The sequence below is a fragment of the Falsochrobactrum ovis genome, assembly GCF_003259955.1.
Lineage (GTDB): Bacteria > Pseudomonadota > Alphaproteobacteria > Rhizobiales > Rhizobiaceae > Brucella > Brucella ovis_A.
The window spans coordinates 559,411-616,012 of record NZ_QLMK01000001.1; the positions used below are offsets into that span (position 1 = coordinate 559,411).

Here is a 56,602-nt window from a genome sequence, read left to right on the forward strand (position 1 = left end):
CGGATAAATGGCGGCCAATTGAATAGGCGCTGGCGGGGTGCTTTCGAGGATTGGAACCAGCCTGCCTTCGCGCATATATTCCTTCACTTCGAAAACTGGCTTATTGATAATGCCGCGCCCCGCAAGCGCCCATTGTGTCAGCACATCGCCATCATCTGAATCATATGGACCTCTCACTTCAAACTTACGCAGCCCTGTAGGCGTTTGAAGGGTCCAATAATATTCCTTGGACCCCGGAAAGCGCAGCAAAAGGCAATGATGTTTCTCGCCCACCAGCTCTTCAGGCGATTGCGGCAAACCATGCTTTTGCAAATATTCGGGCGTTGCACAAATCACCCGCTCGCAATCCATAATGCCCCGCATGCGCAGATTTGAATTTTCCAGCACGCCGAGCTTGAACGCAACGTCGACGCCCTCGCTCATAATATCGATATCATGATCTGACAGCCGCAAGCGAACTTCAATATCTGGATATTTATCATGAAATTCGGGAATACCTGACGCAATCAGCCTTCGTCCAATACCAAGCGGTGCAGTGATGCGCAGCGAACCTTTGGGATTTTTCGAAAGTTCTCCTATGGCTGATTCCGCTTCCTCGACAGCTTCGAGTATTTTCAGCGCACCATCATAAAACAGCCGCCCATGTTCTGTCGGGGTGAGTTTACGCGTCGTGCGGTTAAATAGGCGCGCGCCCAGGTGTTTTTCCAGTTCTTTGATGCGATTGCTGGCAACCGCCGGAGAGACCCGCTGGTCACGCCCTGCCGCTGAAAGATTGCCCAATTCAACGACGCGCACAAAGACGCGCAAATTATCCAGATATGACATAGGCTACTGCACCATTGTCTAGATTTTTTTGAAAGTGATCGGTGTGATCAAACATTCCCCGTAATCGATTCCTTTGGCACATTAGTGCATTCCCGCCAAAAGTGGGAACCGGTTTTAAGTCGATAAGCCTGATCTCAAAAAACTTGCTCATTGGCATAAGAGGTTTGAACAGGCATCTTAGTATAGGTTGCATTGGGAGCTTTGGGGAATAATGGGAGGGATGCATGTATGATCTTGCCGTGGCCTGGGATTGGCTAGGCTTCGCAGCACGATGGTTGCATGTGATAACCGCTATCGCGTGGATCGGATCATCCTTCTATTTCATGGCGCTTGATCTTGGCCTGCGCCAGCGCCCCGGTCTGCCAGAAGGTGCCTTTGGCGAAGAATGGCAGGTCCATGGCGGTGGTTTCTATCACATCCAGAAATATCTGGTCGCACCGGCTCAGATGCCAGAACATCTGATTTGGTTTAAATGGGAATCCTACGCCACTTGGCTTTCCGGCTTCGCTCTGCTCTGCATCGTCTATTATGCGGGCGCTGATCTTTATCTAATAGATCCAAACGTTCTGGATGTCTCCGCCCCGGTTGCGATTGGCATTTCACTTGCATCCCTCGCTTTTGGCTGGCTCGCTTATGATATGATCTGCAAGATGGCGCTTGGAAAAAGCGACACTTTGTTGATGATATTGCTCTATTTCGTGCTGGTTTTGGTCGCATGGGGCTATACACATCTTTTCACAGGCCGGGCGGCCTTTCTGCATCTGGGCGCATTCACCGCGACCATCATGTCAGCCAATGTGTTTATGATCATCATCCCCAATCAGAAAATTGTGGTCGCTGATCTGATTGCCGGGCGCAAACCTGATCCCAAATACGGAAAAATCGCCAAACAGCGCTCGACACATAATAATTATCTGACACTGCCTGTCCTGTTCTTGATGCTCTCAAACCATTATCCGCTGGCCTTTGCCACCGAATATAATTGGGTGATTGCCTCGCTGGTCTTTCTGATGGGGGTTACCATCCGCCATTGGTTCAACACCCGCCATGCGGGCAAAGGCAATCCAACCTGGACTTGGTTGGTCACTGTCTTGCTGTTTATTGCTATCATGTGGCTTTCCACAGTTCCCAAAATTCTCACCGGTGAGCGCGAAGACACTAAAATCTCTAGCTTGCAACAGAGCTTTATCGCGGATCCACATTTTGACACTGTGCGCGATACGGTTCTGGGCCGATGTGCCATGTGTCATGCCCAAGAGCCAAGCTGGGAAGGCATGATTACTGCACCCAAAGGGGTAATACTTGAAACCGATCGTGATATCGCGGCCCATGCGCGTGATATCTATTTGCAGGCTGGGCGCTCACATGCCATGCCACCTGCCAACATAACCGGCGTAACTGAACAAGAGCGACAGCTTCTTACCTCATGGTATGATTCCGCCGTCGCTGGAGCAAAAGAATAATGCATAAATTACTCATCCGAGGCCGCGTACTAACCTTCCGTGACGAACCACAGAGCCTAGATGACGAAAATTCCTACAGCTATATTGAAGATGGAGCAGTGTTGGTCGAAAATGGCCACATTGTCCGCACGGGTGACTTTAAAAGCGTGAGCGCGCAGGCGGGCACCGATATTAAAATCGCTGATCATCGTCCTCATCTGATCTTGCCCGGCTTCATTGATACCCATATCCATTTTCCACAGACGCAAGTCGTGGCTTCCTATGCGGCTAATCTGCTTGAATGGCTCAATACCTATACATTTGTTGCAGAGCAGAAATTTGCCGATGAGCAACATGCGGAATTTATCGCTGAGCGTTTTCTGGATGAGCTGATCCGCCAGGGCACCACCACCGCAGTCGCTTATTGTTCGGTGCATCCGCAAAGTGCTGATGCCTATTTCCGCGCGGCTGAACAACGCAATATGCGTATGCTTGGCGGCAAGGTCATGATGGATCGCAATGCGCCGCCAGCTCTCTGCGATACGGCACAGACAGGATATGACGACACCAAAGCGCTGATTAAACGCTGGCATGGCAAAAGCCGGCTTGATTATGTGATTTCACCGCGTTTTGCGATCACTTCAACGCCAGAACAGCTCGAAGCAAGCGGAGCTTTGGCGCGTGAGCATCCTGAATGTTTTATCCAGACACATTTGTCGGAAAATTTGGATGAAATCGCCTTCACCAAATCGCTTTATCCAGATGCGCCGGACTATCTTGGCATTTATGAACATTACGGCCTTTTGGGAAATAAGACGCTGCTTGGCCACTCTATCCATCTGGAAGAGCGAGAAGTGCAACTCATGGCGGAAACCGGGTCGATTGCGGTTTTCTGCCCAACATCAAATCTGTTCTTGGGATCTGGCCTTTTTGACCGGGACCGGCTCAAACAGGCTGGCGTTCGCATCTCGGTTGCCACCGATATTGGCGGCGGCACCAGCTTTTCCATGCTGCGCACCATGGATGAAGGCTACAAGGTTTTGCAACTTCGTGAGCAGCGGCTCAACCCATTGCAATCTTTTTATATGATGACTTTGGGTAATGCTCGGGCGCTGGCAATGGAAGATAAGATCGGCACGCTTGATGCAGGCACAGAAGCAGATATTGTAGTGCTTGATTCACAAGCCACTTCGGTGATGCGGCTGCGCATGGCGGCGGGCGCATCGCTAGAGCAGGAGCTTTTCTTATTGCAGACCTTAGGCGATGACCGTGCGATAGCGGAAACTTATATTGCCGGAAAACCGCTCAAGTCTCAACTTTCTTCAATGCAGGACATATGACCAGAATTGCTGATCCGAGAAAATTTCTCACCAGTCTTTTTGACGCTGCGGTAAAAGCCGCAGATCCGGAATTGGTCATTCGTGAGAATTTGCCACAAAAACCCAAAGGCCGCACGATAGTGATCGGGGCGGGCAAGGGATCTGCGCAAATGGCGGCAGCCTTCGAAAAAGCCTGGGCTGAAAAACATCCAGATTCAACCCTCAAAGGCCTGGTTGTAACGCGCTATGGCTATGCCACGCCCTGCAATCATATTGAGATCATCGAAGCAGCCCATCCAGTCCCCGATCAAGCGGGTCTGGACGCCGCAAAACGTTTGTTTGAGCTGATCTCCGGCCTTAGCAAAGATGATTTGGTGGTGGCGCTTATTTCGGGCGGCGGCTCAGCATTATTGCCGTCCCCGCCCGATGGCATGACGCTGGCAGACGAAATTGCTGTCAATCAAGCTTTGCTGGCTTCTGGCGCGCCGATTTCAGCCATGAATACGATCAGAAAGCACCTTTCATTGATAAAAGGCGGAAGGCTCGCTGCCGCCGCCCATCCGGCAAAAGTGTTTTCACTGATTGTGTCTGACATTCCCGGTGATAATCCGGCCTTTGTGGCGTCTGGCCCGACGGTCCCCGATGATACAAATCGCGACCACGCATTGAAAATCCTCGAACGCTATAGTCTTGACCTTCCCGCTGCTGCCATGGCGCATATTCGAAGCGAAAACTGCCATGCGCCAAAGCCTGACGACGCAATTTTTGCCAATAATGAAGTGCGCGTGATCGCTTCTGCCGCTGCATCGCTGGAGGCTGCGGCGCGTGAGGCAGAAAAGCAGGGATTATCAGCAATCATACTTTCTGACTCGATAGAAGGTGAAGCGCGCGAAGTTGCCCATGTCCATGCCGCCATTGCGCGTGAGATAGCAACTCGCAACCGCCCGTTTAAAAAACCAGTGGTGCTTTTATCGGGCGGCGAAACCACCGTCACCATTCGTGCCAAAGGCGGTAAGGGTGGCCGCAACAGCGAATTTTTGCTGTCATTTGCGCTTGGTATCGACGGCTATTCCAATATTCACGCGTTGGCCGCCGACACAGATGGCATTGACGGCTCTGAAGATAATGCCGGTGCATTTGCTGATGGCACAAGCATTAGCCGTTTGCTGGAAGCGGGCGAGGATGCATCAGCTCGGCTTAATGCGAATGATGCCTGGACTGCATTTCACGCAATTGGTGATCTATTTGTGCCGGGACCGACCGGCACAAATGTCAACGATCTTCGGGCGATTCTGATTGAGGATTAATATCCTCGTCATCATCGAGTAAAATGCGGTTGGCGGCTCCATCCAGATCGTCATACTGCCCGTCTTTCAACGCCCAAAGGAAGGCAGCCAGCCCCAATCCGCCCAAAATAAGCGCAAGCGGTATTAGAAATAACAGCCCGCTCATTCAGCAGCCTCTTGCAGCGAAGAAACAGGCGCTGTCTTGGCCTGTTTCTTTGCAGTCTCTTTGCCAGCCTTAAGCCGCATCGCATTGCTGATAACAACAATCGACGAGAATGACATGGAAAGCGCAGCCACAAGCGGCGTCACATAGCCGAATATCGCGATGGGCACAGCGATCATATTATACCCGATAGAGAGCGCAAAATTCTGCCTGATCAGCTTGCCCGCTTCTTTGGATATTGCGCGGGCAAGCGGAACTGCCGCCAAGCTCTCACGCAAGAAAACAAAGTCTGCGGCATTGCGACCAATATCAGCGGCCGTTGCAGGAGCCATGGAGACATAGGCCGAAACCAGCGCTGGCGCGTCATTCAGCCCGTCGCCAACCATCAGCACTTTTTTACCCTCGGCAGAAAGTTCCTGCACAATTTCTGATTTTTCAGCAGGCAATATTTCAGCGCGATAATTATCAACGCCAAGATAGCCTGCGAGCTTTTTCACCGCGGGCAGCTTGTCGCCCGACATAATGCCAAGCTTAATGCCCGCTTGACGCAATTCGCCAAGCGCCAGAGCCGCATCTTCACGTGGACGGTCTTCAAAGTGGAATGTCTCCACTATTTTTCCATCAATCGAAAGACAGGTTTGTGGGCCCGAGCTTTGCGCTTCAACCGCCTCATTGCCGCCAGCCCAGTCTCGCCTGCCAAGCCGATAAACTTTGCCATCCAGCTCAGCTTCAATGCCCGATCCCGGCACTTCCTCTATGCGAGTGAACGCAGTCATCGGCTTGGAACCGGAGAAAGCGGCCAATGCCCGCGAGAGCGGATGCCTTGAATAAAGCGAAAGCTCGGATGCAATTTCCAGATTAGCCGGATCGATTTTCTGCTGATCAATCAGCTGTGGCTGACCTAGCGTTAATGTGCCGGTTTTATCAAAAAGCGCCGTATCAATCTCTGCCATTCGCTCCATGGCAGACCCGTCTTTGATCATAATTCCGTTTTCAAACAAACGACGAGCCGCAACCACCTGAACGATTGGAACCGCAAGCGCCAGCGCACACGGGCAGGTAATGATAAGCGTCGAAATGGCAATATAGATCGAGCGATACCAATCGCCGCCCGTGTAAACCATCCAGCCTAGAAAAGCCATGAATGCGATGGAATGGACGAGGGGAACATAAAGTTCAGACGCTCGGTCTGCCAATCGGCGATAACGTGCGCGACCATCTCCGGCCACATCCATGAGCCGCACCATTTCGGCCAGAAATGAATCCTTGGCTTCAGCCGTTGCTCGGATGATCAGTGGGGCGGAAAGATTAAGCGTGCCCGCCCGGATATCAGATCCAGGCCCCACAGGAACCGCATCGCTTTCCCCTGATGCAATCGAACAATCAAGTTCTGAACGCCCTTCTTCAACGCGCGCATCGACCGGCACACGTTCTCCTGTCGTAAGAATAATGCGCATATCTGGCTTGATGTCATTGACGGGCAGATAATTATGCTCGCCATTTTCACCAATCACCACAGCGCCGCGAGAGCCGAGCTGCGCTAGCCCGCGCACCGCAGAGCGTGCCCGTTCGCGCATTGTGTAATCAAGCGTACGCCCGATCAATAGGAAGAAAAGCAGAGAGACTGACGCATCAAAATATGCATGTTCACCATGATGAATGGTCTCATAAATGCTCATTATAAAGGCGAGCGAAATCGCAAGCGCAATCGGAACATCCATATTGACGCGGCGAGCTCTCAGTGCGGTCCATGCGGAAGTATAAAAAATACGGCCCGAATAGATCAGTGTCGGAAGCGCAATCAGCGCAGAAATCCAGTGAAACAGATCGCGGGTGGCGGCATCAGCGCCTGACCATACGGCCACTGAAAGCAACATGACATTGCTCGATGCAAAGGCCGCAACACCCAGCGCAATCAATAGTCGCGTAAATGTCGGATCTTTTTCACGCACCATATCGAAAATATGCGCCTGATAACCCAGCTTATTGAGTTCATCGATAATATTCGGAGGTGTGGTTCCGTCTTTCCAGCGCACAGAGACCCGCTTGGCGGTGAGATTGACGCGTGCATATTCGACACCCGGCAATGCTCCCAACCCATTTTCGATACTCTTGATACACATGCCGCAATGCACATCGGGAACGGAAAGCTCAATCTGGCGCAATCCGTTGCCCAAGGCGCGGCTTGAGAGCGTCAATTCTTCCGGCGAAATGACCTTCGATATGGTTGCAATCTGAGCGGATTCTACACAACAACTCATAGCAATTTACCATTACGGACATGAATCCGTTTTACATCGCGATAAGGATATTCCAGCCCCGCATTGGTGTTGACTTCCATAATCCACGCGCCGTCATCAAGCTGCACCGGTGCGCTCATCGTGCCAGGACCTGTCACTTCCAGATTAATCAAAGTGTCCTGCGCATCGCCCACAGGGCGTTTGAACAAGGCAGACGCGCCCATCACATCAACGGCTTCTCCGTTTTTGTCCTTTATCTGATAAGAAAAGGTGCCATCCGAATAGTTTTCTTCAACCTGCCATTCGAGCGCCGCTTGCTGTTTTCCGATCTCGGATTTCTCGTTAAATTCCTGCCCTGCGACATAGGAATTCTGAACGACCAATCCACTCCAGCTATGATGCGCATTATAGGCCATGATCAGATTGACCACGATGATCACGCCGAAGAATGCCAGCATGATCGCCAGCATATGCCAGCCGGTGAAAGAGCCAGGAGTTTTTCTTTTTCCAGACATTATCTATTCTCCGGAGCTATGAAGATTGCCTTGTATCGGGCACTTTCCGATCCATCCACGTCTTGGATTTCGATTTCAAAATCCGTGCGATCAGTGCCGATGGAGGCGGGCGGCATCGTGATGAACATCCGCAGCGTCTTCAAACGATCCGGATCCACTGGCACCTCATAAGTATTTTCCGAAACCGAGTTTTCATCTTGCACTGTCAATGTGGCCCCCGGAAGGCCGTCAATTGCCAGTCGGAACACGCGAGGTGTCGGGACCATATTAAGAAGCTTAACCGTATATCCGTTACGGATTGAGCCGTCCGAAAGTAACACATATTGAGGATTGCGATCATGCAGCACATTAATGCCGATGCGCTGACGCATATTGAGCGAAAACAGCAGTGTCAGCCCTACGAGCAGCCAGATCGCCAAATAAATCAGCGTGCGGGGACGCAGCATCTTTTTCCACGATAGCCGCTGCACTGAATCGGAAAGCTTATTGGGTGCCTCATATACGCGCTTAGGATCAATTGGCGATGCACCATTATTGGTAGCCAGATTCATATTGGCATTATAATCAGCCAGCGTCGCATAGGAGATCAGCCCACGCGGCTTACCGAGCTTATCCATCACCGAATTACAAGCATCAATGCACAACGCACAGGTGATGCATTCAAGCTGCTGGCCATCACGAATATCAATACCCATCGGGCAGGCGGCGACACAGGCATTACAATCGACGCAATCACCAACCGTTTCCCCAGCAGCGATCGCTTTTTTGGAATGGCGTGAACGCGGCTCCCCGCGCCAGTCATTATAAGTGACGGTCAGCGCATTTTCGTCCATCATCGCGGCTTGGATGCGTGGCCATGGGCACATATAGGTGCATACTTGCTCGCGCATCAGACCGCCAAACACGTAAGTCGTGAAAGTGAGGATCGCGACCGTGAAATAAGCAACCGGTGCAGCTTTGCCGGTAACAAAATCAACCGCCAAGGTCGGCGCATCGGCAAAGTAGAATATCCAAGCGCCCCCGGTCAGAATGCCAATCAGCAGCCAGATGCTGTGTTTGGTAACTCGTTTCCAGACTTTGTCGAAGGTCCACGGCGCTTTGTCCAGCTTTATGCGCGCGTTGCGATCCCCTTCAATGGCGCGTTCCACCACCAAAAAGAGATCAACCCAGACGGTTTGCGGGCATGTATATCCGCACCACGCTCGTCCAACCGCGGAGGTCGCAAGAAATAGTCCCAAGCCCGCCATGATTAGCAGACCTGCGACATAATAAAATTCCTGCGGCCAAATTTCGATAAAGAAGAAATAGAAGCGGCGATTTGCCAGATCGATCAAGACTGCCTGATCAGGAGCATAAGGGCCACGATCCCAGCGCAAAAACGGTGTGAGATAATAAATACCCAGCGTGACGAACATGACGATCCACTTGAAACGCCGGAATTCGCCTTTCACCCGTCTTGGGAAAATTTTGACCCGTGCCGCATAAAGCGATTTGCGGGTCTGGGGGGAGTTGACCGCCTGAACGTCAATCCGCTCGACATCGTCTGACATATGCCCTGCTCCTGCTGCATCGGCTCCTAGACGCATCGTTGTTGCCGTTCACAGACGATGCGTCTGTTATCGTGTCTACTGAAAAATCTGAAACTTCTGGACGCAAATCCAAGTTCAGCAGACGTTGGAATGGAGAAATCGGACTGCCTTCGCAAAAGCGAAATGAGGTCCGGTGCGGGTTTCACCACTGCAATTGGAGCAAATTGACTATGTCCCAATCACCTTCGATAATCTTAGCCTTTGACATTTCAATGTGAGCAAAAGGCTCTCATATGCGACCCGCTTCATCTCCTATAGTTACGTTTTAACCCGCTCCGCTGTTAAGCGGAGCGGGTGTTGATTATTCACCGCCACCCAGTGAGTGAACGAATATTGCGAGTTGTTTGACCGTTGCGTCACCCAGTCGCTCTTCCCAAGCAGGCATTACACCATGTTTAGGCCGCGTAACCTGACGGGCAATGGCATCTTCACCCGAACCGTAAAACCAGATTGCGTCGGTCAAGTTGGGCGCACCGAACTCGCGATTGCCTTTAGCATCATCGCCGTGACAGACCGCACAGTTTTCTGCGAAAATCTTTTCGCCTTCCGGTATACGGGCCGGATTGTGCGGCGTACCTGAGAGGCTTACCACATAAGCCGCTACATCGCGAATTTGCTGCGGTTCAAGCACATCTGCATAGGCGGGCATTTCCGATACACGCGTATTTTCATCATCGGGCGAACGAACCCCATGACGGATCGTCAGCAAAATATCGTCAATCGAACCGCCCCACAGCCAATCATCATCATTGAGATTGGGATAGCCGGGCGCGCCTTGTGCGCCTGAACCATGGCACTGTACGCAATTGACACGAAACGCGGCCGCTCCACCTGCAATTGCATATTGCCGCAGCGTGTCATCTGCCATGATCTCATGAATATCCATGGCATTGATCTGGTCGATAATGCCCTGACGCTCACTGGCAATTTCGGATTGCTCCTGCCAGAAGGCGCCTCGGCTCGACCAACCCATTAAGCCCGCGGTTGAGCTGCTGATCAACGGCCAAGCAGGGTAGGCGATTACATAAAGTAGCGACCAGAAAATAGTTGCATACCAGGTCCAGAGCCACCAACGCGGCATGGGATTATCGAGTTCTTTAATTCCATCCCATTCGTGGCCGGTCGTCGAGACGCCGGTGACTTCGTCAATCTGTTTTTCACTCATCTTTATCGTCCTTGAACGGAATGTTCTTTGCGTCGTCGGCTTTCTTTTTGCTTCCCGGGCGGAAAGCAAAAAGCACAACGAAGACAAAGAAGATCGCCATGCCAAGGAGGCCCCAGCTATCGGCGAATGTGCGCATGGTGTCGTAATCCATTGCCTTGTTCCGTCTATCTGGCTTGAGGAGATTGATCGTAGGTCGAGAAATCAACCAATGTGCCGAGCATCTGCAGATAGGCTATCAGCGCGTCCATTTCGGAGATCATGTCCGGATTGCCGTCAAAGTCACCGACTCTGGCCTTTGGATAGCGCGCCTCCAACTCCGATGTATCCGCATCTGGTGTTGCCTGCGCTTTGAGATCCTCTACTGCATTCTCGATCATTTCAGGGGTGTAAGGCACCCCAACTTTCACATTGGCCTCAAGATTGGCTGCAATATTTGTGATATTCAGCGGCCTGTTCAACAGGAAGCCATAGCTGGGCATGATCGATTCAGGCACAACATCTCGTGGACTGATCAGATGCTGCACGTGCCATTCGTTGGAATAGCGGCCGCCAACGCGCGCCAGGTCAGGACCTGTGCGCTTGGAGCCCCACTGGAATGAATGGTCATACATGGATTCAGCCGCAAGGCTGTAATGCCCATAACGTTCCACTTCATCCCGGAAAGGACGGATCATCTGGCTATGGCAAACATAGCATCCCTCACGGATATAGATGTCGCGTCCTGCCAGTTCGAGCGGCGAATAAGGGCGCATGCCTTCCACTTTCTCGATGGTGTTTTCGAGATAGAAAAGCGGGGCGATCTCCACAATACCGCCAATCGTGACAACCGCGAGCGAAGCGATCAGCAACAGCGTTGCGTTCTTCTCCAGCTTGGAGTGTTTGTTTAGTATCGACATAAATCACACGCTCCTTATTGGGCCGGCTGTACTTTGGCAACGGGAATGGCCTGTACGCCACCCATCGGGGCCTCGTTACGCAAGTCGCCCCGAATGGTCTTGTAAACATTCCAAGCCATCAGGAAGCCACCAGCGAGGTAAAGCACACCACCCAGGGTACGGATGACATAGTAGGGGAACATGGCCACGACGGTTTCCGCGAAGGAATAGACGAGGAAGCCCTGCGCATCATATTCGCGCCACATCAGACCCTGCTGAATACCGGCAACCCACATAGACGCTGCATAAAGAACGATGCCCAGCGTTGCCAACCAGAAGTGCCAGTTCACCATGCGGATCGAATAGAGGCGTTCGCGGTGCCATAGTTTCGGAACCAGGAAATAAACCGCCGCAAAGCTGATCATACCGTTCCAGCCCAATGCACCAGCATGAACGTGACCAATGGTCCAGTCCGTATAGTGCGAAAGCGAGTTTACGGTTTTGATCGACATCAGCGGACCTTCAAAAGTCGCCATGCCGTAGAAGGCGATAGCCGCCACCATCAAGCGAATGATCGGATCAGTACGGATTTTATCCCATGCACCTGAAAGCGTCATAAGACCATTGATCATCCCACCCCATGAAGGCATCCACAGCATGATTGAGAACACCATGCCGAGCGTCTGCGCCCAGTCAGGGATCGCAGTGAAATGAAGATGGTGAGGACCAGCCCAGATGTAGAGGAAAATGATCGACCAGAAGTGAACGATCGACAAACGGTAGGAATATACCGGACGATCAGCCTGTTTTGGCACGAAATAATACATCATTGCCAGGAATGGCACGGTAAGGAAGAACGCAACTGCGTTATGTCCATACCACCACTGAGTGACTGCATCCTGTACGCCCGCAAAAGCCGAATAGCTTTTAACGCCGAGGAAAGAGACCGGTACCGCCAGATTGTTGACGATATGCAGCATTGCCACGGTGATGATGAACGAGAGATAAAACCAGTTCGCCACATAAATATGTGGTTCTTTACGCCGAAGAATGGTCCCTAAGAACACCACCAGATAGGCGACCCAGACGATCGTCAGCCAAATATCGACATACCATTCTGGCTCTGCATATTCGCGCGACTGCGTGATGCCAAGCAGATAGCCGGAAGCCGCCATAACCAGGAACAGGTTATAACCCCAAAACACAAACCAGCCCAGATCACCGCCAAAAAGACGGGCGCGGCAGGTGCGCTGAACCACATAGAATGAGGTTGCAATCAGAACGTTACCACCAAAAGCAAAAACCACCGCTGAGGTGTGCAGGGGGCGTACGCGTCCGAAATTAAAGTAAGGCTCAAAGTTCAGATCGGGGAATGCAAGCTGCGCTGCGATGAAAACCCCCGCAAAAAAGCCCACAACGGCCCAGAACACCGTTGCGATGACCCCGTAGCGGATCGGCCCATCCAGATAGGTAGATTGGTCCACTTTCTTGGGCGCCAAACCGTAATTAGCGTTCCGCATCAACAAAATGGTAAAAATTGCAAGCGTAGCAAACAGAATCCACATGTGAATTCTGAACAGCTCGTCAGAAGAAAAGCCGGCCAGCAGCACAGCAAAAAGTGCTCCCAGACCGGATAGGACTGTTCCAGCGGCGTAGTTCATCAAATACCCTCGCAGCGCATAACAAAAACTGCCCCCTAAGGGACAGTCACAACGATAGATTTTATCCGCTATGGGTCGGATAATTGTCATTGATCTAAATCAAACGACATTGAAACGGGATGCGACCAAATGGATAGGCATGTGGATACTAGGTTAACTTATTGATATTAAATAACAATATTCCCATCAATGGACATTTAGCCGCAATTTGACTGGCCGTAATCCGAGCAAAGACTGATTCTTTGGTAGCGAAAATGCAATTATGTCGCTCGCTGCGCTGTGCCGACGCGTTGCAATCAATAGCGGCATTGGTTAACCGGAGCTGCAATCAATGAGGGCGCGTCGATTCGCGTCCCAAACCATGGGATCAGTGATGCATATTAGCGGCAAGATAAGACAAGTTCCGGCAACCATTTCACGGCTGGCATTGTTGCTCATTTTACCGTTTTCAACCGCCGCGTGCAGCACGTTTGCGCCCAATGTTCCCGTGGTGAATTCACCTCAAATTCAGCCCAACCCCGCTCCGGCCTATACACCTCCGCCCAAGCCCGAGCCTGAACCCACCGCGCCGACAAGTAAAAGCCAGTATGAGCTGATGTATGGCGCGGTAAAAGATGCAGGCTGGTCCATCCCGGCGCTTGATGTAAGCAAGATTGATGAGCGTAACTTCCGTCGGCAGGTCGATTATGAGACCCATTATCCGGTTGGCACCATCATTGTGGACCCCTATAAGCGCTATCTTTATCTTGTAGAGCCCAACAATAAGGCGATGCGCTATTCTGTCGGCGTTGGCCGGGCCGGTTTGCAATTTAGCGGTGAAGCAGAAGTTGCTTATAAAGCCCGTTGGCCGCGTTGGACGCCGACACAAAATATGATCAAACGCAATCCAGAGCATTATGCAAAATATGCCAATGGGCTCGAAGGCGGCATCAACAATCCTCTGGGTGCGCGTGCTCTTTATCTTTATCGCGATGGCAAGGATACGTTATATCGTATCCACGGCACCAATGAACCTTGGTCGGTGGGCAAAGCTGCATCTTCCGGTTGTATCCGACTGTTTAATCAGGATATTCTTGATCTGCATCAACGTGTTCGTAATGGAAGTCGCGTGGTTGTTTTGAGCAAAGAACAATCCGATAGGACAAAGTCATAATGTTCAATCGTCGGCAATTTCTTGTGGGAAGTGGCGCGGCGTGGGCATCATTGGCTCTGCTCGGAAATCAGGCTTTTGCGCAGCGTCTGCCCAGCATCACAGAAGTGCAATATGACCCTGATATTCCGGTGCTTGGCAATCCTCTGGGCGATGTCACCATCGTTGAATATTTCGATTATCAATGTACCTATTGTCGAACTGGGCACGCGGATTTAATGCGCGTCGTCAAAGACGATGGCAATATCCGCTTGATTCTCAAAGACTGGATCATTTTCGGTGAGACATCCGCCTATGCTTCCAGATTGGTTCTGGCGACTGAAAATCTAGGCGATTACGAAAAAGCAGTCGAAGCTCTTATGAAGGCAACTGGCCAGCTCAACCGCGACCGGGTTAAGGAATTATTGGCTCAAGCTGGTCTTGATCCAGAGAAGCTTGAAACGCGTTTTCGCGACAATGCAACCCATATTAACAATATCCTCAGCCGCAATATGGATCAGGCCGAGGCGTTTAATTTTGTCGGAACGCCTGCTTTCATTGTTGGCACAAAGGTCTATGGCGGTGTGATGCGCCATACCGATCTTGTCCAAGCAGTCCGGGAAGCGCGCAAGGCGTAAGAATATTCAAGTTTAAAAGCAAGGAGCGGAGTTTTCGCTCTATTGCTTTGGGATAGGGTTTCTTCATAATCTTATGTGGAAACGGATGGTCCCGATGAGAATGCTTTCGCAAAATATCGACGAAATCCGCTGGCAGAAAGTGTTGGCGTATGACAAAGCCGCCGATGGCACTTTTGTTTATGCGGTGCGCACAACCGGTATTTACTGTCGCCCATCTTGCCCGTCACGCCGCGCCAAGCGGGAAAATGTGATATTTTACCAAAAGAGTGAAGATGCCGAACAAGCGGGTTTTAGACCCTGTCGGCGCTGTATGCCCGAACTTGGTGCAAAACTTGTTGAACTCAATCGCCAACGTCATAGCGATCTCGTAATTCACGCCTGCCGCCTGATCGACATGGCTGAAGAAACGCCTTCCATTGAGGAAATTGCTAAAAACCTTAAAACCGGCGCGGCCCATCTTCACCGGATTTTTAAGGAGATAACCGGTCTCACGCCAAAAGAATATACCGATGCGAAACGGTCGGAAAAATTGCGAGCAGCGCTGGCGGAAGGTTCAACTTCGATCACCCAGGCAATCTATGATTCGGGCTTTGGCTCCAGCAGTCGCTTTTATGAAGCATCAGACGAAATTTTGGGCATGAAGCCAAAAAATTACCGTTCGGGGGGCATGAGCGAAACGATTCGTTTTGCCATAGGCGAAACCTCTCTCGGAACCGTATTGGTCGCACAAAGCGATAAAGGCATTTGTGCCATTCTGATGGGAGATGATCCTGAGCTTTTGATTCAGGATCTGGAGTTTCGCTTTCCTAAAGCCGAGCTAGTTGGGGCGGATCGTGAATTTGAAAATCATGTTGCTAAAGTCATCGGACTTATCGAGAATCCGCAATCAAAATTTGATCTGCCGCTAGATTTGCGGGGAACAGTTTTTCAGGCGCGTGTCTGGCGGGCTTTGCGCGAAATTCCGTTCGGCGAAACCATCACATATAGCGAGCTTGCAAAAAGGATCGGATCGCCAAAATCCGTGCGCGCTGTCGCAAGCGCTTGCGGCGCAAATAAGCTGGCAGTCGCTATTCCTTGTCATCGTGTCGTGCGCAGTGATGGCAGCCTATCGGGCTATCGCTGGGGTGTGGAACGAAAGAAAAATCTGCTCGAAAAAGAGAAAAAAGCTGAAATTTCGCCCCGAAAATGAAAAAACCGCTTCTGAAATGCACGATTTTTGAGAAATAACCGCCGTTTTTTTAGATTTAGACGCCAATTTTTGCAAATTTTGTGGCCCGGAAGGATTCTGTTATAGCATTACTTCCCAGTTGAATCAGTTGAGGTAAAGCTATGAGCGTGACGATTTACGGCATCAGAAATTGCGACACAATGAAGAAAGCGCGCGCTTGGCTAGACGATCACAAAATCGAATATTCTTTTCACGATTATAAAAAAGATGGCCTTACTGCCGAAACGCTGGATGGGTTTTTTGCCAAGGCCGATTGGGAAAAATTACTCAATAAAGCGGGAACCACATTCCGCAAACTTGCCCCAGAAGAGCGCGAGAATGTGGATGCTGCAAAAGCGCGCGAACTCATGCTGGCACAGCCCTCTATGGTCAAACGCCCGGTAATCGAAAAAGACGGAAAGCTGTTAGTTGGCTTCAAACTCGACGAATATGAAGCGTTTTTCAACGCATAATTTATGAGCGTGGCTGAACTGTTGCTTTGGTTTGGCCATGCGTTTTCGCAAGATAATCTTGATAGCTGGTGCAGGTGACATCAGCTTTCGAACAAACCTCACCGACCAGCCGTTCCATAGCCCGCCAATAGGCTCCATTATTCATCAGCACAAAGTGAAAACCCAACTGCAAGGGAATGCGTTCACCTTCATATTGTTTGTCAAAGCTTGCGCGGAATGCTTTATAGGTGCGCTCCTCAAATTGTGCTGATTTTTCAGCCACTTCCTTGCCCTTTGAGTGGCGCACATAAAGATTATAATCCATCGCAATAATGGGCCGGTTGGACGGGCCTTCAGCGATGAGCGGGAGGCCAAAAGAAAAAATTCCATCTGAAAATTTCGGCGCCATCGGCCCGCTCGTCACCGCTGAAGCATCATAGCGGTAGCCATTATTTATCAGGGCATGGCGTAATGATTTTGACGTGACCAGATAGGGCGCACGAAATCCAGATATTTGATCAACAAGTGCTTTCCATCCGGTCGGTTCGCTGGCGATGTCGTTGTTTTTATAAGCATTTATCATGATGCGGCGGAATTCTGAAAACTCTTTATTCCAATCCGCTTCCGACCAATCCGCACCATCAAAATGTCCACAGCCATGACTGGCCATTTCATGACCTTCAAGATGGGCTTGCCAAATATTGTCGAGCCGCGTTGAAATCTCTTCGCGGCTCTGGGCAAAGCCAACATTTGAGGCACCGGCTTTTCTCCGGGGAGGGTGATAATCACGGCGATCTGCCTTGGTCATAAGAAAGACGCAAGATAGAAAATAGGTAAAACGAACATCATGTTTTTTTGCGAGTTCTCGCGAGCGTTTCCAAAGCTGATTGTCATGCGCCCCGTCAAATGAAATCAACACATATTGCCGCTTGCTCGTTTCTGCGTGCGCCGAGCCAGGCAAGACCATGAACATGGCAGCAGCTATGAGGAGATTAGAAAGAATGCGCATGATAATTATGCCGTTTGCAGGAACCGTGATATTCAGAAACAGTTTGTAACTGGCGTGTGAATGTGGCGAAAGGCCGGACAGAAATATATATTGTCCGTTGATACAGCTTATTTCGCTTAAAGGTCTTACATATGGCGTGAATTATGACTAAAAGCGCCAGAACAAGGATTTTTAGTTAAACGGATTGGCGGGTCCATGGCAGACGACAGTTTCATTCGCGAGGTAAATGAGGAACTCCGTTCAGATCGGATGAAATCAGTCTGGCGACGTTTTGGGCCGCTGATCATTGGCGCCGCTGTTGCTATTGTGTTGGGTACAGCCGGCACGGTGGGTTATCAACATTGGGTTGAAAGCAAAGCGTCGGCATCTGGAGATAAATTTCTCGCAGCCCTTGATCTGGCTGCCGCTGGCAATAGCGAACAGGCTCTGGTCGCACTGGATGAGCTGGCAGAAACCGGATATGGTTCTTATCCGGTTTTGGCGCGTATGCGCGCAGCTTCGGTTCTGGCCGAAAAAGGCGACCCGGAAGCAGCAATTGCAGCTTTTGATGCGATTGCTGCCGATAATAGCGTTCATTCGCCCTTGCGTGATATTGCGCGTGTGCGGGCGGCCTATCTTCTGGTCGATCACGGCTCTTACGATGATGTTTCAAGCCGTGTGGAAGTTCTTTCTGCTGATAGCAACCCGATGCGCAGCAGCGCACGCGAAGCGCTGGCATTGGCTGCATGGAAAGCTGGACGGTCAGAAGATGCGTTCAAATTGTTTCAGCAGATCGCTGACGATAATCTGGCACCGGCCAATTTACGCCAGCGCGCCTATACAATGCTTGATCTGATGCGCGGCCAAGGTGTCGTTGCAGAAGGCTGAGCGAATTCAAGTTTGGAGTAAATTTCGTCCTATGGGTGTTCAATGAGTTTCACTCTCGCCATAGTCGGGCGTCCTAATGTCGGCAAGTCTACGCTGTTCAACCGTCTCGTCGGCCGCAAGCTGGCATTGGTGGATGACCTGCCGGGCGTCACACGCGACCGGCGCATCCATGCCGCCAAACTTTATGATCTTGAATTCGATGTGATCGATACGGCTGGTTTGGAAGATGCTGCCAATGACAGTCTGGAAGCGCGCATGCGTGCCCAGACAGAAATGGCCATTCAGGAAGCCGACGCCATTTTGTTCGTGATTGATGCCAAAGCCGGAGTAACGCCAGCTGATGCTACTTTTGCGGAACTGGTACGCCGTTCTGGCAGGCCAGTCGTGCTCGTGGCCAATAAGGCCGAAGCTCGTGACGCACAAAGCGGCATGTATGATGCGTTTCAGCTCGGACTTGGCGAGCCTTGCCCAATCTCTGCGGAGCACGGCCAGGGCATGCCGGACTTGCGAGATGCGGTGGTCGAGCTTTTGGGCGAGGAACGCGTTTTTGCCCATGAGCGCGAAAAGAAAGAGACGGAAGCAGCCTTTGCCCGTGCCGCAACTGGCCAATTAGTTGGCGAGGATATTGAAGACCCGGATGAGGAAATCATCCCCGCTTATGACGCAACCAAGCCTTTGCGTATTGCAATTGTCGGACGGCCTAATGCGGGCAAATCGACAATGATCAACACCATGCTTGGTGAGGACCGGCTTTTGACTGGCCCCGAAGCAGGCATAACGCGGGACTCCATTTCGGTGGATTGGGAATGGCGCGGCCGTAAAATCAAGCTTTTTGATACGGCTGGGCTGCGCCGCAAATCTCGCGTTCAGGAAAAGCTTGAAAAACTTTCTGTCGCCGATGGCTTGCGCGCTATTCGCTTTGCCGAAGTGGTTATCATTGTTCTTGATGCGACGATTCCTTTTGAAAAGCAGGATTTGCAGATTGCGGATCTGATCATTCGAGAAGGTCGGGCGCCGGTTATTGCATTCAATAAATGGGACCTGATCGAAGATCGCCAAGCGGTATTGGAAGATCTTTACGAGAAAACCGCTCGCCTCCTGCCTCAGGTGCGAGGACTGCGCGCTGTGCCAATTTCTGGCGAGCGCGGCCAAGGTCTCGATAAATTGATGGAAAACGTGGTCAAAACCCACGAAATTTCGAACCGCCGCATTTCAACTGGCAGGCTCAATCGCTGGCTGGAAGAGATGGTCGCACAGCAGCCACCACCAGCAGTTTCTGGCCGTCGCCTGAAGGTCAAATATATGACGCAGGTTAAAACCCGCCCGCCGGGCTTTGTGGTTTCCTGCTCGCGCCCCGATGTCATGCCGCAATCCTATGTCCGTTATCTCATCAACGGATTGCGTGAAAGCTTTGACATGCCGGGTGTGCCTATCCGTCTGTCGCTGCGAACATCCGACAACCCCTATGCGGGTCGCGCAAAAAAGCGAAGATAAATGAAAGCCCGGTCCGCCCGGGCTTTTTGCTATCATCCGCCAGATCGGTGCGATCAAATTCGGCTTTGGTTGCTTTTCGTTCGGGCGTTGATCACTCTCTGGCGACCACATATTCGCACAACACGAAACGATTTTTAGAACCCGGAGCGCGGACTTTCCGCGCCGGGCTAAAAAACTCATTGAAAAATTTATCGAGCCAATTCGGCTGCACGCTTTTGGTTTGTTTGTGCCGATCAGCCACAGCAAATTAATGCAGTAATATCAATGATGGATGAAGCTTTACAAGTGAAGCATTAATTAAAAATTAATCAATCTTTTCAAATAGTAAACACAATCTTGTTAACGAAGCATCAAGGTTAATACTCCATTATCAAGCCCGTTGAGTAAGCTTGTTGTGAGTGGAGTTTCCGGTGCGCCTTGTATGGTTAAGAAGGCTGTTCTGCCTATCAAAAGCACATACTGAGCCGGTGTGGCATTATCCTGTCACGGGCTATTGCCCGGCAGATGGTCGCTATTATGCGGTGCGCGCCAAGCCGAAACAGTTCCGCCGCAAGCACCGGTTGCTCCCGCTGCTCATGGCTGTCGCTTTCTGCTTTTCCTCTTTCGGCAATGTGGCTTTTCAGGACATGGCAAGTCTGGTGCCTTCCGTAGACGTCAAAGGCCCGCGTTGGACAGCCTATGTAGCCAAAGCGCCTATCGGCTCGCTCCATCAGGCAGAAATGCCGTTTGTTGATGCCACAACGGTGACGGGAAGTATCAATACCGCTGGAATAGAAGTTCCCGGCATTGGTCGTGTCGCACTTTCTAGCGGCCGCAAAACCGCAAAACTTGGTGTTGATGACCCCAATCCGGATGAAAATCGCATTAATCGGGCAGATAAAACCAGCCGTCTTGTATCGGTAAAGCCAAAGGCGCCAGCGCGTGCATTCAGTGCTGGCAGCATGTTTGAAAAGATCAGCATGATTAGCCATCCGCAGGAAAAAACCGATACGGTTATGGCTTTCACCAAGTCGGAAATTGAGGGCAAGGAAATTCAGATTGCGATGGCGTTTCATGCGATCAGAAAGCCAACGCTCAAGCCGGACCTGCCAGTGCAACTGGCAAAACTGGTCAATAATCCTCAGCCGGATGTTTTGGCGCTGGGCTATGCGCCTGTTGCGCCCGATTATGGGAAAACATCACCCTTTGAGGCGATTCTTGTGCCAGAAGCCGATGCTGGACGATTTGTCCCGCCCATTCGGGAAGATGATCATGACTGGGCCGCGATACCATTGCCGCCGGGTGCTTTTAGCGAAAAGCAACAAAAATGCTTGGCTGAAGCGGTTTATTACGAAGCGCGTGGCGAGAGTGTGAAAGGTCAAGTAGCGGTTGCGCAAGTCGTGCTCAATCGCGTACGCAACCCGGCCTATCCCAATACGATCTGTGAAACGGTTTATCAAAACCGCCACATGCGAAATGCTTGCCAATTCTCATTTGCATGCGATGGGCAAAAACACCGTATTACCGAGCCTGCACAATGGCGTCTTGCAAAACAGGTTGCCAAAACCGTGACCGCAGGGCTGATCTGGTTGCCCGATGTCGGATCTTCCACCCATTATCATGCGACATATGTGCGCCCCTTCTGGGCACCAACTATGAAAAAAGTTGCTAAAATCGGCTTACATATTTTCTACCGCACTAAAGGTGGCGGTTGGAGCTGAGCTTAAAGCCCGAAAAATTATATGACCCCGTGCGATATTTTTGCGATCGGATGGTGAATCTATGAGTAAAATTGCATGGATTCGTTTCGCATTTGCGCTCCCATAGTGTGATCTCTGAATTACTTTAGTTGGATAATGAGTCGCACCATGGGTTAAGTTTATGATTTTGATTAGGAAAAAACCTTTCGACGCAATTGATTGAGCGCCTTGACTAGCGGCCACTGTGTCAATATGTTGCGCGCAACTTGGAGATGGGGTTGATCCCCTCGCATTTCTTACGAAAAGGAGCTGCCAATGGCGCGCGGGAAAGAACCCGAAAAGCCATCCGGTGCCGGGAAGAATGCGGGCAATCAACCTGTCTCCGGGGAGCTGGATCAGCGTTTGAGCCGTCTTGAGACCGAATTGGTCAAGCGGGGCGCTCTGAAGCCGCCAGCTTCCGAGGAAGAGCGATCTGCGACCAGCGGTTCGGTTGCGCAAGCCATGAAGTTATCCAGTGAATTTATTGCTGGAATCGTGGTCGGCGCGCTGATTGGCTGGTTTCTTGATCGCTTTGCTGGTACGTCGCCTTGGGGGTTGATTGTCTTCCTCCTGCTGGGGTTTGCGGCTGGCACCCTCAATGTGTTGCGCGCTTCAGGATATATTGCCGAAAACGGCAATATTAAGTCTGATAGAAGTGAGCAAAACAAGAAATAGCTCGTGGCGGGCCTTGATATATGTTCGCTTACGGCTTGTTGAAATAACAGGACATTTGTCCAAAACAGAAACGCCTTAGGGCAGGGACGACAGACGAGGTTAAGGTGGCGAACGATCCGATCCATCAGTTCCAGGTTTCCCGGTTGATTCCGATCGATGTAGGTGGTCTTGACCTGTCGTTCACGAATGTGTCGGCATTTATGGTTGCGACTGTGGTGCTTGCTTCGGGCTTTCTTTATTTTACATCGTCAAGCCGCGGTGTGATTCCGACGCGCATGCAGTCGGTTTCTGAAATGGCTTACGAATTCGTAGCCAATAGTCTGAGAGATTCGGCGGGCGCAAAGGGTATGAAGTTTTTCCCCTTTGTTTTCTCGCTGTTTATGTTTGTTCTGATTGCAAACTTTCTTGGTCTTTTCCCGTATTTCTATACCGTCACAAGCCAGATCATCGTTACCTTTGCTCTGTCGGTTCTCGTAATCGGTACGGTCGTAATATACGGTTTCTACAAGCATGGTCTTGGCTTCTTGAAACTATTCGTGCCTCAAGGCGTGCCTGGCATCATTGTGCCGCTGGTTGTCGCGATTGAAGTGATTTCATTTCTGTCGCGTCCGATCAGCCTTTCGGTTCGTCTTTTTGCCAATATGCTTGCCGGTCACATCACGCTGAAAGTTTTCGCGGGCTTCGTTGTGTCGCTTGCTGCCATTGGCAATATCTGGGGAATCGGCGGTGCCGTTCTGCCACTTCTCATGACGGTTGCAATTACCGCGCTTGAGTTCCTGGTGGCGTTTCTTCAGGCATATGTCTTTACCGTTCTCACCTGCATGTACATCAACGACGCAGTACATCCGGGACATTGAGTTCTAACCGGCGGGCGACCGCCAGATCTGAAATCCGCACTTATTTTTTAATCCAGAAGGAGCTTAACATGGAAGCGGAAGCAGCAAAGTTCATCGGCGCCGGTCTCGCCTGTTTCGGTATGGCCGGTACGGCTCTCGGCCTTGGCAATATCTTCGCAAGCTATCTCTCCGGCGCTCTGCGCAACCCATCCGCCGCTGACAGCCAGTTTGGCCGTCTGGTGTTCGGTTTCGCTGTTACAGAAGCTCTGGGCATCTTCTCGCTGCTCATCGCGCTTCTGCTCCTCTTCGCCGTATAATACGGTAGTGAGAAACTGGCCTGCCGCGCAGCATCTAGCTATTTGATGCATACGCGGCTGGCCTTTGCTTAAGACGTCTGAGTAAGGCATGATCCCTAAAGCGGGAGCCGTCATCGCGGGAATTTCGGTCTATTGGCCGGTTTAATCCCTCTCTGATCGGCCGCATTCATGCCGAATTGAAGGGGAAAACTGGATGTTCGTGTCCACGGCGTTTGCCCAAACAGCCACAGAATCTCAACCGCTTGAAGAGCAAGGCTCTGCAACGGGTGAGTTGCACACCGAAACCGGGGTTGCGCATGAGGCCGGGCACGGCAGCGGCGTATTTCCTCCGTTTGATTCAACCCATTACGCATCGCAGGTTCTTTGGCTCGCGATCACTTTTGGACTTTTCTATCTGTTCCTGTCGCGCGTGGTGTTGCCACGCATCGGCGGTGTGATTGAAACCCGTCGTGATCGTATTGCTCAGGATCTGGAACAGGCTGCCCGCCTGAAACAGGATGCTGATAATGCCATTGCTGCCTATGAGCAGGAGCTTGCCTCTGCTCGTGCAAAAGCATCGGATATTGCTGAAACAGCCCGTGCCAAGGGTAAAAGCGAAGCTGAAGCTGAACGTGCGACAGCTGAGGCTGCTCTGGAAAACCGGCTGAAAGAAGCGGAAGAGCGTATCGCAGCAATCAAGGCAAAAGCCATGAATGATGTGGGTGTAATTGCCGAAGAAACCACGGCCGTTATTGTAGAACAGCTTTTGGGCACGCCTGCCGACAAGCCCACCATTGCGGCGGCTGTCAAGGCAACGAACGCCTGAGGAGAAGATCATGGACTCTACATTTTGGGCCACAGTTGCTCTCGTCCTGTTCATTGCCCTGATCGTTTATCTGAAAGTACCCGGCGCTATTGGCCGTTCGCTGGATCAGCGTGCTGACAATATTCGTAAGGAACTGGAAGAAGCGCGCACATTACGCGAAGAGGCTCAGCAGCTCCTTGCGGAATATCACCGCAAGCGCAAGGAAGCTGAAAAAGAAGCAAGCGACATCGTCGCTGCTGCCGAGCGTGAAGCAAAAGCTCTTCTTGAAGAAGCCAAGCGCTCCACCGAAGAATATGTCGCTCGTCGTAACAAGCTGGCGGAGCAAAAAATTGCTACTGCTGAAACGGATGCGATAAATGCTGTGCGTTCTTCGGCCGTAGACATTGCAGTTGCGGCGGCAGGCAAGATCATGGCCGATAAAATGGACGGGCCTCTTTCTGAGAATCTGTTCAAAGACGCGCTGGTTCAGGTCAAAAGCAACCTTAACTGAGTTGAATTTTCCTGAATAGGTTTTGACTGGATTGGTTTAAACGCCGTGCTTTGCACGGCGTTTTTATTTTAACTTAAATTTGAAACCGCTTGAGATCGTGCGCTCGCTGATCGAATGCAAAGCTAAATAGCTGCTCGCGACAGAGGAGCGGGCAGGGACAGAGGAGCGGGCAGGAACAGAAACCGCGCCTTAGCGAAGGGACGATCAATGCTGTTTACCCCGCAGGCGTTGTTACTCTCTCGCCTACGGCGGAATGGGAGAACAGCGCCGATTGTTAAGCCATAAGGTCAGCAAGCGCATTGGCTATAAAAGCCCGAGCGAAATAAGAAAGCAGCGCAGAAGCTAGGCTTTGTAACGTTCTTTAAGAGGGGAAAATGAATAGCGATGTAGGCCGGGGATTGGACCAGAATTTTCAATAGCAGTGCGATGTTTTACTGTTCCGTAGCCGGCATGAGTTTCAAGCCCATAGAGCGGCAGCGCAAGGCCAGCGCGGATCATCATGCGGTCACGGGTAACTTTGGCAACGATAGAAGCAGCCGCTATGGAAATTGATCGCTGATCGCCTTTAACCAGCGCACGACCGGGGCAGGGAAGGCCGGGAGGGATATCTCGTCCGTCGATTAATGCTTGGCACGGTTTAAGCGTTAAACCAACAGAAGCCCGACGCATTGCTTCCAGCGCTGCTTTGCGAATATCGCTCCTATCAATGCTGCGTGCGCTTACGCTCGCAACTGAAACCGTAACCGCTTTCGCTAGAATGATCTCGTAAAGCGTTTGGCGGCGGGCGGAGGTCAGACGTTTGGAATCATCTAGCCCTTCTGGCAGATCATCGGAATTTAGCACCACCGCAGCGGCGACCACCGGGCCTGCAAGCGGACCCCGTCCTGCCTCATCTATTCCGGCAATATAGCGTAGCCCACTCGCCAAAAGCTTTTTCTCTTCCGAAAAATCGGGAGCAACAGGCAGATCAAATAGAAGCGGAGAATCAGAAGCAGATTGAGTCATGGTTAGCCATGGTTACATTGCTTCCGATTCTCCGCAAGGCTCCTGCCAGAGGTATGCAGCGATTTAAACAGGAGCCCTAAAAGAGAAATCACAAGGAGTGAAAGGAAAATTCGCGCCTGCAAGAAAAATCAGGTGCAAAGGAACGTTGCAACTGTCATTTCATGCAAGTTTCTCTTAGAAAAGAGAAAGCTGCTTTCCCCCTTTTTCAACTGGTGAAAACAAATCTGTGCGCAGCCGCAACCGCTTTTTGTTAAATCCCAGCTTGCGGGCGGTAATCTCAAAGCGGCGGCCAATCTGCCAGGCATAAGGACCGGTTCCGCGCATACGTTTGCCCCAATCGCTATCGTAATCCTTACCGTCGCGCATGGAGCGCACCAAGGACATAACGTGGCGGTATCGATCAGGATAATTGCGCAATAGCCAATCTTTAAACAGGGGCGCAACTTCCAGCGGCAGCCGAAGCAACACATAACCCGCCTCGCGCGCGCCCTGCGCGAAAGCCGCATCAAGAATGCGTTCGATTTCGTGATCATTAATGCCAGGAATGACCGGACCCATCATCACATTGGTGGGAATGCCCGCATCGGTCAATTTGCGAATTGTTTGAAGGCGCAATGTCGGGGTTGATGCGCGTGGCTCCATGCTGCGCGCTAGCTTTGCATCAAGCGTCGTTACCGAAATCGCGACTTTTGCTAATCCCTTTTCCGCCATGCGGGTTAATATATCAATGTCCCGCACAACTAGCGCCGATTTGGTAACAATTCCTACCGGATGATTGGCTGTCTCCAGCACTTCGAGAATTTCACGCATAATACGCCATTTCTTCTCAATCGGCTGATAAGGATCCGTATTGGTGCCAATCGCAATTGTTTTTGGCTGATAATTTGGCTTGGCAAGCTCACGTTCCAATAGGCGCGGAGCATCCGGCTTGGCAAATAAACGCGCTTCAAAATCCAGCCCAGCCGAAAGGCCCATATAACTATGGCTGGGGCGCGCGAAACAATAAATACACCCATGCTCACACCCGCGATAAGGATTGACCGAACGGTCGAAACTAATATCGGGAGAATCATTACGGGTGATAATGCTGCGCGGCTTTTCGATCTGAACTTCTGTCTTAAACGGCGGAAGCTCTTCAAGACTGGTCCAGCCATCATCAAATTCATGCCGGGTAGTCGGCTCAAACCGGCCTGACGGATTGATCCCCGCGCCACGTCCTCGCCGCCGCGCATGATCGATACGCAAACCCGCTTCGCCGATAAGCGTATTAGCCTGTTCTGCACGGCCTGAGCCAAATGCTATTTCGTCCGCCTGCTGGATAATGTCCATGGTCGTCTCTCTCTTGTTTATACTTATTCGTAGCAAATAGCTTGGAACAAAACAAGAACAATTTTGAGAAACCTTCAGTTAAGAGGAATGCGTTAGAATGGATGCATGTTATCTATTGTGCTCCACACCCATAATTCAGCGGAAGGATTAGCGAGCAGCTTGGCCGCTTTGGTGCCTGCTGTGATTGATGGTGTATTGCGGCGAGTGATCGTGATTGATGCGGGCTCGCAAGATCAGTCATTAATGGTGGCTGAGCAAATGGGGTGCGACGTGTTTCCGGAAACGAAGTTCGAGGAGGCACTTGAAGGTATTTCGACTGGCTGGCTTTTATTGCTCCAACCGGGTGCGATTTTGCCCGAAGGTTGGGAGGCTATTGCGCGAAAACATATGGAGGAAAGCCAATCGCCCGCCCGCTTTTCACTTGCCAAGGAAAAAGGATGGCCTTGGTTGGGCCGGCTTTTTAGCCGCAAACCGGGGCTGGAGGCAGGATTGCTGGCGCCGCTTGAGATGCTGCGCCCCATATTAAACAATGCGGCTGATCTCGAAAAAGCACCAGCTCAATTAAAATCGGTGCGCTTGCCCATTGTCATCTAATTGCCGTATTAGACCCTCGGAGCAGCGAATATAGCAAGTGGTGCTAGCTGATTGAAGCGCCCGTCTGAGTGGCGGTGATAAACCAATCAGGGTGAGCCGAGCGAATTTCTCTCGCGGCTTGAACCGCGCTTTTCTGATCAGAAAAAACCGCAAAACAGGTCGCGCCAGACCCTGACATTTGTGCAAAAATTGCATCATAGGATCGAAGCAATTCAAGCTTTTGAGCAATATTGGGCGCAAGGCTTAACGCAGGTTGCAGAAGGTCATTCCGAGTTGTGGGCAAATAGCTGCGCAGGCAATCAAACGAATCAATTTTGGGGGCGGGGAGCGGCGGATTATCCCGCTTGTTTATTGCTGCAAAAACTTGCGGCGTAGAAAGCGCAGTGCCGTCATTGATAAGTACTAAGGGAAGCGTGGGCATGCCCGATATGGTGTGAAGCTTTTCTCCGACACCTCTTGCAATAAGAGGAGTGCCGAAATTTGCGCCATGAAGGCACATCGGCAAGTCTGCACCCAGTGAAAGACCAAGGGCTGCAACTTCGTTAAAACTTAAATTCAAACCCCAAAGATCATTAAGAGCCAGCAAAGTGGCGGCAGCATCGCTTGAACCTCCACCGATGCCAGAAGCAATCGGAAGGTTTTTTTCAAGATGAATGCTGACAGGCGGCAGCTCCCGTTTGACGGTATCTTTCAGCCTATCACGCGCTTTGAGCACGAGATTGCGACCGTCCAACGGAACGGCTTTTGAAAATGGGCCGCTGACGTGAAAATGGTCATTTTCACCTATCGATATATGAATGAAATCTCCCACATCGCCAAAAGCCACAAGCATATCAAGCAGATGATAGCCATCCTCTCGCCGTCCTGTCACATGGAGGGCAAGGTTGATTTTTGCTGGCGCGAAGCGTGTTACGGAATTCCCGCCCACGCTTTCTTTATGCGCGGCCGCTGAATCCGGGACAGAAAATAACATGCGGCAGATCTGCCTTAGTCGTTTTTGACGTAATATTCGCCGGTCTTAGGATCTTGAACCAATGTACCATGTGCACGGTTACGCGCTTCCTTTTCCGCCCGGCGCACACGCTCGGTAACGCGTACTGCCTCACGTTTGAATGAGCGGTAGCCGTACCACGCGGCGGCGAGGATCAGTAACAGGAATATGAGCTGGGGCATAGCCTGGTCCTTCGGCTTGTACATAAGCCCGAACTTGCCTGTCCAGGATTATGAGGGTGCAGTCATCTAAGGTGATAGCTCACCATTCTTGGCAGCATATCATGGTCAAAGCATGAAATTCAAAGTCCGTATCGCGCCCAGAGTGCTTTTTCTTCCGCAACAGATAATAAACCTTCACCTAGATTAGCTGCAACAAGCGAGGCGGCGGCCATTTTATCGTTGTTATTCCCGAGGCTTAACTCGATACCCGGAATTTTGCGACCCAACATGCTGCGTTTGGGCTCGATAAGCTTAAGACGAAGTTTTTCGCCATAAATTTTGCGCAAAAAGCTCCGCATATCACCGATACTGTCGATAAGCCCAAGCTCTTTGGCTTTCAGCCCGGTCCAAAATAACCCGGTAAAAAGATCTGGATCATTGGCAAGTTTCGCGCCCCGCCGGTTTTGAACCATATCGATAAAGATCTGATGGATTTCGAGCTGCAAGGATTTAATCCGCTCTACGTCCTCTTCTTTTGCCGGCTGAAATGGATCAAGCGTTACCTTATTTTGTCCGGCTGTGTAGACACGGCGTTCGACGCCGATTTTTTTGAGCAATTCCGGAAAGCCAAAAGACGCCGAAACCACCCCGATGGAACCGATAATCGATGACGCATCGGCGATAATCTCATCGCCAGCCAAAGCAATCATATATCCGCCAGATGCAGCAGCATCCTCAACGAAAATAAAAACCCGTTTTTGATGTTCGGAAGCCAGATCGCGAATGCGATTATAGATCAAACGTGATTGGACCGGAGAACCACCCGGCGAATTGAGAGAAATCGCGACAGCAGGCGAGTACTTATCGGTGAATGCTTTCTCAAGAACTTCCGCGCTCGATGCAAGCGACAGCGCCGGGCGCAAAGATGATCCGCCAGACATGATAGCGCCATGTAGGCGCACGACCGGAATTTCCAAATCCACATTACGAAAACGGCGCGGAATAAAGCGATTAAAGTGTCGGAACAATGCGACCTCCAGCAAAATTTCTAAGCGTTATGTAGATATTGTTTCCGACAACAAAAGAACAATGCCCGGAAAAATTCCGGGCATTAGGATTAGCTTTTTTTGGTAGATGAAATAAACCTTAGCAACAAATAGCCACAAACTGCCGAAAGGCCGGAACCGGTCAAAACACCGATTTTGGTTTCCGCTTGCAGCAATTCGGACTGGAATGACAAAAGTCCTATAAAAATGCTCATGGTAAAACCAATTCCGCACAATATAGCGACGCCATAAATTTGCATCCAATTGGCATTGAGCGGCATTTGTGCCAGGCCAGACTTGATCGCAAGCCATGCAGCACCGAATACGCCGATCTGCTTGCCCACGAAAAGGCCCAGCATAATACCCAGTGGCAATGTATCGAAAATGATTGATGGGCTCATACCCGCAAACGAAATACCAGCATTGGCAAAGCCGAACAGCGGCACAACGAAAAACGCAACTGGTTTGGCCAGCGCGTGTTCAAGCGTGCAAAGAGGCGAATTATCAGTGTTTGTTTTTTCTGACGATGTATGAAGCGGGATCATTAATGCCGTCACAACGCCGGCAACCGTAGCGTGAACGCCAGAATTCAGAACGAAGTACCAAAGAATAACGCCGCCGATCAAATAGGGTAGCAGCTTATAAACGCCCATACGGTTTAGGATAAACAATCCGCCCGCCGCTATAACAGCACCTGCTAAATAGCCCGTTGAAAGCTCTGCCGTATAGAAAATAGCGATGATAACCACTGCCGCCAAATCGTCGAGAATCGCAAGAGTGGCCAGAAAGATTTTAAGGCTTGAAGGCACGCGTGAGCCAAGCAGCGACAAAACACCCAGAGCAAAGGCAATGTCAGTGGCAGACGGAACTGCCCAGCCTTGCACCTTTTCCGGATCGTGAAAGTTAAATGCGATATAAATTAATGCTGGGACGATTACGCCTCCCGTCGCCGCAACACCGGGCAGGATGCGGCTTGGCCAAGTGGCAAGCTGGCCCGTGAGAAATTCGCGCTTAATCTCCAGCCCCACCAGTAGGAAGAAAATCGCCATCAAGGCATCATTGATCCACAGCCCGACAGTCAAAGGCCCGATATAAAACTGTAAAGTACCGAAATAAGCGTCGGATAGAGGTGTGTTGGCGACGATCAGAGCCAGAACTGCCGCAGCCATAAGAACAATACCACCGGCAACTTCGCTATCCATAAATTGACGCAGGGTTGATACGGGACGGATAGGTTTCGCGCTATGGTTCATCGATTTGCATTCTCAATATTTTGATTGGGACCCAGGTTTTGCAAGAAAATTATTAGAAGGCATATTGGCTTGGTACCGTCAGCGCAACCCAAAAGGCGTAAAAAGCGAAGCCTGTCCATTATTGATTGCATGTGCCCGAGGCGTAAATGCATGTCCTTCATCAAAATGAAGAACCAGCGGCGGCATCATAGACAATGCCGCGCGGCTTCCCCGAGTGCCGGTAACCACGATGCGGATGGCGGGACTGCCGGATCGAGGGTGGACGGGCAGGATCTTCAACCCGCCAAACCGTCCGGCAAGAGCAGCGAGGATCTGCTGCAAAGATGTCGGGCGGGCAATAATGCCAACACCGCCCCCGGGCTTGATGATCGCCGAAGCGGTGCGCAACCATTGTTCGAACATGCCCTCCGGCATGACATGTGCTTCCGCTTTGAGTGGGTCCGGGGTCGAGCGATCTTTCGGCTCATTGAAAGGCGGATTCATAATGGCAAAATCGAAACTGCGATCGACTAAACCAGCATCATTGCGCGGCTTGCCATTCAAAGTGACATCGGCTTCCAAAATCTCCACGCGAGCAGAAAGTTTAGAATTTAGCGGATGCGCGATAGTTTTACGCGCAAATTCCACCATCAGGCTCGACCGTTCGACCAAAACCACTTTCGACATTTTGCAGCGCGCGGCAACGGCAAGCCCAGCGGCTCCCGCCCCGCTGCCAAGATCTGCCAAACGTCCGGAAAAATCGTCGGGAACGGCGCTTGCTAAAATCATCGCATCAATGCCGGCGCGATGCCCTTTTAAAGCGGGCTGAACGAGGTGAAATGCGCCGCGATGAAATACATCCAGCGTTTCTTCGATGCATTCTGTGGCCGGGCATTCTGTGGCCGGATCGGCAGTATTATTTCCCGTCATTGCGTAATTCGTGTTCCAGACCTGCATCGATCAAATAGGCTTTAGCTTCTTCCAGTCGATCTTCTTGAACCAGAAAACGACGCGGTAAAATGCCAAGCGACCCCTCAAGGACGCTCATATTGGCATCGGCAATGAAATAAACGATTCCCGCTTCTTTCATCAAGGATTCAACCACTGACAACAAAACGGAATCATTTGTTCGCATAAGTTCGATCATTTCGACACTGTGTAACCAATAGACCGCATTGACAACTGCTTCCTTCAATGATGAACAGGCGGCGGAATTTTGGAGGGATTTCATCGCAATTGGATGATAAGCAGCTTGAGCAATCTCATCCGGTAAAATAGGGTGAGGATTGTGATATGGCTATTCGATGCGGTCAAAAGCATGCATGAGAATGCCGGGAGTAATGTATCAGGGTCTGATTGGAGATTGGACTCTGAAAGCCGTAGCTTCGGAGAAATGTGTTGGGTGTGGTGCTGAAACTGGATGGGAACGATAAACGGGAAGGATCGGTGCAGCCATTGGTTGACCTGACCAAAGCCGATATGGGTCGGGTCAATGAGATGATCCTGGCACGCGCCGGCTCTGATGTCGAAATGATCCCTGAAGTTGCCAATCACCTGATTTCTTCAGGCGGCAAAAGATTGCGCCCAATGATGACATTGGCAGCTGCACGCATGTTTGGTTACGAAGGCGACAGCCATGTGCGTCTGGCAACCGCAGTTGAATTCATGCATACCGCAACTCTTTTGCACGATGATGTGGTGGATGAGAGCGATTTGCGGCGTGGCAAAAGCACCGCCCGCATGATTTGGGGTAACCAGGCCAGCGTTCTGGTCGGTGATTTCCTGCTGGGGCAGGCCTTCAAAATGATGGTCGATGTCGGATCTCTTGATGCGCTGGACGTGCTTGCAACTTCCGCTTCGGTGATCGCCGAAGGCGAGGTCATGCAGCTTGCGGCAGCTAAGAATATGGAGACGACAGAGGATGATTATCTTGCTGTCATTAAGGCTAAAACCGCCGCATTGTTTTCCGCCGCCGCCGAAGTAGGCCCAATTGTTGCAGGATCAAAAAAATCCGACCGCGAAGCGTTACGCGATTATGGCCTATATCTTGGACTGGCCTTCCAGCTGGTTGATGATGCGCTAGATTATGGTGGCTCGGCCACGGATCTGGGCAAAAATACCGGCGATGATTTCCGTGAGGGAAAAATCACTCTGCCTGTTATCCTAAGCTATCGTAAAGGCACGGAGGAAGAGCGTTCTTTCTGGAAACACGCCATTGAAGATGGTGCAAGCGACGATGCATCCTTGCAAAAGGCAATTGAAATTATGTCCCGTCACGGGGCTATTGCCGAGACGGTGCAGCGCGCGCGCGACTTTGGCGAGTTGGCACGCAATGCTCTCTCGCCCTTGGAGGATTCGGCTTATAAAGATGCATTGATTGAGGTGGTGGATTTCTGCATTAGCCGCGTTAATTAAGTCCTTTGAAAAAAGCGGCAGCCACGCCGCTTTTTTGTGTTTCCATCCTAAAAAGGCCATGCTTTCGCAGCCAGTTGAAAGCGGGGCTGAGGTGGATCAAAGCATGATGGGGGCGTATATTGGGAACTGAAAGAGGATCGGCTTCATGCGGCAAGGGTTGAAACATTATCGTGTTTTTGGATTGCTGCTATCGCTTCTTGCGGGGGTTGCGCTTCCAATTGACGGAGCCTTAGCTAAGACCGCGCCGGATGACATTTCGCAAGTGCGTACAGGTTCATTTGCAGGTGCCTATCTTGCGGCGCGCACTGCCGAGACCGAAAACAATCTTGACGCTGCGGTCGATTTTTATCAGCAAGCCCTTTCTTACGATCCCGACAATTCAACTGTCCAACAAAGTCTGCTTCTCGCATTATTGACCGAAGGCCGGTTTGAAGATGCGCTTCCTCTCGCCGAAAAGCTAAGAGACGTTCCGGAAATTGAGCGCTTCTCACGCGTTGCATTGGCAATCGACGCGATTTCCAAAAAACAATATGCCAAAGTCAGCCCGTTGCTGATGCTCTCCTTACAATCCGAAATGGATATGTTGGCAACCGCCTTGATGGAGGCCTGGACCGAGCTTGGCCGTGGCAACCCGAAAAAGGCATTGGAAGATGTTCGTGCCATTGAAGGGCCGGAATGGTTTGCGCTGTTTCGCACCTATAATGCCGCGCTGATCGCTGACATTCTTGGCGATAAGCAGACTGCGCGCAATTTATTCCAGCAGGCTGTAGATGACCGCCCGGGCGGGAGTGCTGCGCCGGATACCTATGAACGTATCATCATGGCCTATGCCTCTTTCAAATTACGCCAGGGAGACAAGGAAGGCGCAATTAAACTGCTCAAAGAAGCAGAGGAATTGCTCAATGGTCGCTTGACCATTGCTGAATTGCGCCGTCAGATTGAAGCGGGCCGGGAGCTTCCCCGTCTCGTTGAGACCCCTCAGCAAGGTGCAGCCGAAGTGCTCTATACGCTCGGCACTGCCATTAATCGCGGCGGTGCAGAAGCTTTTGCCAAGCTTTATCTGCAACTCTCACTGCCATTGCGGCCTGATGATGATGCAACGCTTTATCAATTGGGGGATATTTCTGCGAAATTCCGCCAGCCGGAAAAAGCGATCTTTTATTATGGTCTCGTGCCAGAAACCTCGCCCTATCGCCGCGATGCTGAAATGCAGCGCGCATTAAATCTCGCCGATAATGATGAGACGGACGAAGCGGTCGCACAGCTCGAAAAATTGCTTGAGCGGGATAAAACTGAAATGCGCACTTATCTGGCGCTAGGTGGCGTTTACGCACAAAGCAAAAATTTCGCCGAAGCGGCCAAAGTGTATGACGCTGCAATTGCCCTGATAAAAACGCCAGAGCGCAAGGATTGGCCGCTTTTTTATCAGGCGGGCATTGCCCATGAGCGTCTGAAAGAATGGGATAAGGCCGAGCCAAATTTCAAGAAAGCGCTGGAGCTTTACCCCAATCAACCGCAGGTGCTGAACTATCTGGGCTATTCTTGGGTAGATATGGGTATCAATCTGGAAGAGGCACTCGATATGATCCGCAAGGCTGTAGAACTACGGCCGCAGGATGGTTATATCGTCGATTCTCTTGGTTGGGCCTATTACAAGCTAGACCGCATTGATGAGGCCGTCACTGAGCTTGAAAAAGCAGTCAAACTTCGGCCAGAAGATCCAACAATTAATGACCATTTGGGTGATGCATATTGGCGGGCGGGCCGTCAACTTGAGGCAACATTCCAATGGAACCATGCCATTGCTGGCAAACCTGAGCCAGAAGAACTGGCAAAAATCGAAGAAAAGCTGAAAAAAGGCTTGATCGACGATCAGACGAGCTTGCAGGCACCTGCCCAAAAAGCGGAAAATACGACCCCGCCCAAAAGCCATTCTGAATGAAGGGCTTACCAAAAGCAGAACCTAGAAAACAAACATAGATAGTGGTTGTGGCTGCTTACATTCTGGCTGGTTTAGCTTGGTTTTGCTAAGCGCCTGTCAGCAATTATAACGCGATGATTTCCGGTATTTCCTCTTCGGCTATGAGCTCGTAGGAAGGTTTTTCCGGTTGAATCTCCTTTGCCGCCTTCACCCAAGATGCCTGCTGGACCTTTTCTTCTACGGGTAATTTCAAAGCGGATTTTAACGGTTTGCGAGCCGTTATTGCACGCTTCTCCTCTAGATGTGGTCTAGCCATCCGCCTCTTTTTCTGGACCGGCTTGGGTTTTTTCTTATGTGCATTGGATATTTCATGAAGGGAGGCAAAAATATTCCGTATTATCGTTATTTTTGATGGTTCTTCATCAAATGAAAATCCGAAAAATGAAAATTCCTCCGTCGGATTTTTACCGGAAGAGCTCGGATAAACTGCAAAATCTATATTTTGTAGTCCAAAATCGAGCCCGAAATGTTGGACGGCATCAATTGGAGTGGGCCCAGGACCGAAAGTCATCAAATTACTTAAAAAACCACTTAGAAAAGTGCTTTGGACCGACCCCGCAGACATAATGATGATCGTATTCTCTACGTCGCCGACAAATGTATATAGGTCCGCATAATCGGGCGGGGGCTCTCGATAATAATAGAAATTTGCCATTTATTCTCTGAAATTTTTTTATAAATAATTTCAAATTGCCTTTTGATAAGAAGTTTTATTTAAGTGATTCCGCCGTAATAATGCGGGAGCCGACGCTTCCAAAAAGATCACTATATTTGATATTTTTAGTTTGTTGAAACCTGTGAATTTTTCCTTCCCAAAGGTTGAACCTGTCAATCGAGTTTTTGCCAATCTACAGCAAGGCCAAAGATTGGCTTTGAACTTTTTCCTTTATGCAGATGGCACGTGGCCTAAACTGTGCATCGGATCGGGCACCGGACGCTTAGGGCAGGGACTACGAAACTATCCGGGCTCATAATTTCGATAATGCTCAGGTAGCACTATAACATTTCAAGGCCCAGTTCTTCGATTGTTGTCATTTCTTCGGCCGTAGCGGTAGCAGTAGCAGCAGCAGGATTAGTGACAGTGGGCTGTATTTCTAAAGCGGCTTTAGTCGTTGCCTGCGCGCCAGTTATTTCTGATTTGGGCTTGTAAAGACTCCATGTGTCAGGATCTGTCTCCCACGGAGGTTCTACTGGCTTGCCTTTGTTCCAGAATTGAACATTGCTGCTAATTTTTTCATTGTTCCGGTTTCTATAAAGGTAACGGAGTTCTCTTGAAGTTATGCTCGTTTCTTTCGTACCAATTAGATCGAAGCTGACAGTCTTTTCTTTTGTGACAACTTGCTTCATATCGATGTCATCTAATACGAAATTGACGTGGATGTCATTTTCGCTAGCCCAGCCAAGGCCAGCTTTGCATTTTCTTCCCAATACGAGTGATTCATGCTCATAAACCCACCCATAAGGCCCCTTCATGGAGAAATCGGATTGTATAGAGCTATATTTTTCATGATCAGATATGTATTGTATAAAATCCTCGTTTTTATATGATATACTTTCCGGGTCTGTTTTAAAAGATAGCTCTTTATTAGTAATACGATAAGAGTCTATATTGTTACGGCTACTAAATATTTTAAAGGGCTCCAGTTTCCGATAGGACATCCTTACGTTCGCGAGGCCGTACATAAGATCAGTATCCCTGAGGGTCGGAAATGCATCAAAAAAAAATGGCATAGCTTTTCCTTTTTGAACATTAAGGGTGACCTAATTTACCGGCTAGGGGAACGGCAAAAAACTGGGATTTTTACCGGCTTGATACATCGGGCCGACCATTGTTTCGAAGAATGTTAGCCTAATATTTCAAGGCCCAGTTCTTCGATTGTTGTCACTTCTTCGGCCGTAGCGGTAGCAGTAGCAGCAGCAGGATTAGTGGCAGTGGGCTGTATCTCTAAAGCAGCTTTAGTCGTTGCTTGTGCGCTGGCCATTTCTGATTTGGGCTTGTACTTGCTCCAAGTCTCAGGATCTGTCTCCCAGGGAGGCTTCACAGGTTTGCCTTCATTCCAGAACTGAACGTTATTACGAATTTTTTCATTGTTCCGGTTTCTATAAAGGTAACGGAGTTCTCTTGAAGTAAAACTCTTGGCCATCGAACTTTCGGATGTTTTGTCAACAACTTCGTTCATGTCGATTTTATCTAATACGAAATTGACGTGAATGTCATTCTCGCTAGCCCATCCAAGCCCTGCTTTGCATTTTCTTCCCAATACGATTTCCGGCTCTGCATAAACCCAACCTATATATCCATTTACGGACCTAACTGACTGTATAGAACTATATTTTTCATGATTAGATATGTATTGTATAAATTCGTCGTTCTTGTATGATATTTTTTCTGGGTCGCTTACGCTTGCGATTTCGTTATCAGTAATATGATAGGAATCTATTGTGTTTTGTCCCTTGAGGCTTCGAAAGGGCCCGGTATTCCAGTACTTGTATCTTTCTTTCCAAAGGCCGTATATAAGATCGGTTTCATCTAGAGTCGGAAAACCATCATAAGAAAATGGCATTTGCAATCTTCCTTTCTGAAAAGAAAATGAGATTGATTGTATCGTTCGGTAAAGTGATAAAAAGCTGGGGTTTTTTACGGGCTATACACATATGGGGGCTGTCTTACCGACCTGCCGGTCAGCAGTAGAATGCAAGTCAAGCTTGACCCTGCCGTGCTGACAAATTAGACCGGGCCATCATTTCAATTACGAGGCCTGCACGGTGTCCACTACGTTGCCAGCACATTTGCATCCCACCCGTTCCTTTCAGGGATTGATCCTGACGCTCCATAATTATTGGGCGGAACATGGTTGCGCGATCCTGCAACCCTATGACATGGAAGTGGGGGCGGGGACGTTTCACCCGGCAACGACGCTCCGTTCGCTCGGCCCCCGGCCTTGGAAAGCTGCCTATGTGCAACCATCGCGTCGGCCCAAAGATGGCCGCTATGGCGAAAACCCCAACCGTTTGCAGCATTATTACCAATATCAGGTGATCATTAAACCTTCGCCGCCAAACCTTCAGGAACTCTATCTTGGTTCACTCAAGGCGATTGGTCTTGATCCAACGCTGCATGACATACGCTTTGTCGAAGATGACTGGGAAAGCCCGACGCTGGGCGCATGGGGACTTGGCTGGGAATGCTGGTGCGACGGCATGGAAGTGTCGCAATTCACTTATTTCCAGCAAGTTTGCGGCATTGAATGCTCGCCTGTCGCAGGCGAACTCACCTATGGTTTGGAGCGCCTCGCCATGTATGTGCAGGGCGTCGACAATGTTTATGACCTGAATTTCAATGGCCTCGAAGGCGAAGAAAAGGTCACCTATGGCGATGTCTTCCTGCAAGCTGAACAGGAATATTCGCGCTATAACTTCGAAATGGCCAATACGGACATTTTGCATCAGCATTTTATTGATGCCGAACGCGAATGCGAAGCTATTTTGAAAGCCGGCAGCACCGGCGAGAAATCACTGCATAAATGCGTTTTCCCCGCCTATGATCAGTGCATTAAGGCATCTCACGTTTTCAATCTCATGGATGCGCGCGGTGTTATTTCCGTAACAGAGCGTCAAAGCTACATTCTGCGTGTACGCAATCTTGCACGCCAGTGCGGTGAAGCATTTCTGCTGACCGATGCTGGTGGTTACAACTACAAGAAAGAGGCGCTCTAATGCCAGACTTACTGCTAGAGCTATTCTCAGAAGAGATTCCTGCCCGCATGCAGCGCAAGGCTGCTGGTGACCTGAAAAAAATGATTACGGATGGCTTGGTTGATGCCGGGCTGACCTATGAAGCTGCGACCGCTTATTGGACCCCGCGCCGTCTTGCACTGGATATCCGCGGGCTGACAGTGCGGTCCAAAGACGTGCATGAAGATATTAAAGGGCCGTCAGTTTCAGCGCCCGAACAGGCAATTGCAGGCTTCTTGCGCAAGGCTGGGCTGACCGATATCAGCCAGGCGCATATTCATTCCGACCCTAAAAAGGGCGATTTTTACGTTGCGCATCTGACCAAGCCAGGCAGGGCAGCCGAAGATATTATTGCTGAACTTGTGCCAAAAACTGTGCGCAATTTCCCATGGCCAAAATCTATGCGCTGGGGCGCGGCTTCAACAAAATCAACCAGCTTGCGCTGGGTGCGCCCGCTGCAATCGATCTTGTGCACTTTTGGCCCCGAGACAGAAGAAACCACAATTATCGAATTCGATATTGATGGCATAAAATCCGGCAACACCACCTATGGCCATCGCTTTTTGAGTGATGGCGAACCTATTCACGTGCGCCGTTTCGACGATTATGTTGAAAAGCTTGAAAAGGCTTTTGTGGTGCTGGATGCAGAGCGTCGCAAGGAAATGATCTTGCAAGATGCGCGCAATCTGGCTTTTGCATCCGGTCTTGAAATGGTCGAAGATGACGGGTTGCTTGAAGAAGTCGCGGGTCTCGTCGAATGGCCCGTGGTGCTGATGGGCGAATTTGAACAGGAATTCCTTGAAATTCCGCCAGAAGTTATTCGCCTGACCATCCGCGCCAATCAAAAATGTTTTGTCACCCGCAAACAGGGTGAGACCGACGCGCTTTCCAACAAGTTCATTCTGGTTTCAAATATCGCAGCCCGTGATGGCGGGGCCAAAATCGCTTATGGTAATGGCAAAGTTGTGCGTGCTCGCCTGTCAGATGCGCTCTATTTCTGGCACACAGATCAAGGGGATTTGCCTGATCTTGATAGGCTGGTCCCATCGGCTGAGAAGTTCGGCCTTGATCTGAAAAAGCCGCTCGATCAGCGCATGGCGCGACTGGATGCGCTCAATGTGACTTTCCACGCCAAGCTGGGCACGCAAGGCGAGCGCGTTGAGCGTATTCGCAAACTTGCGGCCGAAATCGCGCCGCTGGTCGGTGCTGACCCAGAGCTTGCAGCCCGCGCTGCTATTCTCGCCAAGGCCGATCTAACGACCGAAATTGTGGGTGAATTCCCCGAACTTCAGGGCGCAATGGGCCGTAAATACGCTCTTCTTCAGGGTGAAGATGAGGCAGTAGCTGCCGCTTTGGAAGAACATTATAAGCCGCAGGGCCCTTCGGATTTCGTACCCAAAAACCCGGTTTCTGTAGCCGTTGCATTGGCTGATAAGCTCGATACGCTGGTCGGTTTCTGGGCTATTGACGAAAAGCCCACCGGCTCGAAAGACCCATATGCGTTGCGTCGTGCGGCGTTAGGGGTAATTCGTTTGCTGCTGGAGAATGATATTCGCGCTGAGCTTAATCAAATCTGTGCTCTAGCATTGCAGCAATATCCGCAGGTTTCGGGCGAGGAAAGCGCGAATGTTTTTGCAGATCTTCTTTCTTTCCTTCACGACCGTTTCAAAGTCTATTTGAAGGATGAAGGTGCGCGTTATGATGCGATTGATGCGGTGCTTTCGCCTGAGGCTGATAATCTGCTCTTGGTTGCGCGTCGTCTGGAAGCGTTGATCGTTTTCATCAATGAGGAAGACGGCAAAAACCTGCTCGCAGGCACCAAGCGCGCTGCCAATATTCTGGCTGCGGAAGAAAAGAAGGGCACTAAAATCGCCCAAAACGTCGATCCAGCATTGCTCAAGCTTGATGAAGAAAAAGTGCTGTTTGATGCCGTAACGCTGGCTGCTCGCGAAGCGGAAGCTGCCATTGCAACGGAAGATTTCAACGGTGCCATGCGGGCGCTGGCAAAGCTGCGCGGCCCTGTCGACACATTCTTCGAAAATGTGCTGGTCAATGATGAGGACGAAAATATCCGCGCCAATCGTCTGGCCTTGCTCAGCCAAATACGTGAAGCCACCGGCAAAGTGGCCGATTTCTCAAAAATCGCAGGCTAATCCGGAAAGGGCGCTCTTTAGCGCCCTTTTTATTGACGGTTCATTCCTATCGGGCATCAACTCGCGGTTAGGCCCGCTTGCTCAATTTGCGACATTTGTGTAGCTACAGCTAGTATCAACCGACAGGCGAAGCCTTTGACCGATATCGTTCAATTTGATGACAGTGCTATTTCGCGCGCAGTGGAAATTCTGCGCGAGGGCGGACTTGTTGCGATTCCGACTGAGACCGTCTACGGACTTGCAGCGGATGCAACCAATGGCCAAGGTGTTGCGGGCATATTTGCCGCCAAAGGTCGGCCTCAATTCAATCCGCTCATTGCCCATGTTGCCGATATTGAGATGGCCGAACGCTATGTGCGCTTTGATCCACTCTCGCGCAAGCTTGCTGAAACCTTCTGGCCGGGTCCGCTGACTATCGTATTGCCCATTATAATGCCCTTGAACGAGGCTCAAGCAATGCCGCCAATTCATCCGCTGGTGAGCGCAGGGCTTGATACATTGGCGGTCCGTATGCCGCAGGGCCGGGTGCGTGATGTTATAAAGATTCTTGATCATCCGCTGGCCGCACCCAGCGCAAATAGATCGGGGCGTATCAGCCCCACTTCTGCCCAGGCAGTTATGAACGATCTTGGCGAAAAGATTGATTTGATTCTAGATTCAGGCCCCTGCGGTGTCGGTGTTGAATCGACCATTATCAAAGTTGAAGGCGAAACCATTCATCTTTTGCGCCCAGGCGGGCTTGCGGCAGAAGACATTGAAGCGCTGATGGGCAAAAAATTAAAGCGGGCTGAACATGCTGCCGCCATTCAGGCTCCGGGCATGATGGCGTCGCATTATGCACCAAGAGCCGCAATGCGACTTAGGGCAACTGAAGTTTTGCCCGGTGAAGTGCTGTTGGCATTTGGCCCTATCCGAGCAAAAAATGCTGATCAGGCTAGCACTATGCTCAATTTGAGTGTCGATGGAAATTTACGAGAAGCGGCAAGCAATCTTTTTGATTTCATGCGCAGGCTGGATGCGAGCGGTGCTGCCACAATCGCCGTTGAAACAATACCGTCTGAGGGGCTTGGCGAAGCGATCAATGATCGGCTGAAACGCGCCGCAGCGCCTCGTGACCAATAATCTCCCGAAACAATGTCCGAAACCACGCCCGAAACCACGTCCGAAACAACGTAATGACTGATGCAAAGAGAAATACATGCTGGACCCTGCACTGATCGAACGCTTTAGTGCCATTGTTGGTGAAAACAATGCGCTGACCGCCACCGACGATATCGCGCCATATCTTATTGAGCAGCGCGATCTTTATAATGGCCGCACCCCTTTGGTATTGCGTCCGGCATCAACGCAGGAAGTGGCGCAAATCCTCAAACTCGCCCATGAAACCAACACGCCAGTGGTGCCGCAAGGTGGTAATACCGGCCTTGTCGGCGCACAAACGCCTGACGAAACCGGCACAGCGATCGTCTTGGCGTTGGGGCGCATGAATAAAATCCGCAGCCTCGACCCAATCGGCAATCTGGTTACGGTTGAAGCAGGTGTTATCCTCAAAAACTTACAGGACGAAGTTGAAAAGGCGGACCGTCTGTTTCCGCTATCGCTTGGCGCTGAAGGTTCGTGTCAAATTGGTGGCAATCTTGGTGCCAATGCCGGTGGCACAGCCGTGCTTGCCTATGGCAATATGCGCGAGCTTTGCCTTGGCGTGGAAGTGGTGCTGCCCAATGGCGAGATCCTCAATGATCTGCGCTACGTCAAAAAAGATAATACAGGCTATGATCTCAAAGACCTGTTTATTGGGTCTGAGGGCACGTTGGGCATCATCACCGCTGCTGTGCTGAAAATCTTCCCGCAGCCAAAGGGCAAGGGTGTTTCCTATGCCGGTCTGCGCTCACTGGATGATGTGCTTCGTCTGTTTCAGCTGGCGACTGAACATGCAGGCCCGTCGCTTACCGGTTTTGAACTCATGCCCCGTATGGGCGTTGAATTCACCATCCGCCATGTCGATGGCGTACGCGATCCGCTGGAAACCCCGCATGATTGGTATGCACTGATCGATATTTCATCGTCACGTTCAGAGGAAGATGCGCGCACAACCCTTGAAACTATTTTGGGCGAGGCTTTCGAAGCGGATATTCTGCAAGATGCGGCTATCGCTGAAAGCGTAGCGCAGGCGCATTCTTTCTGGAAAATGCGCGAGGAAATGTCTTGGGCGCAGAAGCCAGAAGGCGGCTCAATCAAGCACGATATTTCGGTTCCGGTTGCTTCGATCCCGGCTTTTATTAAGGAAGCGGACGCAGCAGTGCTGGAAATGGTGCCAGGAGCGCGAATTGTTTGCTTTGGCCATATAGGCGATGGCAATTTGCATTATAATATTTCGCAGCCAATTGATGCGGATAAGGAAGAATTTCTTTCCCATTGGGGAGAAATGAACCACCGCATTCACACAATTGTTGCGTCTTATGGTGGATCGATCTCAGCCGAACACGGCATCGGCCAGCTTAAACGTGACGAGCTGGAATATTTCAAAGATGCCCAGGCGCTCGATCTGATGCGCCGTATCAAACAAGCTATTGACCCGAAAGGCATTATGAATCCGGGCAAGGTGCTGTAAATCAACATGAATTGAGTTGCGAACGGGCGGTACATAACCGCCCGTTTTATTTAGTAAACGAGAAATTTATAAGAATTACCGATTTCCTACACCTGGTTGTAATCTGCTAACCAAATGAAAAAGCAGGGAAAAGTTAACCCAACTCATTAAGGTGCCCGTTAGGTACTGCGCTTATTCTCTATCTCAACAAAGAGCAAAAGCTCGCAATGAGAAGCCGGACCACCGGCTCTTAAAGAGACAGAGGCGTTGAATATGATGAGCAAGGGACTGAAAAAGCCCGAATGGGCTAGCCAGGAATTACGATTAGATCCGTTTCGTTTTCCGCAAGTGGTAAGCTACGCAATGGAAGATGGCCGGACGGACGTAACCTTTACGATCAATGAACGCGGCGCAGTGATCCGGCAGGTTTTGCCTTCCAGTGGACTACCGATGTCTATTGCACTGCCGATTAATGCTTTCAAAGGCGTTGTGGCCAGCGCTGTTGAAGACGAATATGGCGAAATCACCGTCACACTGGAACTCATGCATGAAGACCCGCAATTATCGGTTCCACTTCTGGTGGCGCATGATTTGACAGATGTTGCGGCCGATTGGCGGGCATGGGCGCAGGCTTTCAATCTGCCCATGATGTTAGTGGAGGAAGATGGTGTTGCGCGGCCACTTTACGAAAGCACTGGGCCTGTTCAAAACGGCGAGCCCGTTGCCCGTCGTCAGGGTCAAGAGCCACGCCGCCGCCGCCCACGCTTCCTGGCCCGCCGTAAAACCGGCTCACTGGGTGTGCGCATGGTAATCAAGGGTACGGAAATAATCGCCAGAAACTAAATGGCGGGAAGAAGTTAACGGCAATGATCAATAAAAACCATCTCCACGGGGGGGCGTGGAGATGGTTTCTCGCCATGAATAATAAATGTGAACTATTATGATCAGGTCAGTATAAGATTTCACATAATATGCTTTGGCGATGCTCATTAACGAGGGAGGATGAGCGTATAAAAGCATTTGGAGAGTATCATTGGATCCGAAAGTACAATCTCTTTCATCTCCACAATGTGTGCTATCATAGTGGAATAATGATAAAATTCTATCGCAACAAATAGTGTGCAAATCTAAGGATGCTATTTTAGGGGATGCTGGGTCGCGCTCTAGCAAAGGCGTGGCGGCACTTTGACAAGGCTATTGGGCACAAGGCTATTGGGCCGCCATTCGCTAGATTTTGGCACAGATAATGGCTTGAATAACACTTGCCAGCACTGGCTGACGCCGTTTGGCTGGACACGCCAGCCCATCAGCAAGATTTGCAATCAGCTAGAAAACATTGATGGTCAATCGGTCAGATGCCGATGATTAGCTTTCAATCTTTTCGCGCTCTACGGCGCGCCACCCAATATCCTTGCGATAAAATCCTTCCGGCCAATCAATCTGCTTAACGATTTCATAGACCTTGCTCTGCGCCTGAGCGACCGTATCAGCGATAGCAGTGATATTCAGAACCCGCCCGCCATTGGCAATAAGTTCGCCATTTTTTTCGGCGGTACCGGCATGGAAAATTTTAGCCCCTTCGATACCATCAAATTTTTCAAGCCCGCGAATGCTGCTGCCTTTGCGCACATTGGTGGGATAGCCTTCTGCGGCCATCACTACGGTAAGCGCCGGATTGTCTTTCCATTCGATAGCCACTTCATCAAGTTTGCCATCGACCGCTGCTTTGATGAGCTCCAAAAGGTCGCTTTCAAGACGCATCATCAGAACCTGGCATTCAGGATCACCGAAGCGGGTATTATATTCAATCAGCTTGGGACCATCTTTTGTGATCATCAGCCCAGCAAATAGCACACCTGAAAATGGCGCGCCAATTTCTTCCATGCCGCGCATGGTGGGTTCAATCAATTCGCGCATGGTCCGCTCGACCAGTTCAGGCGTCATGACAGGAGCAGGTGCATAAGCGCCCATGCCGCCGGTATTGACGCCCGTGTCGCCATCGCCTACGCGCTTGTGATCTTGAGCAGAGCCCAGCGCAAGAGCGGTCTTGCCATCACAAATGCAGAAAAAACTTGCTTCTTCACCGTCGAGATATTCTTCGACGACCACTTCCGCGCCCGCTGACCCGAACGCGCCTTCAAAACAAGCATCCACCGCATCAAGCGCTTCTTCAACTGTCATGGCAACCACGACACCCTTACCCGCAGCCAGTCCGTCAGCCTTGACCACAATGGGCGCGCCCTGTTGGCGAATATAGGCTTTGGCTTTGGGCGCATTATTGAAACGGCCATAGGCACCAGTCGGAATATCAAACTGTGCACAAAGATCTTTAGTGAAGCCTTTTGACCCTTCAAGCTGAGCCGCAGCTTTTGACGGGCCGAAAACTTGAATATCGTGAGCGCGAAGATCGTCAGCCAATCCTGCCACCAATGGGGCTTCCGGCCCCACAATCACCAGATCTATTGCGTGATCTTTGGCGAAAGCGATTACCGCCGCATGATCATCCACATTGAGATCGACAAGTTCGGCAAACTCGGCAATGCCCGGATTGCCGGGCGCGCAGTAAAGCTTGGATAGCAAGGGGGAGGCGGAGAGTTTCCATGCAAGCGCGTGCTCGCGACCACCGGAACCGATCAACAGGACTTTCATGCCTTGCTCCCTGGCTGTGATGTAAATAAACGTTTATATAACTCGGGTCTCTATTGCTCCTTGTCGTAATGGGCAAGGGCGCTTAGCAATTTTTTCAACAAAAGCGCAGTGGATGGTCCATTGTGTCACCCATTCTATTGAAATCTACCCTATATGCGTGTGAGATTTATGTGCGTGTGATTTGAAGCGGTTTCATGCCATTGGTAGAATTTCAGGAAAGCAAATAATGATGCAGCAACCTCATCCCGGCTCTGCGGCCGGTTCTGATGTTCAAACGCGGGAAACGCGCGGACGGGTGAAAGACGCTCCGTCGGGACATTGGGTCTATCGCGCATTGCCGCAATGGCTTTGGCCCTATGCTCAGCTTGCGCGCTGGGACCGGCCAATTGGTTGGCAATTGCTGCTTTGGCCTTGCTGGTGGTCAGCCGCACTTGTGGCGGGCGCTGGCGCAAAACCGGGCGACGGTGTCTGGACCGTGATGCCTTCGCTTTGGCATCTGCTTCTGTTTTTGGTGGGCGCGGTGGCCATGCGTGGCGCAGGCTGTACCTATAATGATCTGGTCGATCAGGATATTGATGATAAAGTTGATCGCACCCGCTCGCGGCCGCTGCCTTCTGGGCAGGTCACGCGCAATCAGGCAAAAATCTTTCTCATTTTGCAGTCGCTGGTCGGACTTGCGGTCGTTTTGCAATTTAACCGCTTCGCCATTGGGCTTGGCTTTGCTTCATTACTGGTGGTCGCTGCCTATCCATTCATGAAGCGCATCACCAATTGGCCTCAGCTGGTCTTAGGTCTGGCTTTTTCATGGGGAGCGCTCATGGGATGGGCCGCGGTCAATGGTTCGCTCGCTCTGCCGCCAGTTCTGCTTTATATCGGCGCAATTTTGTGGACGATTGGCTACGATACTATCTATGCCCATCAGGATAAGGAAGATGACGCACTTGTCGGCGTGCGTTCAACAGCGCGGCTATTCGGAAAACATACAAAGACTGCGCTTTTGGTTCTTTATGGTGGTGCGCTTTGCTTCTTCGCCGGAGCTTTTGCGACCGCTCAAGTGCCAATGCCTGCTCTAGCGGGCCTGTTAGCCGCCGCTGCCCATATGTATCGTCAGATACACGTGCTCGACATCGACAATCCAGATCAATGTCTGCGGCTTTTTAAGTCAAACAGCGTCGTAGGTCTGCTGGTCTTTTTGGGGCTTGTCTTGGGAAGCCTCTGGGTTGCGATCAAGCCGCTAGTTTGACAAAAGGCCACCCAAAGGTGGCCTTCGCAACAGCTTATGGGTAAAGCCGCTCCCGATGCCACTGACCTTCAGGATCTGGTCGGGTAAAGAGTACCCGATCATGCAGGCGAAATGCACGGTCATGCCAGAACTCAATCGAAACCGGCCGGATGCGAAAACCTGACCAATAGGCTGGCCGTGGAATGTCGCCCACGACATATTTTGCAGTATATTCAGCCACCGCTTTTTCCAGTGCAAAGCGGCTTTCAAGCGGGCGCGATTGTTTCGAAGCCCATGCGCCGATGCGGCTGCCGCGCGGTCGGGAAGCATAATAAGCGTCGGCTTCTGCATCATCGACTTTTTCCACCAATCCGCGCACACGTACCTGTCGACGCAGAGATTTCCAATGGAAACACAGGGCCGCCTTCCACGAGGACAGAATTTCTTGCCCCTTTTGGCTTTCATAATTGGTGTAAAAAACAAAGCCCTGCTCATCAAAATCTTTAAGCAGCACCATGCGCACATTTGGCAAACCCTCCGAATCGACCGTAGCGAGCGCTACCGCATTCGGATCATTGGGTTCGTGCTGCGCAGCATCGCCGAGCCATTGCGCGAAGAGCTTGTAAGGTTGGGTGCTTTGCGTGAAGTCGTCGCTGGATTCTGTCATTGTCGCAATTCATTTCTGTAAATAAAGATCAGCCGAATTCTCGCTAGCTTCATCCAGTTCGCTAATATTGTCTATGCCCAAAGCTGGTTCACTCTGTCACAAGGGCTGAGATTTTGTGCAATGGATGCTGCCCGCTAAGCCTTTCTTTACCTTGCAAACATACCGCTTATTAACTTCGTATTGTCATAATTCTCGCATCAATATCACGAAAGCAAGGGACGAATATTGGCCGTCAAAGCAGCATACCGTCAAATAGGCGCGCTTCTGCCTCGATCTCAATCCGCGCTTTCGCGTTTGGCGCTGATGACCACTGTTTTCTTGGTGCTCGGTGGGTGCGCCATGGGCGGTTTCAGCCTTGATAAGGCTGTGCCCGATAAATCAACGGTTACAGGCTCCATAAGCACCCCGCACAAAGCAGAAGCTGATAAGGGCAGTATCTCTGACCAATCAGCTATCAAGAGCATTGTTTCTGCGCTCAACTTTTCTGAGTGGGGCAAGCAGCCAGTGCCTTGGGCTAACCCCGATACGGGAAGCCAGGGCACAATCACTGCCATAGATGAAACGCGAACAGATAATATTCTCTGTCGTCAATTCCAGACCTCGCGCGAGGCTTTTGACGGGGTTTCTATCTATCGTGGCGAGACATGTATGCAGCCCGGCGGCAATTGGATCCTAACTTCTTTTGCGCCGATCTAATTGTTTTCCTTGCAACTCTGGAAGTTTTCCTTTTCCGTGCGCATATTAATGGCCAAAGAGTCTAACGACTGAATATAAAGTCATTTTCCTGAATGAGGACTATATGCGCGATCCCTATAGCGTGCTGGGCGTCGCTAAAACGGCGAAGCAAGATGAAATCAAATCGGCGTTTCGCAAGCTCGCCAAAAAGCTGCATCCTGACCAGAATAAAGATGATCCGAAGGCGCAGGAGCGCTTTTCGGAAATTAATCAAGCCTATGAAATCATCGGCGATAAAGACCGTCGCGCCCAATTTGACCGCGGCGAAATCGACGCTGAGGGCAAGCCCGTTTTTCAGGGTTTTGGAGGGCAGGGCTTTGGAGGGCAGGGCTTTGGAGGGCAGGGCTTTGCCGGCCAAGGTGGCGCTGATCCCTTTGCGCAATTCAGACAGGGTGGGGGAAACTCCAGCCATTTCGAATTTCGTAGCGGACCGGGCGGAGCGCAGGGCTTTGGCGGGGCTGATGATATCCTCAACGATCTTTTCGGCGGCATGTTTGGCGGTGCGCGTCCGGGCGGCGGCGGCGCGCGGCAGCGTGGCCGGGTAAAAGGCAACGATATTTCCGCTTCAATTTCCATCACGCTTGAGCAGGCAGTGGGTGCGGAAAACGTCGAAGCGGTTTTCCCCAACGGTAAGCGGTTAAATATCAAGCTGCCAAAATATGTTGAGGACGGCCAAACGATCCGGCTCAAAGGCCAGGGCGAACCTCTGATGGGCGGCAGTCCCGGTGATGCGCTGGTGACGATCCGTTTCAAGCGGAATGCGCGTTTTACCCTTGAGGGCCGCGATGTGCATGTTGATGTTCCAGTTTCGCTCGCTGACGCAGTTCTTGGAGGCAAAGAGGAAATTGAAACTCTGGATGGACGCATCGCCATCAAAGTGCCGGCTTGGTCGAGTTCAGATCGGATCCTTCGACTGAAAGGAAAGGGCTTGCCGCTCAAAGCGGGAGGCCGTGGCGATCTTTATGCGCATTTGCGCATCATGCTGCCGGAAGGCGGGGATGCAGAACTCGAAGAATTTTTGCGCAAACGTAAGGATGTTTAGTTAGTCCACACTTAAAAATTTGCCTTGTAAGCTGATTTTAATACCCGAACGCATGACAATACCCGGCATTTTTATCGCCTATTGCTTGAAGGGAGCGCGAGGCTGTGCGATAGGGCACTGAGTGAGTATTTCAATGAGGACCCTTAATGACCGCACAGTCAGGTTTATTGCAGGGCAAGCGCGGATTGATTCTGGGCGTAGCCAATAACCGTTCCATCGCTTGGGGTATTGCCAAAGCGGCTCGTGAGGCCGGTGCTGAACTCGCATTCACCTATATGGGTGAGGCGCTCAAGAAACGCGTTGAGCCGCTGGCTAAAGAATTGGATGCCTTTGTTGCCGGGCATTGCGATGTCAGCGATGCTGCAACTGTTGATGCAGTTTTCGAATCTATTGAGAAAAAATGGGGCAAGCTCGACTTCGTCGTTCATGCCATTGGTTTTTCCGATAAGGATGAGCTGACCGGACGTTATGTCGATACGTCTGAAGATAATTTCTCCAAGACGATGCTGATCTCGGTTTATTCGCTCACAGCAATCGCTCGCAGGGCTGAGAAATTGATGGCCGATGGCGGGTCGATTCTGACTCTGACCTATTACGGCGCTGAAAAAGTTATGCCGAATTACAATGTGATGGGCGTAGCCAAAGCAGCGCTTGAGGCGAGCGTGAAATATTTGGCTGTCGATCTTGGACCGCAGAATATTCGCGTTAACGCGATTTCAGCCGGACCAATCAAAACGCTTGCATCCTCTGGCATTGGCGATTTCCGCTATATTCTTAAGTGGAATGAATATAATGCGCCCTTGCGCCGTACCGTCACCATTGAGGAAGTCGGCGATGTTGGGCTTTATTTCCTCTCCGATCTGTCACGCTCTGTGACGGGCGAAATTCATCATGCTGACAGCGGCTATCATGTCATCGGCATGAAGGCCGTGGATGCGCCAGATATTTCGGTGGTCAAAGACTAGGAAAAAGAAGTGGCTCGGGAAATTATCTACTTCTCGCGTCACGGCGAGACCGACTGGAACGTTTCACAACGCATTCAAGGCCAGCTTGATATTGATATCAATGATCATGGCCGTGCGCAGGCAGACCGTAACGGGGATATGCTCAAATCGCTTATTGGCGATGCAGCGGGCTTCGATTTTGTCGCAAGCCCGCTACGCCGGACCCGCGAAACAATGGAGCGTATTCGTCTGCGCATGGGGCTCGACCCCTATGATTTTCGCACTGACCCGCAATTGATGGAACTTAATTTCGGCGACTGGCAAGGCTTCATGTTGGAAGATATTGCCAAGGCGGGCGATCTATTGGTCAAAGAACGCGCCCGCGACAAGTGGAATTTTATCCCTCCCGGCGCAAGCGCTGAAAGCTATATGGCGCTCTCGCAGCGTATTGGCCGCTGGGTAGAAGCGGTGGAATGGCCCACCGTCTGCGTGACGCATGGCGGCTGCATCAGAACATTATTCTATCTTTATGGAAAAATGGACGGGCACGAAGCGGCTAATCTTTCCATTCCGCAAGATAAAATCCTCAGATTTCAAAATGGCCGTCTCGATTGGCTTTGATGCTTGAGCGGTTTTGCGTCTAATTTTCATAAACGCCTGGGTGAGCGACGAATGAGGCGCATAAGTGAGATAAGCTCAAACAGCTAAATCTTGGCACAGGCAGCAAGAGCGTTCCGTTCGCTCAAGGGGCTTCCTGAATATCGGTGATAAAGCGCGTATTTTCCGCCACATCATAAAGTATGATTACTTCCATGCCGGGATTGATAGCGGAATAATCGAACTCGCCCGGCAGCTTATAGACAAAGCCATCATCAAGCGTAATTGTTTCTTCTTCCGCATCGACTTGGATGATCGTTCCTTCAACATCATCGGCCAATGCGACATTTGAAAAAAGCGACGCTAGGATCATAATCAGTCCTGCTAAATATGGCATTACGTCATCCTCTCCTGCGGTGGTGCGTGATTGATTCGACTATTGTGACGGGCCCTGCGTAGGTGTCGATGCTGATCTCGAGAAAGATTTTCTTAGGCATAATTTGCCAACGCAACGCTGTACAAAGAATTAGGCAGCACGAATATGGCAAAAACAATGCGGGATTTGGCAGATCCTAAGGAAAATCCTTGTTACTGCGCGCCATGATTTGACCAGCGCACAAAAGGCCAATAAAACTGCCTGATCTTGCCTTTTCAGGCTCTTCCGCAATCGGGTCAAGCAATGTCTCATAATAGTTTCGGTCATTTGTTCCGCGTCACTACCTGGGGTGAAAGCCACGGTCTTGCACTTGGTTGTGTTGTTGATGGGTGCCCGCCGGGCATTCGTTTCACGGAAGCCGAAATTCAGGCCTATCTGGATAAACGCAAGCCCGGCCAGTCCAAATATACCACCCAGCGCCGCGAAGCGGATCAAGTAAAGGTTCTTTCAGGCGTGTTGCTCGGCGATGATGGGGTCACAATGACCACCACTGGAACACCGATTTCCATGATGATCGAAAACACCGATCAGCGTTCGAAAGACTATGGCGATATTGCCCAGCAATATCGTCCCGGCCATGCTGATTATACCTATGATGTAAAATATGGCATTCGAGATTACCGTGGCGGCGGACGCTCTTCAGCGCGCGAAACGGCAGCGCGAGTGGCAGCAGGCGCCATTGCGCGCAAGATCGTACCGGGACTTCAAGTTCGTGGTGCGCTGGTTGCTATGGGTGTGCATGATATTGATCGCAGCCGCTGGGATTGGGCTGAAATAGATAATAATCCGTTTTTCACCCCTGATGCAGGCTCGGTCGAAATTTTTGCCAACTATCTAGATGGTATTCGCAAAGCGGGATCATCCGTTGGAGCAATTATTGAAGTCGTTGCCGAAAATGTGCCAGCGGGAATTGGCGCGCCGATCTATGGCAAGTTGGACCAAGATATTGCCAGCTTGCTCATGTCGATTAATGCGGTCAAGGGCGTTGAAATCGGAAATGGCTTTAACGCTGCGCGGCTGACTGGCGAGGAAAATGCCGACGAAATGCGCATAGGCGAAGATGGCAAGCCGATTTTTCTTTCCAACCATGCCGGTGGCGTTCTTGGCGGGATTGCCAGCGGTGCGCCGGTCGTGGCGCGCTTTGCAGTCAAGCCAACCTCTTCCATTCTTACGCCGCGTAAATCCATCGACAGGCAAGGCAAGGAAGTGGATGTGATGACCAAAGGTCGTCATGATCCTTGTGTAGGCATTCGAGCCGTGCCAATTGGCGAGGCCATGGTTGCTTGCGCCATTGCCGATCACTATCTGCGTCACCGTGGCCAAACAGGTCGAATTTAATAATCTGACTGCCCGAAAGAGGGTTAAAAGATGAGCTATAATCAGAAACAGGTTGTTGATGCGCTGCGCGCTTTTGAGCGTGGTGAAATCGTCGTGGTTATGGATGATGATGGGCGTGAAAACGAGGGCGACCTGATCGTTGCTGCGGTTCATTGTACGCCTGAAAAAATGGCATTCATCGTGCGCCATACTTCCGGTATTGTCTGCACACCAATGACGCGCGAAGAGGCAAAGCGGCTGAGCTTGACCCCAATGGTGGCAGAAAACGAATCAGCCCATACCACTGCTTTCACTGTCACCGTTGATTATCGCCATGGAACCACTACCGGTATTTCCGCCGAAGACAGAACCCTAACAGTTCGCAATCTGGCTAATCCAAATGCTGGCCCATCGGATTTTGTCCGACCGGGCCATATTTTCCCGCTCGTTGCCCGCGAAGGCGGTGTGCTGATGCGATCTGGCCATACGGAAGCGGCGGTAGATCTTTGCAAGCTAGCAAACCTGCCGCCCATTGGTGTGATTTGCGAACTCGTCAATGATGATGGCTCGGTCATGCGTGGTCCGCAGGTAACGGCATTTGCCGAGCAACATAAGCTACACCGTGTTACGGTGGCTGACTTGATCGCCTATCGTCAACGCAAGGAAACCTTGGTCAAACGGGTTAGCGATGCCGCAATTACTACCTGTGCCGGTCCCGCACATGCATTTACCTATGAATTGCCCTGGGAGCCGATGCAGCATGTGGCAGTTGTATTTGGTGATATCCGCGATGGCGAGGACGTACCAGTGCGGTTGCACCGGGAAGACGTTTTAAGCGATGTATTCGGCAAAAGCGACGCCAATGTCGGTGCGATTTTGGAACGAATTGGCAAGGATGGCCGCGGCGTCGTGGTCTATCTGCGCGAAGGTTCAGTCGGCGTTCGCTCTAATCACCAAGATCCTCGTGCTCGCAACGGCTTGGTGGGGAATCATGAAGCCTCAGTTGAGTCGCCGATTGAAGCCCCCATTGAACCCCCCATTGAACCCCCCATTGAAACTCATGCGGAAGCGCGGGCGCGGGACGAAGAGTGGCGTCAGATCGGACTGGGTGCGCAGATCCTCAAAGATCTTGGCATCACGTCGATTGTGCTGCTTGCCTCGCGCGAGCGTCATTATGTCGGTCTGGAAGGTTTCGGCATCAAAATTGCCCGCACCGAAATCATTTGAGGATTTAACCTGCCCAGCTAAAGCGGCCGAGCGTAACTTCCGGTTCAATTGACGCAGAACCGGTCTATAATAGCGCCATGACAACACGGCTTTACTGGCATCCGATTTATCTTGAGCACCAAACGCCGCCCGGCCATCCCGAGCGGCCCGATCGCATCCGCGCTTTAATGAGTGAGCTTGACGGTCCGGATTTTTATCGGTTGGATCGTGTAGAAGCTCCACGCGCCAATGAGAATTCGATTTTGCTCGCCCATTCGGAGGCGCATTTTGAAACTGTGCGGGCGAAACCGCCTGCATTATCAGAGGGTGAGCAGGACCCGGAATCTATCGTCCGGCTTAATGGCGACACCTATGTGAGCGCGCGCAGCATGGATGCGGGCCTTACCGCAATCGGCGCTGCCATGGCCGCAATTGATGATGTGTTTTCGGGCGCTGCAAACAATGTTTTTGTCGCCTCGCGCCCGCCCGGACACCACGCCGAAACCAATAAGGCTATGGGCTTTTGTCTTTTCAACAATATTGCCATTGCGGCACGCCATGCGCAGCGTTTATATGGCGTAGAACGCATTGCCATTATCGATTGGGATGTGCATCACGGTAACGGGACGCAGGAGATTTTTGAACGGGATAAGAGCGTGCTTTTCTGCTCGACCCATCAACTGCCTCTTTATCCAGGCACCGGCGCAAAGGATGAAACTGGAGTGGGCAATATTGTTAATGCGCCGCTCTCGCCACATTCGGGCAGTCGGGAATTCCGCGAAGCGTTTAATAGTCGAATATTGCCAGCTCTGGACAATTTTCGGCCAGATTTGATACTTATTTCCGCGGGATTTGATGCCCATTATCTTGACCCGCTAGCGCAAATCAACCTCGATGAGACAGATTTCGACTGGGCAACCGGCAAGCTGATGGAGCGGGCGGAAAGATTTTGTGATCACCGTTTAGTGAGCTTGCTTGAGGGTGGATATGATCTTGAGGGCTTGTCACGGTCAGCATCAGCGCATATTACGCGGCTGTTAAGAGGATAAATTATGGTAACCGAACCATCGAATGCCGATATTGCTGTCATGAGTTTCGAGGATGCGCTTAAGCAGCTCGAAAAAATCGTGGATGATCTGGAACGTGGCGACGTTCCGCTGGAAGAATCCATTCGCATTTATGAGCGTGGCGAGGCGCTGAAAAAACATTGCGATGCCTTGCTTAAAGCAGCCGAAGATAAGGTTGAAAAGATTCGTATTGGCCGCAACGGCCAGCCAGTCGGAACCGAACCACTGGATGATGAATAATATGGCCGTCAAGCCATCAATGAGACAGCGATTTGTCGGTTAGACCAGCGATTTCAAATAATCAGCAACTGGCATGAGCACACCGCTCAGCAAATAAGGGCCTAATCCCCACGTAAGCGTCCACAGAGCTGCACCGACCATATTTGCCGCCAGAAAATGACTTGGCTTCATTTTCAATGTGCCTGCGATAATTCCGTTGAGCTGTCGCAACAGCACCACGAAGCGCGCAGTTGCGACCATATAAATGCCTCTGCGGGCAAAGAGTTCTTCAAAATGCTCCAGCCGCTCAGGCGTAAGCTTGATCATATGACCAAAACGCAAGATTAGCCGGCGTCCGCCAATCCGGCCGATAAGATAACCGGTACAATCGCCCAGAACCGCGCCCGCAAAAACCGCTATAAGAACAGCATCGATATTTAATGTCCCGTTCAAGGCCAAGAGCGAGCTGGCAATTACTGCACTTTCGCCAGGCAGGGGCGCGCCAAAAGATTCACCATAAACAATCAGGAAAAGCGCGAATGCGCCGTAAGC

The 56,602-nt window shown here is 51.0% G+C and carries 57 protein-coding genes (1 of these 57 cut by a window edge); 32 read left to right on the forward strand and 25 right to left on the reverse strand.

The genetic code is table 11. From position 1 onward, the window contains the following. Positions 1 to 825 (reverse strand): LysR family transcriptional regulator (locus C7374_RS02595; RefSeq protein WP_111574029.1); only part of this gene is annotated, 825 nt, incomplete at its 3' end. 224 nt (positions 826 to 1,049) lie between these two features. Between C7374_RS02595 and C7374_RS02605 the strand changes: the two genes are divergently transcribed. From C7374_RS02605 to C7374_RS02615, 3 genes are read left to right on the forward strand one after another with little or no spacing between them, the layout of a single operon-like run. Beyond that, positions 1,050 to 2,288, forward strand: a complete 1,239-nt coding sequence (locus tag C7374_RS02605) for a urate hydroxylase PuuD (RefSeq protein WP_111574031.1) — start codon at positions 1,050 to 1,052, stop codon at positions 2,286 to 2,288. Next, positions 2,288 to 3,607, forward strand: coding sequence for a guanine deaminase (guaD, locus tag C7374_RS02610; RefSeq protein ID WP_111574032.1), 1,320 nt, complete (start codon positions 2,288 to 2,290; stop codon positions 3,605 to 3,607). Before C7374_RS02605 ends, guaD begins: the two co-directional genes overlap by 1 nt. Then, positions 3,604 to 4,893: a glycerate kinase type-2 family protein gene (locus C7374_RS02615; RefSeq protein WP_111574033.1), complete on the forward strand. Its 1,290-nt coding sequence runs from the start codon at positions 3,604 to 3,606 to the stop codon at positions 4,891 to 4,893. The genes guaD and C7374_RS02615 overlap by 4 nt, the downstream gene beginning before the upstream one ends. On the opposite strand, the gene ccoS is transcribed toward C7374_RS02615, so the two are convergent. The 8 genes from ccoS to ccoN form a co-directional block, all read right to left on the reverse strand. Continuing rightward, complete coding sequence (gene ccoS / locus C7374_RS02620; protein ID WP_111574034.1) at positions 4,859 to 5,038, reverse strand: cbb3-type cytochrome oxidase assembly protein CcoS; 180 nt, start codon at positions 5,036 to 5,038, stop codon at positions 4,859 to 4,861. The two genes, C7374_RS02615 and ccoS, sit on opposite strands and share 35 nt — an antisense overlap. Continuing rightward, on the reverse strand, positions 5,035 to 7,296 hold the full coding sequence (locus C7374_RS02625; RefSeq protein WP_111574035.1) for a cation-translocating P-type ATPase: 2,262 nt from the start codon (positions 7,294 to 7,296) through the stop codon (positions 5,035 to 5,037). Before C7374_RS02625 ends, ccoS begins: the two co-directional genes overlap by 4 nt. Further along, positions 7,293 to 7,790: a FixH family protein gene (locus tag C7374_RS02630; RefSeq protein ID WP_111574036.1), complete on the reverse strand. Its 498-nt coding sequence runs from the start codon at positions 7,788 to 7,790 to the stop codon at positions 7,293 to 7,295. The genes C7374_RS02625 and C7374_RS02630 overlap by 4 nt, the downstream gene beginning before the upstream one ends. Further along, positions 7,790 to 9,340, reverse strand: coding sequence for a cytochrome c oxidase accessory protein CcoG (gene ccoG / locus C7374_RS02635; RefSeq protein ID WP_111574037.1), 1,551 nt, complete (start codon positions 9,338 to 9,340; stop codon positions 7,790 to 7,792). The genes C7374_RS02630 and ccoG overlap by 1 nt, the downstream gene beginning before the upstream one ends. A 340-nt stretch (positions 9,341 to 9,680) precedes the next feature. Next, entirely contained in the window at positions 9,681 to 10,544 is an 864-nt protein-coding gene (gene ccoP / locus C7374_RS02640) for a cytochrome-c oxidase, cbb3-type subunit III (RefSeq protein ID WP_111574038.1), read from the reverse strand. Further along, positions 10,537 to 10,695 carry a cbb3-type cytochrome c oxidase subunit 3 gene (locus C7374_RS02645; RefSeq protein WP_111574039.1) on the reverse strand — a complete coding sequence of 53 codons (159 nt, stop codon included), beginning with the start codon at positions 10,693 to 10,695 and terminating at the stop codon, positions 10,537 to 10,539. The genes ccoP and C7374_RS02645 overlap by 8 nt, the downstream gene beginning before the upstream one ends. A gap of 13 nt (positions 10,696 to 10,708) precedes the next feature. After that, on the reverse strand, positions 10,709 to 11,440 hold the full coding sequence (gene ccoO, locus C7374_RS02650) for a cytochrome-c oxidase, cbb3-type subunit II (RefSeq protein ID WP_111574040.1): 732 nt from the start codon (positions 11,438 to 11,440) through the stop codon (positions 10,709 to 10,711). A gap of 14 nt (positions 11,441 to 11,454) precedes the next feature. Continuing rightward, positions 11,455 to 13,080 (reverse strand): cytochrome-c oxidase, cbb3-type subunit I, encoded by a 1,626-nt coding sequence (gene ccoN / locus C7374_RS02655; RefSeq protein ID WP_111574041.1) that lies wholly within the window; start codon positions 13,078 to 13,080, stop codon positions 11,455 to 11,457. 331 nt (positions 13,081 to 13,411) lie between these two features. Between ccoN and C7374_RS02660 the strand changes: the two genes are divergently transcribed. The 4 genes from C7374_RS02660 (at position 13,412) to C7374_RS02675 (ending at position 16,527) form a co-directional block, all read left to right on the forward strand. Further along, a complete protein-coding gene (locus C7374_RS02660; RefSeq protein WP_374849820.1) occupies positions 13,412 to 14,233 on the forward strand; it encodes a L,D-transpeptidase in 822 nt (273 codons plus the stop codon). Beyond that, positions 14,233 to 14,847, forward strand: coding sequence for a DsbA family protein (locus C7374_RS02665; protein WP_111574043.1), 615 nt, complete (start codon positions 14,233 to 14,235; stop codon positions 14,845 to 14,847). Before C7374_RS02660 ends, C7374_RS02665 begins: the two co-directional genes overlap by 1 nt. Positions 14,848 to 14,941: 94 nt before the next feature. Further along, entirely contained in the window at positions 14,942 to 16,036 is a 1,095-nt protein-coding gene (gene ada / locus C7374_RS02670) for a bifunctional DNA-binding transcriptional regulator/O6-methylguanine-DNA methyltransferase Ada (protein ID WP_374849818.1), read from the forward strand. Positions 16,037 to 16,176: 140 nt separating this feature from the next. Then, positions 16,177 to 16,527 carry an ArsC family reductase gene (locus C7374_RS02675; RefSeq protein WP_111574045.1) on the forward strand — a complete coding sequence of 117 codons (351 nt, stop codon included), beginning with the start codon at positions 16,177 to 16,179 and terminating at the stop codon, positions 16,525 to 16,527. A gap of 1 nt (position 16,528) precedes the next feature. Here C7374_RS02675 and C7374_RS02680 read toward each other — a convergent pair whose 3' ends face one another. Beyond that, a complete protein-coding gene (locus C7374_RS02680; RefSeq protein ID WP_111574046.1) occupies positions 16,529 to 17,515 on the reverse strand; it encodes a polysaccharide deacetylase family protein in 987 nt (328 codons plus the stop codon). A 195-nt stretch (positions 17,516 to 17,710) separates the two neighbouring features. Between C7374_RS02680 and C7374_RS02685 the strand changes: the two genes are divergently transcribed. The 8 genes from C7374_RS02685 (at position 17,711) to C7374_RS02720 (ending at position 24,717) form a co-directional block, all read left to right on the forward strand. Then, on the forward strand, positions 17,711 to 18,382 hold the full coding sequence (locus C7374_RS02685; protein ID WP_111574047.1) for a tetratricopeptide repeat protein: 672 nt from the start codon (positions 17,711 to 17,713) through the stop codon (positions 18,380 to 18,382). Positions 18,383 to 18,424: 42 nt separating this feature from the next. Next, a complete protein-coding gene (gene der / locus C7374_RS02690; RefSeq protein ID WP_111574048.1) occupies positions 18,425 to 19,876 on the forward strand; it encodes a ribosome biogenesis GTPase Der in 1,452 nt (483 codons plus the stop codon). A 410-nt stretch (positions 19,877 to 20,286) separates the two neighbouring features. Next, positions 20,287 to 21,576 carry a cell wall hydrolase gene (locus C7374_RS02695; RefSeq protein WP_111574049.1) on the forward strand — a complete coding sequence of 430 codons (1,290 nt, stop codon included), beginning with the start codon at positions 20,287 to 20,289 and terminating at the stop codon, positions 21,574 to 21,576. A gap of 294 nt (positions 21,577 to 21,870) precedes the next feature. Next, entirely contained in the window at positions 21,871 to 22,269 is a 399-nt protein-coding gene (locus tag C7374_RS02700) for an AtpZ/AtpI family protein (protein ID WP_111574050.1), read from the forward strand. 104 nt (positions 22,270 to 22,373) lie between these two features. Further along, positions 22,374 to 23,126, forward strand: a complete 753-nt coding sequence (locus tag C7374_RS02705; protein WP_111574051.1) for a F0F1 ATP synthase subunit A — start codon at positions 22,374 to 22,376, stop codon at positions 23,124 to 23,126. A 68-nt stretch (positions 23,127 to 23,194) separates the two neighbouring features. After that, the gene (locus C7374_RS02710) at positions 23,195 to 23,422 is read left to right on the forward strand and encodes a F0F1 ATP synthase subunit C (RefSeq protein ID WP_111574052.1); all 228 of its coding nucleotides are present in this window, start codon (positions 23,195 to 23,197) and stop codon (positions 23,420 to 23,422) included. Positions 23,423 to 23,615: 193 nt separating this feature from the next. Then, on the forward strand, positions 23,616 to 24,227 hold the full coding sequence (locus tag C7374_RS02715) for a F0F1 ATP synthase subunit B (RefSeq protein ID WP_111574053.1): 612 nt from the start codon (positions 23,616 to 23,618) through the stop codon (positions 24,225 to 24,227). Between the two features lie 10 nt (positions 24,228 to 24,237). Beyond that, positions 24,238 to 24,717 (forward strand): F0F1 ATP synthase subunit B, encoded by a 480-nt coding sequence (locus C7374_RS02720; RefSeq protein ID WP_111574054.1) that lies wholly within the window; start codon positions 24,238 to 24,240, stop codon positions 24,715 to 24,717. 342 nt (positions 24,718 to 25,059) lie between these two features. Here the strand turns inward: C7374_RS02720 and C7374_RS02725 are convergent, their stop codons facing one another. Both C7374_RS02725 and C7374_RS02730 read right to left on the reverse strand, forming a co-directional pair. Further along, positions 25,060 to 25,722 (reverse strand): ribonuclease HII, encoded by a 663-nt coding sequence (locus C7374_RS02725; protein WP_111574055.1) that lies wholly within the window; start codon positions 25,720 to 25,722, stop codon positions 25,060 to 25,062. Positions 25,723 to 25,896: 174 nt separating this feature from the next. Further along, positions 25,897 to 27,051, reverse strand: a complete 1,155-nt coding sequence (locus tag C7374_RS02730; RefSeq protein ID WP_111574056.1) for a PA0069 family radical SAM protein — start codon at positions 27,049 to 27,051, stop codon at positions 25,897 to 25,899. A 105-nt stretch (positions 27,052 to 27,156) separates the two neighbouring features. Here C7374_RS02730 and C7374_RS02735 point away from each other — a divergent pair, with 105 nt between their 5' ends. Beyond that, positions 27,157 to 27,645 (forward strand): glycosyltransferase family protein, encoded by a 489-nt coding sequence (locus tag C7374_RS02735; RefSeq protein WP_111574057.1) that lies wholly within the window; start codon positions 27,157 to 27,159, stop codon positions 27,643 to 27,645. Between the two features lie 43 nt (positions 27,646 to 27,688). Here the strand turns inward: C7374_RS02735 and C7374_RS02740 are convergent, their stop codons facing one another. The 6 genes from C7374_RS02740 to C7374_RS02765 form a co-directional block, all read right to left on the reverse strand. Next, positions 27,689 to 28,618 carry a 4-(cytidine 5'-diphospho)-2-C-methyl-D-erythritol kinase gene (locus C7374_RS02740; protein WP_111574058.1) on the reverse strand — a complete coding sequence of 310 codons (930 nt, stop codon included), beginning with the start codon at positions 28,616 to 28,618 and terminating at the stop codon, positions 27,689 to 27,691. Between the two features lie 14 nt (positions 28,619 to 28,632). Beyond that, positions 28,633 to 28,818 carry a hypothetical protein gene (locus C7374_RS02745; protein ID WP_111574258.1) on the reverse strand — a complete coding sequence of 62 codons (186 nt, stop codon included), beginning with the start codon at positions 28,816 to 28,818 and terminating at the stop codon, positions 28,633 to 28,635. 119 nt (positions 28,819 to 28,937) lie between these two features. Next, a complete protein-coding gene (locus C7374_RS02750) occupies positions 28,938 to 29,825 on the reverse strand; it encodes a S49 family peptidase (RefSeq protein ID WP_111574059.1) in 888 nt (295 codons plus the stop codon). A gap of 89 nt (positions 29,826 to 29,914) precedes the next feature. Continuing rightward, on the reverse strand, positions 29,915 to 31,096 hold the full coding sequence (nhaA, locus tag C7374_RS02755; protein WP_111574060.1) for a Na+/H+ antiporter NhaA: 1,182 nt from the start codon (positions 31,094 to 31,096) through the stop codon (positions 29,915 to 29,917). A gap of 78 nt (positions 31,097 to 31,174) precedes the next feature. After that, positions 31,175 to 32,005 (reverse strand): tRNA1(Val) (adenine(37)-N6)-methyltransferase, encoded by an 831-nt coding sequence (locus tag C7374_RS02760; protein ID WP_111574061.1) that lies wholly within the window; start codon positions 32,003 to 32,005, stop codon positions 31,175 to 31,177. Next, positions 31,992 to 32,222, reverse strand: coding sequence for a putative signal transducing protein (locus C7374_RS02765; RefSeq protein WP_111574259.1), 231 nt, complete (start codon positions 32,220 to 32,222; stop codon positions 31,992 to 31,994). Before C7374_RS02765 ends, C7374_RS02760 begins: the two co-directional genes overlap by 14 nt. Positions 32,223 to 32,473: 251 nt before the next feature. Between C7374_RS02765 and C7374_RS02770 the strand changes: the two genes are divergently transcribed. Beyond that, positions 32,474 to 33,490, forward strand: coding sequence for a polyprenyl synthetase family protein (locus C7374_RS02770; RefSeq protein ID WP_111574062.1), 1,017 nt, complete (start codon positions 32,474 to 32,476; stop codon positions 33,488 to 33,490). A 145-nt stretch (positions 33,491 to 33,635) separates the two neighbouring features. Beyond that, positions 33,636 to 35,432, forward strand: coding sequence for a tetratricopeptide repeat protein (locus tag C7374_RS02775; RefSeq protein WP_111574063.1), 1,797 nt, complete (start codon positions 33,636 to 33,638; stop codon positions 35,430 to 35,432). A 103-nt stretch (positions 35,433 to 35,535) separates the two neighbouring features. On the opposite strand, the gene C7374_RS02780 is transcribed toward C7374_RS02775, so the two are convergent. From C7374_RS02780 to C7374_RS02790, 3 genes are all read right to left on the reverse strand, one after another. Beyond that, positions 35,536 to 36,126: a hypothetical protein gene (locus tag C7374_RS02780; RefSeq protein ID WP_111574064.1), complete on the reverse strand. Its 591-nt coding sequence runs from the start codon at positions 36,124 to 36,126 to the stop codon at positions 35,536 to 35,538. 341 nt (positions 36,127 to 36,467) lie between these two features. Beyond that, entirely contained in the window at positions 36,468 to 37,202 is a 735-nt protein-coding gene (locus tag C7374_RS02785; protein WP_111574065.1) for a hypothetical protein, read from the reverse strand. Positions 37,203 to 37,315: 113 nt separating this feature from the next. Then, positions 37,316 to 38,035, reverse strand: coding sequence for a hypothetical protein (locus tag C7374_RS02790; RefSeq protein ID WP_111574066.1), 720 nt, complete (start codon positions 38,033 to 38,035; stop codon positions 37,316 to 37,318). A 226-nt stretch (positions 38,036 to 38,261) separates the two neighbouring features. Between C7374_RS02790 and C7374_RS02795 the strand changes: the two genes are divergently transcribed. The 5 genes from C7374_RS02795 (at position 38,262) to C7374_RS02820 (ending at position 44,792) form a co-directional block, all read left to right on the forward strand. Then, entirely contained in the window at positions 38,262 to 39,188 is a 927-nt protein-coding gene (locus C7374_RS02795) for a glycine--tRNA ligase subunit alpha (RefSeq protein WP_111574260.1), read from the forward strand. After that, positions 39,188 to 41,359, forward strand: coding sequence for a glycine--tRNA ligase subunit beta (gene glyS / locus C7374_RS02800; protein WP_111574067.1), 2,172 nt, complete (start codon positions 39,188 to 39,190; stop codon positions 41,357 to 41,359). The genes C7374_RS02795 and glyS overlap by 1 nt, the downstream gene beginning before the upstream one ends. A gap of 135 nt (positions 41,360 to 41,494) precedes the next feature. Next, on the forward strand, positions 41,495 to 42,481 hold the full coding sequence (locus tag C7374_RS02805) for an L-threonylcarbamoyladenylate synthase (RefSeq protein ID WP_111574068.1): 987 nt from the start codon (positions 41,495 to 41,497) through the stop codon (positions 42,479 to 42,481). Positions 42,482 to 42,557: 76 nt separating this feature from the next. Then, positions 42,558 to 43,970 (forward strand): FAD-binding oxidoreductase, encoded by a 1,413-nt coding sequence (locus C7374_RS02810; RefSeq protein WP_111574069.1) that lies wholly within the window; start codon positions 42,558 to 42,560, stop codon positions 43,968 to 43,970. A gap of 252 nt (positions 43,971 to 44,222) precedes the next feature. After that, a complete protein-coding gene (locus C7374_RS02820; RefSeq protein WP_111574070.1) occupies positions 44,223 to 44,792 on the forward strand; it encodes a DUF6101 family protein in 570 nt (189 codons plus the stop codon). Between the two features lie 522 nt (positions 44,793 to 45,314). Here C7374_RS02820 and purD read toward each other — a convergent pair. Continuing rightward, entirely contained in the window at positions 45,315 to 46,598 is a 1,284-nt protein-coding gene (gene purD / locus C7374_RS02825; RefSeq protein WP_111574071.1) for a phosphoribosylamine--glycine ligase, read from the reverse strand. A 229-nt stretch (positions 46,599 to 46,827) separates the two neighbouring features. Between purD and ubiA the strand changes: the two genes are divergently transcribed. Then, a complete protein-coding gene (gene ubiA, locus C7374_RS02830; RefSeq protein ID WP_111574261.1) occupies positions 46,828 to 47,841 on the forward strand; it encodes a 4-hydroxybenzoate octaprenyltransferase in 1,014 nt (337 codons plus the stop codon). Positions 47,842 to 47,875: 34 nt separating this feature from the next. Here ubiA and pdxH read toward each other — a convergent pair whose 3' ends face one another. Continuing rightward, positions 47,876 to 48,487, reverse strand: coding sequence for a pyridoxamine 5'-phosphate oxidase (gene pdxH / locus C7374_RS02835; protein ID WP_111574072.1), 612 nt, complete (start codon positions 48,485 to 48,487; stop codon positions 47,876 to 47,878). Between the two features lie 264 nt (positions 48,488 to 48,751). Between pdxH and C7374_RS02840 the strand changes: the two genes are divergently transcribed. The 4 genes from C7374_RS02840 (at position 48,752) to C7374_RS02855 (ending at position 51,829) form a co-directional block, all read left to right on the forward strand. Then, positions 48,752 to 49,183, forward strand: coding sequence for an RT0821/Lpp0805 family surface protein (locus tag C7374_RS02840; protein ID WP_342634713.1), 432 nt, complete (start codon positions 48,752 to 48,754; stop codon positions 49,181 to 49,183). Positions 49,184 to 49,286: 103 nt separating this feature from the next. Next, positions 49,287 to 50,264, forward strand: coding sequence for a DnaJ C-terminal domain-containing protein (locus tag C7374_RS02845; protein ID WP_111574073.1), 978 nt, complete (start codon positions 49,287 to 49,289; stop codon positions 50,262 to 50,264). A 146-nt stretch (positions 50,265 to 50,410) separates the two neighbouring features. Further along, entirely contained in the window at positions 50,411 to 51,229 is an 819-nt protein-coding gene (gene fabI, locus C7374_RS02850) for an enoyl-ACP reductase FabI (RefSeq protein ID WP_111574074.1), read from the forward strand. A 9-nt stretch (positions 51,230 to 51,238) separates the two neighbouring features. Continuing rightward, positions 51,239 to 51,829 carry a histidine phosphatase family protein gene (locus C7374_RS02855; protein WP_111574075.1) on the forward strand — a complete coding sequence of 197 codons (591 nt, stop codon included), beginning with the start codon at positions 51,239 to 51,241 and terminating at the stop codon, positions 51,827 to 51,829. 121 nt (positions 51,830 to 51,950) lie between these two features. Here the strand turns inward: C7374_RS02855 and C7374_RS02860 are convergent, their stop codons facing one another. Beyond that, positions 51,951 to 52,202 carry a DUF1344 domain-containing protein gene (locus C7374_RS02860; RefSeq protein ID WP_111574076.1) on the reverse strand — a complete coding sequence of 84 codons (252 nt, stop codon included), beginning with the start codon at positions 52,200 to 52,202 and terminating at the stop codon, positions 51,951 to 51,953. Between the two features lie 282 nt (positions 52,203 to 52,484). Here C7374_RS02860 and aroC point away from each other — a divergent pair, with 282 nt between their 5' ends. From aroC to C7374_RS02880, 4 genes are all read left to right on the forward strand, one after another. Continuing rightward, positions 52,485 to 53,579, forward strand: a complete 1,095-nt coding sequence (aroC, locus tag C7374_RS02865; RefSeq protein WP_111574077.1) for a chorismate synthase — start codon at positions 52,485 to 52,487, stop codon at positions 53,577 to 53,579. 30 nt (positions 53,580 to 53,609) lie between these two features. Then, positions 53,610 to 54,785 carry a 3,4-dihydroxy-2-butanone-4-phosphate synthase gene (gene ribB / locus C7374_RS02870; protein ID WP_111574078.1) on the forward strand — a complete coding sequence of 392 codons (1,176 nt, stop codon included), beginning with the start codon at positions 53,610 to 53,612 and terminating at the stop codon, positions 54,783 to 54,785. A gap of 77 nt (positions 54,786 to 54,862) precedes the next feature. Beyond that, positions 54,863 to 55,813: a histone deacetylase family protein gene (locus C7374_RS02875; protein WP_111574079.1), complete on the forward strand. Its 951-nt coding sequence runs from the start codon at positions 54,863 to 54,865 to the stop codon at positions 55,811 to 55,813. A 3-nt stretch (positions 55,814 to 55,816) separates the two neighbouring features. After that, positions 55,817 to 56,071, forward strand: a complete 255-nt coding sequence (locus tag C7374_RS02880) for an exodeoxyribonuclease VII small subunit (protein WP_111574080.1) — start codon at positions 55,817 to 55,819, stop codon at positions 56,069 to 56,071. 39 nt (positions 56,072 to 56,110) lie between these two features. Here C7374_RS02880 and C7374_RS02885 read toward each other — a convergent pair whose 3' ends face one another. After that, positions 56,111 to 56,602, reverse strand: the 3' portion of a protein-coding gene (locus tag C7374_RS02885; RefSeq protein ID WP_111574081.1) for a DedA family protein. 27 nt of this gene lie beyond the right edge of the window; 492 of the gene's 519 nt are visible here — the last part of the coding sequence; its start codon lies beyond the right edge, outside the window — the gene reads right to left on this strand; the stop codon is at positions 56,111 to 56,113.

What these genes read in the sequence shown, in the direction of transcription:
- C7374_RS02820 (WP_111574070.1), top strand. Translation starts at nt 44,223, where the DNA reads ATGATGAGCAAGGGACTGAAAAAGCCCGAATGGGCTAGCCAGGAATTA.
- purD (WP_111574071.1), bottom strand. Translation starts at nt 46,598, where the DNA reads ATGAAAGTCCTGTTGATCGGTTCCGGTGGTCGCGAGCACGCGCTTGCA.
- C7374_RS02735 (WP_111574057.1), top strand. Translation starts at nt 27,157, where the DNA reads ATGTTATCTATTGTGCTCCACACCCATAATTCAGCGGAAGGATTAGCG.
- C7374_RS02845 (WP_111574073.1), top strand. Translation starts at nt 49,287, where the DNA reads ATGCGCGATCCCTATAGCGTGCTGGGCGTCGCTAAAACGGCGAAGCAA.
- fabI (WP_111574074.1), top strand. Translation starts at nt 50,411, where the DNA reads ATGACCGCACAGTCAGGTTTATTGCAGGGCAAGCGCGGATTGATTCTG.
- aroC (WP_111574077.1), top strand. Translation starts at nt 52,485, where the DNA reads ATGTCTCATAATAGTTTCGGTCATTTGTTCCGCGTCACTACCTGGGGT.
- C7374_RS02625 (WP_111574035.1), bottom strand. Translation starts at nt 7,296, where the DNA reads ATGAGTTGTTGTGTAGAATCCGCTCAGATTGCAACCATATCGAAGGTC.
- der (WP_111574048.1), top strand. Translation starts at nt 18,425, where the DNA reads ATGAGTTTCACTCTCGCCATAGTCGGGCGTCCTAATGTCGGCAAGTCT.
- pdxH (WP_111574072.1), bottom strand. Translation starts at nt 48,487, where the DNA reads ATGACAGAATCCAGCGACGACTTCACGCAAAGCACCCAACCTTACAAG.
- ccoS (WP_111574034.1), bottom strand. Translation starts at nt 5,038, where the DNA reads ATGAGCGGGCTGTTATTTCTAATACCGCTTGCGCTTATTTTGGGCGGA.
- C7374_RS02875 (WP_111574079.1), top strand. Translation starts at nt 54,863, where the DNA reads ATGACAACACGGCTTTACTGGCATCCGATTTATCTTGAGCACCAAACG.
- nhaA (WP_111574060.1), bottom strand. Translation starts at nt 31,096, where the DNA reads ATGAACCATAGCGCGAAACCTATCCGTCCCGTATCAACCCTGCGTCAA.
- C7374_RS02685 (WP_111574047.1), top strand. Translation starts at nt 17,711, where the DNA reads ATGGCAGACGACAGTTTCATTCGCGAGGTAAATGAGGAACTCCGTTCA.
- C7374_RS02775 (WP_111574063.1), top strand. Translation starts at nt 33,636, where the DNA reads ATGCGGCAAGGGTTGAAACATTATCGTGTTTTTGGATTGCTGCTATCG.
- C7374_RS02660 (WP_374849820.1), top strand. Translation starts at nt 13,412, where the DNA reads ATGAGGGCGCGTCGATTCGCGTCCCAAACCATGGGATCAGTGATGCAT.
- ubiA (WP_111574261.1), top strand. Translation starts at nt 46,828, where the DNA reads ATGCAGCAACCTCATCCCGGCTCTGCGGCCGGTTCTGATGTTCAAACG.
- ccoP (WP_111574038.1), bottom strand. Translation starts at nt 10,544, where the DNA reads ATGAGTGAAAAACAGATTGACGAAGTCACCGGCGTCTCGACGACCGGC.
- C7374_RS02715 (WP_111574053.1), top strand. Translation starts at nt 23,616, where the DNA reads ATGTTCGTGTCCACGGCGTTTGCCCAAACAGCCACAGAATCTCAACCG.
- C7374_RS02780 (WP_111574064.1), bottom strand. Translation starts at nt 36,126, where the DNA reads ATGGCAAATTTCTATTATTATCGAGAGCCCCCGCCCGATTATGCGGAC.
- C7374_RS02680 (WP_111574046.1), bottom strand. Translation starts at nt 17,515, where the DNA reads ATGCGCATTCTTTCTAATCTCCTCATAGCTGCTGCCATGTTCATGGTC.
- C7374_RS02810 (WP_111574069.1), top strand. Translation starts at nt 42,558, where the DNA reads ATGCTGGACCCTGCACTGATCGAACGCTTTAGTGCCATTGTTGGTGAA.
- C7374_RS02740 (WP_111574058.1), bottom strand. Translation starts at nt 28,618, where the DNA reads ATGTTATTTTCTGTCCCGGATTCAGCGGCCGCGCATAAAGAAAGCGTG.
- ccoN (WP_111574041.1), bottom strand. Translation starts at nt 13,080, where the DNA reads ATGAACTACGCCGCTGGAACAGTCCTATCCGGTCTGGGAGCACTTTTT.
- glyS (WP_111574067.1), top strand. Translation starts at nt 39,188, where the DNA reads ATGCCAGACTTACTGCTAGAGCTATTCTCAGAAGAGATTCCTGCCCGC.
- C7374_RS02725 (WP_111574055.1), bottom strand. Translation starts at nt 25,722, where the DNA reads ATGACTCAATCTGCTTCTGATTCTCCGCTTCTATTTGATCTGCCTGTT.
- C7374_RS02645 (WP_111574039.1), bottom strand. Translation starts at nt 10,695, where the DNA reads ATGGATTACGACACCATGCGCACATTCGCCGATAGCTGGGGCCTCCTT.
- C7374_RS02700 (WP_111574050.1), top strand. Translation starts at nt 21,871, where the DNA reads ATGGCGCGCGGGAAAGAACCCGAAAAGCCATCCGGTGCCGGGAAGAAT.
- C7374_RS02730 (WP_111574056.1), bottom strand. Translation starts at nt 27,051, where the DNA reads ATGGACATTATCCAGCAGGCGGACGAAATAGCATTTGGCTCAGGCCGT.
- ada (WP_374849818.1), top strand. Translation starts at nt 14,942, where the DNA reads ATGAGAATGCTTTCGCAAAATATCGACGAAATCCGCTGGCAGAAAGTG.
- C7374_RS02615 (WP_111574033.1), top strand. Translation starts at nt 3,604, where the DNA reads ATGACCAGAATTGCTGATCCGAGAAAATTTCTCACCAGTCTTTTTGAC.
- C7374_RS02760 (WP_111574061.1), bottom strand. Translation starts at nt 32,005, where the DNA reads ATGACGGGAAATAATACTGCCGATCCGGCCACAGAATGCCCGGCCACA.
- C7374_RS02630 (WP_111574036.1), bottom strand. Translation starts at nt 7,790, where the DNA reads ATGTCTGGAAAAAGAAAAACTCCTGGCTCTTTCACCGGCTGGCATATG.
- C7374_RS02765 (WP_111574259.1), bottom strand. Translation starts at nt 32,222, where the DNA reads ATGATCGAACTTATGCGAACAAATGATTCCGTTTTGTTGTCAGTGGTT.
- C7374_RS02720 (WP_111574054.1), top strand. Translation starts at nt 24,238, where the DNA reads ATGGACTCTACATTTTGGGCCACAGTTGCTCTCGTCCTGTTCATTGCC.
- C7374_RS02710 (WP_111574052.1), top strand. Translation starts at nt 23,195, where the DNA reads ATGGAAGCGGAAGCAGCAAAGTTCATCGGCGCCGGTCTCGCCTGTTTC.
- C7374_RS02665 (WP_111574043.1), top strand. Translation starts at nt 14,233, where the DNA reads ATGTTCAATCGTCGGCAATTTCTTGTGGGAAGTGGCGCGGCGTGGGCA.
- C7374_RS02605 (WP_111574031.1), top strand. Translation starts at nt 1,050, where the DNA reads ATGTATGATCTTGCCGTGGCCTGGGATTGGCTAGGCTTCGCAGCACGA.
- C7374_RS02785 (WP_111574065.1), bottom strand. Translation starts at nt 37,202, where the DNA reads ATGCCATTTTTTTTTGATGCATTTCCGACCCTCAGGGATACTGATCTT.
- guaD (WP_111574032.1), top strand. Translation starts at nt 2,288, where the DNA reads ATGCATAAATTACTCATCCGAGGCCGCGTACTAACCTTCCGTGACGAA.
- ccoO (WP_111574040.1), bottom strand. Translation starts at nt 11,440, where the DNA reads ATGTCGATACTAAACAAACACTCCAAGCTGGAGAAGAACGCAACGCTG.
- ccoG (WP_111574037.1), bottom strand. Translation starts at nt 9,340, where the DNA reads ATGTCAGACGATGTCGAGCGGATTGACGTTCAGGCGGTCAACTCCCCC.
- C7374_RS02745 (WP_111574258.1), bottom strand. Translation starts at nt 28,818, where the DNA reads ATGCCCCAGCTCATATTCCTGTTACTGATCCTCGCCGCCGCGTGGTAC.
- C7374_RS02675 (WP_111574045.1), top strand. Translation starts at nt 16,177, where the DNA reads ATGAGCGTGACGATTTACGGCATCAGAAATTGCGACACAATGAAGAAA.
- C7374_RS02860 (WP_111574076.1), bottom strand. Translation starts at nt 52,202, where the DNA reads ATGCCATATTTAGCAGGACTGATTATGATCCTAGCGTCGCTTTTTTCA.
- C7374_RS02790 (WP_111574066.1), bottom strand. Translation starts at nt 38,035, where the DNA reads ATGCCATTTTCTTATGATGGTTTTCCGACTCTAGATGAAACCGATCTT.
- C7374_RS02880 (WP_111574080.1), top strand. Translation starts at nt 55,817, where the DNA reads ATGGTAACCGAACCATCGAATGCCGATATTGCTGTCATGAGTTTCGAG.
- ribB (WP_111574078.1), top strand. Translation starts at nt 53,610, where the DNA reads ATGAGCTATAATCAGAAACAGGTTGTTGATGCGCTGCGCGCTTTTGAG.